Genomic DNA, 50,002 nt, shown 5'->3' on the forward strand with positions numbered 1-50,002 from the left:
AACGCGGCGAGCACCCGGTTCTCCAGGCCCATCTCCCGGGCCCGCAACAACACCGACGCCACCGCGGGCGCCGAGGTGAAGCTCACCGCGTCGAACTTCTCGTCGGCAATGCCCGCCACCAGCTGGTCGAAATCGCCGTTGTGCGGCGCGGGATGCCATCGGTACACCCGGATCGGCACGACCTCGGCGCCGGCGGCGCGCAACTCGTCGAGGAACTCCGGGAACGGGTCCCACTCCTCGGTGGCTCCGTGCAGCTGCACCGCGATGCGCTGCCCGGCAATACCGCCCTCGACCAGGTAGTGCAGCAGCTCGCGGGACGACTCCGAGTCCGGCGACCACTCCTCGGGCAGTCCGGCCGCGCGCAGCGCACCGGTCGCCTTGGGGCCGCGGGACACGACGCGCGCCTTCGCGAGCGCGGCGGTCAGGTCGCCGGCCAGCCCCCACCCGTCGGCCGCCGCGACCCAGCCGCGAAATCCGATCCCTGTCGTGGCGATCACGATGTCCGGCGGCACGTCGATCAGGGCCTCGGTGTGGGCGCGCAACTCATCATCGTCGGGCAGCGGCACCATCTGGATCGCCGCCGCGCTGGTCACCGTCGCGCCGCGGCGGCGCAGCAGCGCGCTCAGCTCGTCGGCGCGCCGGGCGGAGGTCACGGCCACCCGGAATCCGGTCAGCGGCGCCCAGTCGGGCTCAGTCATGGGACCTGTGTAGGCAGCGCATGTTTCCAAGCGATTACTTGACCATTTCGGAGGCGTGTCGGCACCGCCCGCAGCCTGCACCCACTCATGAATCGCACGTTAACGAGGCGTTATTGCGTCGGCGTGCCGTGCGGTGACCCGGCCGTGAACTTCACCTCACCTCGCGCCGGAACGAGTTGTGAGTCTCACCAGACGTCGCCCTCGCGCCAATCGCAGGTGATCTCGGCGGCGGTGTCGAGGTCGACGCTGACCGGCAGAACGAACAGCGCGTTGTCGTCGTCGGGAGTTCGGGTCAGCCCGGCCGGCGCGAGCACGGACGTCGGACCGCGCCACGGCAGCCAACCGCGCGCGATGTAGATGGGTCTGCCTGCCTCGGTCGCGCTGAGCGCGCCCAGCTGATACGCCCCGCGGATCACCTGCTCGGCCGCGTCCATCACGGCGCGGGCCAGGCCCTGCCCGCGCCAGTCCTCGCGGACCGCGACCGCTTCGACGTAACCGCACCGCAGCGCGGTGTTGCGGTAGAGCAGCCGCCGTTGCACCACGGCCGCGTGGGCGATCAGCGCGCCGTGGTCGAAGATCATTGCGTGCATGCCGCCGAGCGAGTGCTCCCAGTCGACCTCGGTGAACTCGCCCTCGAAAGCGTCGATCACCATGCGCTTGGCGTCCTCGCGCGTTTCCGGATCGAGGTCGGAAGTGTGGATCAGCCGTGCGCTGTGGATGCGCACGACGGGAACGAGAGGGTCCTGAACATGCACACTGCTTTTCTACCAGCGCGGTGTGACTAACGGCCCCCGAACGGTCGGCGCGGCCGCGACCAATGCATCCGCACGGTCTGTCCGGGACGCACCTGCGCGACCTTGTCGATGTCCTCCTCGGCCACCACACCGATCACCGGATATCCGCCCGTCACGGGGTGATCGGGGCCGAGGATGACCGGAAAACCGTTCGGCGGCACCTGAATTGCGCCGCGCGTGGCGCCCTCGCTGGAGAGCTGCCGGTCCGGCCACCGGTACTCGAGCGGCATCCCGACCAGTCGCATGCCCACCCGGTCGCTCTTGTTGGTGGCCTGCCAGTTGGTGCGAACCAAGACGTCCGGGTCGACGAACCAGTCGTCGCGGGGCCCGGGCACCACAGTCAGCTCGAGCACGTCGTCCTCGATCGCTGCCACGGGCGCCTGGTCGAGCTCGGGGAAATCCTCGGTGTGCTCGCCGACCGGCAACACGTCGCCCGGCTGCAGCGGCTGAGGGCCGATCGCCGACATCACGTCGTAGGACCGCGAGCCGAGAACCGGGTCCACGTCGATGCCGCCGCGCACGGCCAGGTACGTCCGCAGGCCGGAGCGCGGTGAGCCCAGCGAAATCACCTCGCCGTCGCGGGCGTAATGAATGCTGTTGGTGCCGAAAAGGACTCCGTCGACGGACGGGTCGGTGTCGGCGCCGGTAACGGCGATCGCGATGTCGCCGCCGCGCACACGCGCCGCTAGCCCGCCGAAGGTCACCTCGATGGTGGCCCGGTCGCCGGGGTTGGCCACCAGCCGGTTGGCCAGTGTGTGCGAGCGGCGGTCGGCGGCCCCGGAGCGGCCGACGCCCATGTGTGCAAGGCCGGGACGACCCAGGTCTTCGATCAGCGAGAGCGGACCGGAACGCAGGATCTCGAGCGTCGTCGTCATGATTCGACCGCCTTGAACTGGATCCACATGCCCGCCGTCAGCAGCGCCGGATTCTCCCGTTCGATGTCCCACAGCACCGCAGAGGTGCGGCCGATCAGCTGCCAGCCGCCGGGAGACTCCCGCGGATAGACACCGCTGAACTCACCTGCCAGACCGACGGAGCCCGTCGGGACTTTCGTGCGCGGCTCGGAGCGCCGCGGCACCTCGAGTCGACGATCACCGCCGACGAGGTAGGCGAAACCCGGTGCGAACCCACCGAACCCGACCCGCCAGAGGCTGCCGGTGTGCGCGGCGACCACGTCGTCGCGACTGAGCCCCGTCAGTCGGGCCACCTCGTCGAGATCCTGCCCGTCGTAGACGACGTCGATGGTGAGGTCGGCGCGGCCGTCGGCAGGCGGCGTCAGTTCGGCTTCCGGGTCGACGTCGGTCCGCAGTCCGCTGAGTCGCTGCCGGGTCGGAGCCTGATAGCGGGGACCTGCGAGTTTGAGCAACACGGTCCGGGCGGCAGGCACGATGTCGAGGACACCGGGCAGGTCGGCCTCGCGGATCGCGTCGGCCCACGCCAGTACCTCGGCGGTGGTCTCGAGTTCGAGCAGCAGCGCTTGGTCTCCGTAGTCGCGGATCGGAATGGCGCCGGTGCCCCGCACGTCATGTTCCTTTTCGGCTGTCACGGTCATGACTCGAAATTACCCGCGAGTAGCTAGCAATACGCCTGCTCTATGAGCCTTGCCAGAGGAGTTTTAGCGATGCCTCAAGCGGCGGGCCGATACGTCGGTTCGCGGCGCTTGATGAAGGCGATCACCCGGTACGTCACGGGTAGCACGACCACCTCCACCGCCGTCTTGTAGACCCACCCGAGCGCGACATACGTGATGAAGTCGCGCCAGGTGTTGATCCCGATGGCGGCGGCCGCGATGCTGCAGAACACCAGGGTGTCGGCGAACTCCCCGACGACGGTGGATCCGATCAGCCGTGCCCACAGCTGTTTCTCGCCCACCCGCATCTTGATCTTGACGACGACCCACGCATTGAGCGTCTGCCCGACGAGGAAGCCGGCCAGGCCCGCGACGATCAACAGCGTGAACGGCTTCATCACCGCCTCGAAAGCCGCCTGGTTGGTGTAGAAGTCGGCGGGCGGCAGCACGGCGGTGAGCCAGAACGTGAACGCGGCGAGCGCCTCCATCACGAACGCGATGTAGATGGCGCGCCGGGTGGCCTTGAATCCGTAGACCTCCGACAGCACGTCGCCGATCACGTAGGTCAGTGGGAAGACGACGAAGCCGCCGTCGGTGATCAGCGACCAGTCCCCGATGAGCGGGCCGAAGGCGATGCCCTTGGTGGCGGCCACGTTGGAGATCAGCACCAGACCGGTGAACACCGCGACCAGCGTCGGGTAGTACGCCGACCCCGTGGTCGCGAACCCGCGGTGCTCGGTCTCGATGTCGGCGGTCACCGCGCAATCTTCTCAGGACCACGTCCCAATGTCGCCGAGCGTGCACTCAGCGCGAAAAGCAGGCTCAGATTTCGTCCTGAGCGCACGTTCGACGAGCGGCACCTCGCGGGTCAGGCCAGGGCTTCGACGATGCGCGGCGGCAGTTGGTCGGCCAGCAGGGGATAGGACAGCGGGGAGGCAAATGCAATCGCGCCGGCGAGCTCCTTGCCCGTGAAGATGTTGGCCTTGCCGCGCCCCGCGATCTGCGGGTCGGCCAGCAGCGCGGCTTGTTCCTCGTCGGACTCGGTGGCCCAGATCAGCACTTCGGCGTCGAGTCCCTCGACGACTTGTAATCCCATCGCCGTGAGGAACTCCGCGCGCCATGCGGGCGTCAGGCTCTGCGGTTGCCCGTCGGCCAGCTGACCACGCAACAGCGCCGCCGTCTTGCCTGAGAACCCGGGATTGCCCTCGGACACCGCGATGAATTTGTCGCCGACGCCGGCGATCAACGCCTGCATCTCATCGTGTTTGAAGACCGCCTGGCCGATCGTGGTGGCCTGGTCTTTCCACGGTTCGAAGAACGCCTCCCTGCCGGACTGCGCGACCGTCGGCGCGATCTCGGACAGCCTCGAGTAGGTGTCGGCGTCCAACCCGGCGTTGGTGGCGACGATCAGGTCCGGCTTCAGCGCCGCGATCTGATCGACCTGGATGCCGTCGGCGAGGCTGAGCACGGTCGGCTGCGCCGATCCGAGTTTCGCTCGCGCCCACGCCCATACCGCGAACGGTTCGCCGCCGAACCATTCGGTCACCGCGATCGGCACGACCCCGAGCGCGAGCAGGTCGTCCTGCCCGGTCAGTCCTGCGCTGACCACCCGCTTGGGGGGTGCGGGGATCTTGGTCTCGCCGAAGGCGTGCTTGACGGTGACCGAGCCGTCTCGAGCCACGGTGCCGGGCTTGTCCGAACCGCATCCGGCCGTGAACCCGGCGACGACGAGCGCCGCGCCCGCGCTCACCGTCAGGAAGCCTCGTCGATTCAGCCCCTTGGCCACCCGGCGAGCGTAGCTAACCGACCTGGAAGTTCCCGAACAACACGACGGCGAGGCCGAGCGCCACGACGATGTTCACCAAGGTCGCCGAGGCGAACAGCGCGACCGGGCGCCAACCTGCCTCTTTGAGCCCCTTGAGCGAGAACTCCAGGCCGATCGCGACGAACGCGAAGATCAGGAACCAGGTCCGCAGGTCGTTGACCGTGCTGATCGCCGACTTGTTCCCGCCCCACGCCAGGTACAGCGTGCCGACGATCGACGCGGCGATGAAACCGAGCACGAACTTGGGGAAACGCTCCCAGAACTGCCCGAGTGACGGCTTGGCCTCCGCGGCCGACTTGCGTTCGACCTTGAGCGCGAAGTAGGCGGTCAGCGCGATCGCGACGATGCCGATCAACGCGTTCTGCGTGGTCTTGACGATCGTCGCGATCTGCAGTGCGTCCTCGCCGGCGATGGCCCCGGACGCGGCGACGGCGGCGGTGGTGTCGATGTTGCCGCCGATCCAGGCGCCGGCCACCGCATCGGAGAGGTTGAAAACGTCTGCGAGCCAGGGCAACAGGAAGATCGACGGCAGTGCGAACGCGATCACCAGGGAGGCCGCGTACGCGAGCTGTTCGCGCTTGGCCTGCACGGCTCCTGCCGCTGCGATCGCCGCGCTCACCCCGCAGATCGACACCGCCGACGCGAGAAGCGCCCGCAGTTTGTCCTCGAGCCGCAGCACACCGCCGAGCCACCAGGTGAAGCCGAACACGATCGAGATCAGCAGCAGCGCCTGGATGATCGCTGGGCCCGCCGCGGTGACGAGCACCTTGAGGTTGATCGACGCACCGAGCAGAACCAGGCCCGTCTTGATGAAGAACTCGGTGCGGAACCCACGCGCCAGCGCATCGCGCAGGGCCAGCCGCGACAGAACGAAGTTGCCTAGCAAGCCCAGAGCGATTGCGTAGACCGGGAATTCGATGGACTTGGCGATGCCCAAGAACGCAGTGCCGTCGGCCCACCGCGGCACCTGTGTTTCCAGGAACCGCGTCACGGCGCCCAGTGCGAGCACCACCAGCACCCCGGCGACGGCGTAGCCGACCCCGGCGGTCTGCTGCTTCGGAGCGGCCGTCGCCTGTTCGGTCACGGGATCACGCTTCCCGGAATCGCGCCCACCAAGACGAGTGCGAGCAGCGAAAGGCCGACAATGACGGCGAGCCAGTCCTCGTTCATGCGCGGAACGTACGTCGGGCGCCGCCTGTGGTCACCCGTTGGGATCAGCGCGAATCGAAACTCAGTCGAACATCAAGAGTGCGACAGCTTCTTGTTGGCGTACCGGGTCAGCCAACCCGGCGAGAACCGGGACGCGATGGTCATCACCTTGGTCTGCGTTCCGACCGGGAAGTGCACCTGATGGATCAGGCGTCGCAGGCGCGCCGGTTCGATGGCCTCGACGATCGCATCGGCGATGTCCTGGGCCGTGAGCCGGATGCCGAGCGAGTCCGTCGTGCCGGTCTTGATGTCGTGGGTCATCGCGGTCTGCACGTACAGCGGCCACATCGCGATGACGCGGATGCCGTACCGATTCCATTCGATGTCGAGTGCCTCGGTGATTCCGCGGACGAAGAATTTCGTCGCGCTGTAGTTGGCCAACTCGGCCTGCCCGTAGATCGCGGACGCCGACGAGAGGTTCACGACGACGGAGTTCCGGGTCTTGCGCAGGTAGGGAAACGCCGCGTACAAGCCGTTGACGACACCCTTGACGTTGATGTCGATCTCCTTGTGATGGCCGGCGACGTCCATCTCCTCGAATCGGCCGGCCCGCAGGATCCCCGCGTTGTTGATCATCACGTCGAGGCGGTCACCAGCGGCCTCGGCGAACTCCCGCACCCGCGTGGCCATCTCGTCGGGGTCGGTGACGTCGAGGTGGCCGGTGTGCGCGACGCCGCCCGACCGCTCGATCTCGTCGGCCAGTGATTTGAGCCCGATTTCGTCGATGTCGTATCCCCCGACCACGTATCCGTTGCGGGCGAACGTCAGCGCGGTGGCGCGGCCGATGCCGGCGGCGGCGCCGGTGATGAACACGGTTTTGCGGGAGGTAAGGCGCATCGTCATCACCTCTTCATACCCGCTCCGGCGGATATGACGTCAGCGCGGTGTCAGGTGAACGCCAGCGACAGCCCGAGCCCGACCATCGCGACCGCGATCACGCCGTCGAGGATGCGCCACGTCGTCGGGGTCGCGAACCACCCTGCGAGCCGGCGTGCGCCCAGACCGAGGCTGAAGAACCAGATCGCGCTGGCGGTGATGGCCCCGACGCCGAACAGCCAGCGTCCGTCGCGATGCTCGTTGGCCAGCGTGCCGAGCAGCACCACGGTGTCGAGGTAGACGTGCGGGTTGAGCCAGGTCAGGGCGAGGCAGGTGACGAGCACTTCGAGTAGCCGCGCCGGGCCTTTCTCCGAGGGCGTCAGCGCCGACGGCCGCATCGCGCGCCGCGCCGCGAGCGCGCCGTAACCGATGAGGAACACCGCCCCGCCGAATCTGGCGACGTCGACCGCGGCGGGATGTGCGTTGATCACCACGCCGAACCCGGCGATGCCGGCGGCGATCAGCACGATGTCGGACAGCGTGCACAAAGTTGCGACCGCCAGCACATGCTCGCCGCGGATCCCCTGGCGGAGCACGAACGCGTTCTGCGCGCCGATCGCCGCGATCAGCGCGAACGAGGCCAGGAAGCCCACCACCAGGGGAGAGGTCATGGGTCGACGGTAAGATCGCCGACGGGATCAGTACAGCTAATGTTTCTGTAGATGCATTAGCATTGCTAATGTGGCGATCGACGGTCAGCAGCTGGCGGCGTTCGCGGCGGTGATCGAACACGGCTCGTTCGACGCGGCGGCGGCACAGTTGCATGTCACGCCGTCGGCGGTCAGTCAGCGCATCAAGGCCCTCGAACAACGGGTCGGTCAGGTCTTGGTGGTCCGCGAAAAACCCTGTACTGCAACCGCAGCCGGTGTTCCGCTGTTGCGTATGGCGGCACAGACCGCGCTGCTGGAGGCGGAGGCGCTCACGGAGATGACCGGCGGCAGCGGAAGCGAGCCTCGAATTGCCATGGCGGTCAACGCCGATTCAATGGCCACGTGGTTCACCGAGGTGTTCGCCGCACTAGGCGAAGTACTGTTCGACATCCGTATCGAAGATCAGGACCACTCGGCGCGTCTGTTGCGTGAGGGTGTGGTGATGGGCGCGGTGACGACCGAGAGCGCACCGGTGTCGGGGTGCCGGGTGCATCCGCTGGGGGTGATGCGTTACGTCCCGGTGGCCAGTCCTGGATATCGCGACCGGTATCTGCCCGACGGCTTCACCGCGGCCGCGGCCGCACACGCACCGTCATTGGCGTGGAACCGCGACGACGCGCTGCAGGACATGTTGGTGCGCAGGGTGTTTCGCCGTGACATCGCCCGGCCCCAGCATTTCGTGCCCACGGCGGAGGGGTTCGGAGCGGCGGTAGAGGCGGGACTGGGCTGGGGGATGTTCCCGGACGCGTTGGCCGGACCGCGCCTGGACGACGGATCATTCGTGCGGATCGCGAAGGCGCACCTCGACGTTCCGCTGTTCTGGCAGTGCTGGAAGCTCGACAGCCCGATAGTCGAACGGGTCACCGGCGCCGTCACCGCTGCTGCGGCGGACCGACTCTCACCTCGTCGCCGGTACTGATGGCGCCCGTGGCGACGACCTCGGCGTACACCCCGGCGCAGGGCAGTTTTCCCGACTCGGGCACCTCGACCCGATTGTGGTCCAGCAGGTACCGCACGGCATCCGGAAGGCGCGTGGTGTCTCCGTGTTTGAGCGTCGGCACGGCACACCGCGGGGTGGTCAGGGTGACACGGAGCGTGACCTCACCGAGCGCGATCTCGGAGCCGACCCAATCGTTCTCCACGAAAGGTTCGGTGTCGTCGGCCATTTCGATGATGACGTTCGGCCGATACCGCAGCGCCTCATCCAAGCCGACGCCGATCGCGTCGAGCGTTGCCGTGGTGATCAGGTGCACCGGGGAATGGTCGACGAACGCGCCGTCCGGTGCGCCCTGTCCGAGTTCCAGCAGCACCGGATCGAACTCGGCGTCGATGCCGTGCTCGAGCACCTCCAGCGGATCGGACCGTTCGAGGATCGCGCCCGCGGCCCGTTCATCGGCGACATGCACGGTGCGGCCCAGCATCTCGGACAGGGGAGCACCCACCTCTGTGACCGGCATGCGGCGGCCGTCGGGCAGCGTGACCGCGACGCTGCCGTCCTCCTCGGTACTCGACGCGCACTGCAGCAGCGCACTCCAGCGGCGTGGATGTTTGGCGGTCGCGACACGCCCCGTCTCCTCGTCGATCAGCGCGTACTGCCGGTCGCCTTCGACACCCGTGGGCCCGACCCGGATACGCTGGGGTGTCTCGCCGAGCATCGATTTCACCGGGTAGCGCTTGAGCGCCACCACCCGGCCCGCCGTCCCGGTCAACCGATCTCGATCTCGTCCGGGCGTTGTGACGCGGCGACCGGCACGGTGGTGAAATGGTCCAGAAGGCCGGTGATCTCGAGGACGCGCTCGAGGTGGGGTGGCCGGTTGTCGAGATGCAGCATTACTCCGGAGCGTGACACCTCGCGGTGAACGATCAACAGGGCAGACAGCCCAGTGGAGTCGAGGAACCCGAGTCCGGTGAAATCCAGGTGCAGTTCTCGCACGCCGGCTTTGGCGGAAATCAGCTCGGATACGGCGTCCAGCAACGGCGCGGTGTGGCCGTAGTCGAGGTCGCCGGCGACGTGAATGCGTGCCGAGGGAATCGTGATCTCGGACTTCAGGGTGAGTTTCATGCGATCGGTGTGGAGTCGGGGACGAGGGCGGTGCGTGCGGCGGCCAGCATGCGCTGGGTCCGCGGAAAGTCTTGCAGCTGAGCGGCCAACAACTCCAGCCCGGGAATCAGTGACGTGGCCGGGACGCCGCGGGAACTGAGCACTTCGGCGGTCCACACGATGAAACCGGTGAACAGCTCGTCGTCATCGGTGTAGAGAGCGGTCGCGAGGAAGTCGACGATGTGGGCGATGTCCTCGGTGGTGCGTTCGCGTTGCGCCTCGGTGTAGTCCCGCATCGCGGGGAAGCGGTCCTCCAGGTCTGCCACAGTCGTCTTGACCAGCTGCGGTTTTGACGCGCTGACCATCGAATACTCCTGATCGACTAGATGCGGGAGGTCTTGGTGGGCCTGCCTGTTCGGCGTCAGTCGAAGCCGTCCGATGCCCTCGCTCAGGCATTGCGCGGCGGCGCGGGCGTCGGGCGCCCACGCATCGGCACCGAGCAGTCGCGCGTAGCGCCCGTCCGGCCCGAACGCCGCACCACCGACGAGCACCGAGACGCCGGCCCCCTGGCACGCCGTGATGGCGGCATGGGCGGTGGGCAGCCGGGTCGGAATCGAACACGACAACGCGACGGCGTCGGGCGCGTGCTGATGCAGATGTGCGATCAGGTGCGGCGTCGGCACCTGGGCGCCGAGGAAGTCCACCCGCCAGCCCCGCAGACGCAGGACTTCGGAGAGCAGGCGGGCGGGCAACGCGTGCCATTCCCCGTCCACGCAGGCGACGGTGACGCGTCCGGCATTCCCGGTGGACCTATCGGCCGTGTGCTGTGCCAAAGCGGCGATGACTCGGTCGTTGATCGCGGTTGCCGCGTGTTCCTGCGCGACGGTGATCCGATTGGCCGCCCACTCCGTGCCGACCTTGCGCTGGACCGGGGCGATCACCTCGAGCAGTGCGTCCTCGGGTGACAGGCCCGCGTCCACCGCCGCGAAGACGACGGCCACCGCCGTCTGTTCGTCACCGTCGAGCGCCGCCTCCCACAACCGGTCGCGCACGGCGGACGGCTCGGTCACCGATGCTGCGTCGGTGTTCTGACTGTTCACGCGATGTACCTGCCTGGGGTGCGGCCGTCGACGGCGCTGAGATGTGTCCGGCGCGGCGCCGTGATGGCGACGACGGCCATATCGTCATGGTCCCGACCGGTTACCCATTGCGACGCCAGCATCATCATCCGCTCGACGACCGCCTCGGCGGGCAACCCCGCGCATTGCGCCATCGCGTCGGACAACCGTTCGTCGCCGAACACCTCCGCGCCGAGCGGGCCGCCGCGCGCCTCGGTGAGGCCGTCGGTGTACAGCAGGCACGTTTCACCGGGCGCCAGCGTCGTTTCGCACGAGCGCGCCTTGAACTGGGGCAGCGCGCCCACCAACATGCCCCGGGTATCGGCCTGCTCGACGGTTCCGTCGTTGCGCACGATGAGGGGCGGGGGATGCCCCGCGCACGTCATACGCACCACCAACTGGCCGTCCCGGCGTGAGATGGAGGCCAGCACCACGGTGGCGAAGCGGCTGTTGTCCGGGCTCAGCAGGGCGCTGTTGAGCAGCTTGAGCACCGCCTCGTGCTGATCGGCGAGCGGGGCCAACGCCTGCAGGGTGTTGCGGATCTTGCCGCTGAGCACCGCGGCCTCGAGACCCTTGCCGCAGACGTCGCCGAGCACCACGAGCGTTTCGCCGTCCGGTGTCTGCGGGGGGTGAACGTCGTAGAAGTCGCCACCGACCAGCTGGTGGTCATCCGAGGCGCGATAGCCGCCGGCGAGCTCGAAATCCCCGTGCTGAGCCAGCCGAGGCGGGAGCAGGTCGCGCATCAGCGTGCGGGTGATCGCCGACTGCTCCGCGTACAGCCGCGCGGCCGACAACGCGGCACCCGCGCGCGTCGCGAACAGGCGGGCGAACAACTCCTCGCTCTCGGTGAACGCCGACTGCGAGTCGCGGCGCAGCAACACCAGCGCGCCGGCCGGAACGCCGTGGCCAGGAAGCGGCGTGATGAGCACCGAACCCACCGGCCCGGCGAAGTGCGACGGAATCATCCAATCGGGCACCGACGCCGGATCGATCCACCGCGACGGCACCGGGGGGAACCCGCGGAGCGCCTCGCTGAGGCCGGAAATCTCGGTCGGGTCGGCTTCGACGCTGCGGTGCTCGGCGACACCGTCGGGACCGCTGCAGACCACCGGCATCCGGTCGTCCCTGACGGGGGCGACGACGACAGCCGCGTCGGCCAGATGGCGGTCGGCCATCTGCACCGTGGCCTCCATGCAGCGCTCGACGTTCAGCGACGCCATCAACACGGCCGAGACGTCGTCGAGCAGCGCCGCGCGCTCCCGCTGGACCTCGAGATCCCGTTGCGCGTCGCGCACCGATTGGTCGGCGTCCTCGATCAGCCACCACGCGACTTCGCCGCCGGGCAGTGAACTGGGGCGCGCCTCGAACGCGATCCCCCCGAGCTCACCACGGGTCTCGCCGGACCGCTGTCGCATCAGACTGTCGTGCGCCTGCACCAGCCATTCCGGCGCCGCGTCCGCCAGCCTCCGTCCGACCTCGGCGTCGGCCAGCAGCGACTGCGCGCTCGCACTCAGTCCGCGGATCACCCCGGAGCGGTCGATGACCAGCACCGGGTGCGGAACGGACTGCCACCCCGCCGCCGCATTCGGTGCCTCGGTTCTCACGCATTCATCGCCGCTCATCGGTCAACTCCGCAGTGTGGCCGAGGGTGTGCGTCCATACGTCTGGCGGTACAAGCTCGAGAAACGACCGGTGTGGGTGAAGCCCCACCGGTGGGCAATCGCGTTCACCGAGGCCGTGGTGGGATCCTCACGGGACAGATCGCCATGAGCATGATCCAACCGGACCCGCCGCAGGTACTCCATCGGCGACGCGTCGAGGTGTCGCCTGAACATGTATTGCAGGGTACGGGGGGTGACGTGCACGGCGGCGGCGATATCGGTGACCGTGACCTCGTCGGCGGCATTGGCCTCGATATAGGCGATCGCCTTGCGCAGCAGCGCGGGCCTGGCCGCGCCGTCCGCCGCCTCCGGTTCCGCCACCGCGTCGGTGGGCAGCGCGGACACCACGACCGAGGCCAGCAGCATTGCAACGGTGGACATGACCAGGGGAGACGCCTCCTGGTCGCTATCCACGACCTGCTTGACGAAGTCGAACGTCGCGTCGAGGAGCCGCGCGCCCCGCGCCGAGACCGGTCGATGGCTCAGAAGACGGATCGGTTCACCCGGACCGGATGCGGGGCAAGCCACGCGGCCGAGCAGTTCGGGATCGAACATGATCAGGTCGTATCGGGCCTCGCGGACCCGACCGGAGTACGGCAGATGCGGGGGCGACACCAGCGCCACGTCGCCCGGTGCCAACACATCTGTGGGCTGGCCGAAGATGTCATCCTCGATGTGCCCGTCGAGGACGCGGCACAGGCACACCTTGTCGAGGGGCTCGGAGTCGTAGGACATCTCGTAGGAGAACTGGGCCTCGTCGTAATTGATCTCGCCGAGCCACTTTCGACTGATCCGGGTCGAAGGGCGCTCGCCCTGACCGCCGATCGACATCTTCGCGTAGTTGCGCACGAGGAAGTCCTCGGTCGCGCTCAAGTCGTCACTGTGAAAGACGACATCGGAACTCGAAAGCATCACACCCCTGCAGACAGGAAAAACCGCTGGGAGGCGTGGGCTCAGCCCCTGATCAAACCGACTCTACCCTGCACCGGCTCCACGTCGTCTGTAAAAAGCGCGGCACCGCTTCCTCAGAAAGCGATGACGCCGCGGAGGTTGCGCCCGGCGCGCAGATCCTTCATCGCCTCGTTGATGTCGTCCAGCTTGTACTTCTGCGTGACCAACTCGTCGAGTTTGAGGGTGCCCGCCTCGTACATCGACAGCAGCCGTGGCATGGCTTCGCGAGGATTCATCTCGCCGTAGAGCACTCCTTTGAGGGTCTTACAGGAACTCACCATGTCGGGCAGGCTCAGCGGGACCATCATGTCGCTGACCTTCGCCATGCCGGTGAGCACGCAGGTGCCTCCCTTGCGCAGCAGCATCAGCGCCACCATCACGAGGTCGACCGGCACCACGCCCGGTGTCAGCACGACGCGGTCCGCCATCACACCCCAGGTGATCTCCTTGACCAGTTCCAGGGCCGCGCCGGCGTCGACTGCGGTGTGCGTCGCGCCGAAGGTGGGCGCGATCTCGCGTTTGAACTCGTTTGGGTCGACAGCGACGATGTGTCTGGCGCCGGCGACTTTGGCGCCCTGCACGGCGTTCATGCCGATACCGCCGACACCGATGACAACGACGGTGTCGCCGGGCTGGGTGCCGGCCGCTACCGATCCCGAGCCGAAACCGGTTGTCACGCCACATGAAACCAGCGATGCGGCCTCGAGCGGGATCCAGTCGTGGATCTTGACCAGCGAGCGCTCGGACGCCACCACGTACTCGGAGAAGGTGCCGACCTGCATCATGGCCATCAGGTCTTCACCGCCGATGTGGCGCCTGCAGGTGCCGTCGGTGGTCATGGCCTTGCTGTAGATGTCGGCGCCGACGTCGCAGAGGTAGGTGTACCCGCTGGCGCACCAACGGCAGTTGCCGCACGCCGGCAGGAACGAGATCGCCACGTGGTCACCGGGTTTGAGCGTCTTCACTTCGGGGCCGACCTCTTCGACGACACCCGAGCCCTCGTGGCCGCCGAGCATCGGGAACCATTCGGGCACCGGCACGCCGGAGGCCCGCATCAGTTCTTCCATCTCCGGACTCGGCACGCTGTCGCCGGTGTAGAAATGCTCGTCGGAATGGCAGATCCCGGCGTAGGCCATCTTGACCAGCACCTCGCCGGCGCGGGGCGGGTCCAGGTCGACGTCGGTGACTTCCCAGTCGACGCCCACTCCGCGCAGCACGGCGGCTCGAGATTTCATCTACGACTCCTTTGGCCAGCCGACAGTCTTGGTTTCGGTGAAGATTTCGAGGCCTTCGATGCCGCACTGCCGCCCGACACCGGATTGCTTGTAGCCCCCGAACGGAGCGTCCGCGCCGTACCAGAGGCCGCCGTTGATCCCGAGGGTCCCGGTGCGGATCCGGCCGGCCACCGACTTGGCCCGCTCCAGGTCGTTGGCGAACACCACGCCCGACAATCCGTAGATGGAGTCGTTGGCGATCCGCACCGCATCGTCGTCGTCGTCGAATCCGATGACCGACAGCACCGGGCCGAAGATCTCCTCCTGGGCGATCGTCATCCGGTTGTCGACGTCGGCGAAAACCGTAGGCTCGACAAAGAATCCCTTCTCGAGGTGTGAAGGAATGTTGCCGCCGGTGACGACCCGTGCCCCTTCCTGCTTGCCCTTCTCGATGTAGCCCATCACCCTGTCCTGCTGGCGCTTCGATACCTGGGGGCCTTGCAGCACGGAGGGGTCGGTGGGGTCACCGTACTTGTTCTTCTCCATGGCGACCTTGACGATCTCGACCGCCTCGGCGTATCGACTGTTGGGCACCAGCAACCGGGTCGGCATGGCACAGCCCTGTCCGGCATGCATGGAGATGAACGCGCTGCCGCCGACCGTCGAGCTGATGTCGCCGTCGTCGTCGAGCACCAGATACACCGACTTGCCGCCGAGTTCGAGGAATGTCGGCTTGACGGTGTCGGCGGCCGCCTTCATGATGCGTCGCCCGGTCGCCGTCGACCCGGTGAAGGCCACCATGTCCACAAGGGGAGAGGTCGAGAGCACCTCGCCGACCAGATGGTCCGACGAGGTGACGATGTTGATCACCCCGGGTGGAATGTCGGTCTGCTCGGCGATGATCCGGCCGATGCGGGTGGCGTTCCACGGCGTATCGGGAGCCGGCTTGAGCACCGTCGTGTTGCCCATCGCCAGGATCGGCCCGATCTTGTTGAGGATGATCTCGACCGGGAAGTTCCACGGCGTGACGACGCCGACCACCCCGACGGGTTCCTTCCACACTTCGCGCGCGGCGAGTGTGCCCATGCCGAAGGCATCTTTGTCGGGAAGCGTTCGCTTCCAGGGGAACTGGGCGATCATGTCGGCCGGCCAACTCAAGGCCTCCTTGAGAGGGACGTCGAGCTGCGGCCCGAACGTGCTCAGCAGCGGGCAGCCGGCCTCTGCAATGAGCTCGCTGCGGATCTCTTCGCGTTCAGCCTCCAGCGCCGCCTGTAGTTGACGCAGTCCTGCGGCCCTCGCTTCACCGTTTCGCGACCAGTCGCTGTGGTCGAACGCGTGGCGGGCGGCCGCCACCGCCCGTTCCATGTCGGCGCGGGTGCCGTCGGCGGCGCCACCGAGGACCTCCTCGGTCGCGGGGTTGATGTTGTCGAACTGCCGGCCCGTTTCGGATTCGACGAGCTTGCCGTCGATGAGCATGCGCGATTCGTGTGTCACCGGGTGTCCTTCACCACTGTCGAAGTTCGGCTACAGCCCCCGACGGTCTGGGAGCCAATGTCAGGTAGGGGATAAAACTGCTGTTTCCGCAACGAAGTACGTTGTGCACGACGTCGACGAGGTGCTCGGCCTCGACGAGACCGCCCTGCATGTAACCGTTGTCCATCCAGAACCGGATGGCGTTCTCGAGCGCCTGCGGATCCCAGGCCTTGTTGAATTCGGTCTGGGAGTCTCCCTCACCGCCGAAGCAGTCGCCGACCGCCAGCCGGGTGAAGCTGATGTTCGGATGTTCGATGCGCCAGGCTTCGACCAGTTTGTCCAACGCCGCCTTCGATACGGCGTAGGCACCCAGCAGGGGCCAGGGGGGAGAGTAGGAAGCGCTGAGGGATGAGAGGTAGACCGCCGACCCCGCGTTAGCCGCGAGGTGAGGTGCAGCCGCCGCGGTGACGAGAGAGGCGCCGGTGACGTTGGTGGCGAACAGATTTGCCCATTGCTCGGCCGTCACGTCGGTCAGCGGGGCGAGAACGCCGACGCCGGTCGTGTAGACGAGGGCGTCGAGACCGCCGAATTCGTCGACGACGTCGGTCATGGCGCGTTGACAGGCGTCCGCGTCCGTGACGTCGCACGCGACGGCCACCGCACCGTTGCCCGCCTCCTTGGCGGCGTTCTCGAGGCGGTCACGACGCCGCGCAAGGAATGCGACCCGAGCGCCCTCCTTCGCGAGCCCGATACCGATGCAGCGGCCGAGACCCGCAGACGCTCCGACTACAGCGACTCGCAGCGATGGCGCGTCTGACATCAGATCTCCTTGAGATGAGGGCGAAGCAACATTATCAGTCCGGTAGAAGAACAATAATCAAAAATGGAAACGCTCATTTCCGTACGGTAGGCCATCATCCCGAGTCGCGAATCAATCACTACTACCGCCTGACTACCTTGCGCGGCTCCGTCGCGAAACTGAGCAACAGCCGGTCGAGTATCCGTGCCGCACGACCGCGTGCGCGGCCGGGGCTCTTCGCGTGCGCCACCAGAAGCGCGCCCTCCTCGAGCGCTGCGACGAGCATGTGCGTGAGCTCGGCAACGGGCAGATCGTCGATGCTGCCTTCGGCGACGGCATTGCGCACCATCTCGTTGATCAACGCGATGCTGTTGTCCTCCTGGATCGCGCGCAGTGTCCGCCAGCCCAGGACGACAGGCCCGTCGACCAACATGATGCGCTGCACCTCGGGTTCGAGTGCAGACTCGAGGAAGCCGTGAAGACCAGCGCAGAGTCGCTCCCACGAGTCCGCTCCGCGCGGCGGGGAGGACAGCGACCGCAAGGTGAGGTCCCGCTCGACCTCCTCGAACACTGCGCGGAAGAGCTCGGCCTTGTCCTTGAAGTGGTGGTAGAAGGCGCCGCGGGTGCCGACACCCGAGGTCGTGACCAAGTCGCCGATGCTGGTGTTGAAGTAGCCCTTCTCCACGAACAGGACGCGCCCGGCATCGATGAGGTGACGCCGCGTTTGATCTCCGCGAGCGCGTCGTTCCGAGTCCGTGCCACCACGCTTGGCCATGCGGAGCATGCTAGCAACATTCACCGTGTAGGTTATCGGTTGCGGACAACCTGCATGTTGTACGTTGCTGAATGTGGCAGACGAAGATGTTCGCGCGTACGGATCGGTCGCCCCGCTGAAAGTCGGCCTGCTCAACGACTATCCGACGAGGTCCAGCACCGAGGACGACACGCTGGACACGCTGCGGCTGGTCTTCGAGGAAGCGGTATCCGCGGGACTCGTCGACCGGCCGATCGAGGTGGTGCGCCGCGACGTCATCGGTCTGCCCAACGGGACGTACCACGCCGTCGAACGCGGTTACGACGAGCTGGTCGCCGAAGGCTGCCTGGTGATCTTCGGCCCGTACGTCTCCGACAACGCAGTGCCGCTGTCCGCGCACGCCAACCGGGTGGGCAAGGTCCCGAATCTCATCCTGTCGGGATCGGAGGAGGCGCTGGGGGAGTGGACGTTCGCGCTCAACAACGGGTCGATGCCCGAGGAGCCGGTCATGCTCGCCGCGGTGATGCTCGGCGATGAAAGGTCGCGTATCGCCATCGCCTATGAGGCCTCTCTCATCGGCAAGGAGTATCTCGCGTTCGCCGAAAAGGCGTATTCCGCAGCGGGATTGAAGGTCGTGGCCACGGCGGCCATACCGCAGGTCGAAGCGGACAAGGCGGCGGTGGTCGCCGAACTGCGGGCGGCCGGCCCCGATGCGCTGGTGCACGTCGGGTTCGGCCACGGGCTGTGGGGCTTCTCGGACGCCCTGGAGAGTGCCGGCTGGGATCCGCCGCGCTACACCACGACGGCGTTCGAGATGGCGCACATCAACGCGGAGTGGATGCGCCACCTGCGCGGCTGGATCGGTCTCGACAGCTACGACGAGCGCAACCGTGTCGGTCAGGCCTTTCTCGACCGGTTCGAGGCGCGTTACGGCCGACGACCGGCGCACTCGATGCCCGGCTTGTGTCACGACGTCGCGACCGTGATCGCCCGAGGCCTGGCGGCGGCGAGGCCGCTGACCGGCGAAGGGGTCAAACACGGAATCGAGCAGGTGAAGCTCGTGCCGTCGGCGAGCGGAGCCCCGGGGACGTTCCTCCGGTTCGGCCGTTACATCAGGCAGGGTTGGCTGGGCTCCGATTACCTGATCGCGCGCCGAGTGCTACCGGACGGAAGCGGACACGTATTCCACGCGGCGCCGAGCGACAACATCTCGCGCGCAGTGAATTCCCGCCGAGACTGAGCTTGTGCGCGATGATGACGCGAATTCTCCTGCAGAAGCTCAGTTTCGGCGCTGGCTGCCCAGCTGGATCGCCCCGAACACCGGCGCCGTGACGATCCCGGGTGGCTGGGCCCTCACGTAGGGAATCGCCCGGACAGCGCCCATCGCGATCATCAGATGCCCCGGTTGCGCGTGCTGCCCGCTGGGCACCTTGCCGTCCCAGCCGACGTCGAGCGCGAGCTCGAAACTCGGTTCGCCCTTGATGACGGCGCGAATCAGCGGCGCCTTCTCTCCAGGGGCAAGCGGCGTAAGCCCCCACTGGGGGAGGTTCCGCGTGAGGACCCATTCCTCGTGGATGGCCAGCAAGGGGCGGCCCGACCAGTGGCCAACCCATGAGAACCGTTGACCGACGACCGTTCCCGCCTCGATAGTGCCGGCCGGCACCTCCAGGTCGTGCGGAAGCGTGGTGGCATCGACGGAGACCTCGACGTGCGACAGCGTGACGCCGAGAACGTCGGCGGTGGCGTTGAGCGCCTGACGGTACGCCATGTCGAGCTTCTTGATGATCGGCGAGTCGACGCTGACGTCCTCGGGCGGTCTGCCCATACCCATCAGATCGACGAGCATGGGTCGGCTGTCGACCGCCGAGACATCGGTCGCTTCGTAGAGGTCGATCCGGTCGATCGACTTGCTCAGCCCCGTCACCGTCGCCACCAGGCGTTCGAACATGAACCCCGGGTTCTCGCCCGCGGCGTGGAATCGGGACTGTCCCGCGCGACAGGCTTGCGCGAATGCCGTCTCGGCCTCGGCGCCGTAGGTGGGCAGATGGTTGTAGGACGTCGTCGTGATGACGTCCGTGCCCGCCGCGAGCAGTCGGCAGATGTCGTCGGCGTTGGTGTCAACGGCATGGGCCTTGCTGGCAGCATGGATGACGACGTCGGCGCCGAGTCCGAAGATCTCGTCCTTGTCGGTGGTGGCGAGCACGCCCGTCGTCGGCGGCAGACCGCACAGAGCGCCGGCGTCCAGCCCCTCCTTCGCGGGGTCGTACACGAGGACGCCGACCAGTTGAAAATCCGGGTTCTCAATCAGTTCGGCCAGCGCAGCGCGACCGACGGCGCCCGTGGCCCATTGGACGACTCGAGTTACCAATCGAACGCTCCCGGTGTGCTTTTCACTGATGCCATGGCCTGGCCTCGGCCAAACGTACATGATGGAGGTCGGCAACCACCAGGGTGTATGTTGATAGCGGCCGATCCGCAGTGAGGAGTCGTCGCATGTTCGAGCCGGCGAGCGTCGAGGATCTCGAGCAGAGCATTCGAGACGCTCAGGACAAATTCAATGCGGGCATGGGCGCCGACGGTGACGCCACCCCGTACCCCCTCCTCAAGGAGCTGCGGGCGCAGGCGCCGGTGCATGCCGGGTGGCCCGAGATGGGCATGATCGGCAATTCGGGAGACGGCGCGCCGACCTTCACGGCGTACACGTTCGACACGGTCAAGGCGATCTTCACCGACAACATCACCTTCAGCACCCGCTGTTACGAGGACGTCGTGCGGCCACTACAGGGCCCCACCATCCTCGAGATGCAGGACCCCGAACACGCCATCTATCGCAAGCTGCACGAATTCGCCTTCGCGCGCTCATCGATGAAACGGTGGGATACCGAACTCGTCGGCCCGCTGGTGGACCGAACCCTTGCCAAAATCAAGGACGCCAAGCGCGCCGATCTCGTCGACGCGGTGTTCATGCCCATTCCGGTGCGGGTGATCGCAGCTTTACTGGGGCTTCCCGATTCCGATGTCCTGCACTTCCACCGACTGGCGATCGACCTACTGGGCTTCCGCGGCGACATGGACTGCGCGATGCGGGCCTCGGCGAAGATGAAGGAGTACTTCGTCGGGATCCTTGCCGACCGGCGCAAGGAGCCGAAGGACGACATGGTGTCCATCCTCGCGGCCGCAGAGGTCAACGGCGTGAAGATGTCCGACGAGCAGATCTACGGATTCATGCGCAATCTTCTGCCCGCCGGCGCCGAGACCACGTCACGCTCGACCGCCAGCCTGGCCTACGCACTGCTGACCCATCCCGATCAACTCGACGCGGTTCGCGCCGACCGCAGCCTGTTGCCGCAGGCCATCGAGGAAGGCATCCGCTGGGAAACCCCGCTGCTCAATTTCATGCGCGAGGTCACCCGCGACACCGAGATCGGCGGAGTTCACGTACCCGCGGGCGCGACGATGATGCTCAGTCTCGGCAGCGCAAACCACGATGAAACGCGGTGGGACGAACCGGAGAAGTTTGACATCTTCCGGGAACGCAAGCCGCACATCGGGTTCGCGCACGGGGCCCACGTCTGCCTGGGTATGCATCTCGCTCGGCTCGAGACCACGAAGATCTTCAACGCCCTGTTCGACGAATTGCCCGGACTCCGGCTCGATCCCGACGCGCCGGAGCCCTACATCACCGGGACGATGTTCCGCTCGCCCCCTCGCCTCGACGTCGTGTGGGATTGAGGTGGCACGCATATGACACGAGTGATTCAATGGGCGACCGGTGTGACGGGAACGATGGCGCTTCGCCACATCCTCGGCCGGCCCGATCTCACGGTCGTCGGCGTTCGTGTCTACGATCCGGCAAAAGCCGGTGTCGACGCGGGCGCGCTGTGCGGCGTCGGCGAGGCCGGGGTCCTCACCAGCGACGACCGCGACGCCATCATCGCCACCGATGCCGATGTGGTGCTCTATATGGGCAAGGTCGAAATCGACACCCCGGGCTGCTTCGCCGACGTCTGTGACCTGCTCGCCTCGGGTAAGAATGTGGTCGCCACGGGCAGCAGGTTCATCCATCCGCGCTCACTGCACGAATCGCTGGCCGACGGCATCGAAAATGCTTGTGAGGCAGGCACATCCTCATTCCTCGGGGTGGGCCTGTACCCAGGCTTCTTCGGTGAGTCGATCGCGCCTCTTCTGTCGCGGCTCACCCAGCAGACGAACCGGATCACCGTCCGCGAAGTGCTCAACTACTCCACCTACGCCAGTCACGACCTGATCTTCAATGCCATGGGCTTCGGTCACGCGCCCGACGACACCACCCCACTGCTCGCCAACGCCGAGTATGCGGCGAGCGCATGGATCGGCAGCGCGACGGTGCTTGCCCAGGCGCTCGGATTGCGCATTCGGTCGGTCGAAGGGTTCCGTGAGGTCGTGACGACGCCGCGCGCGTTGACCGTCGCCGCGGGCGAGATCCCTTCGGGCACTGTCGGTGCCATGCGGTTCGGCGTGGTCGTCGACTGCGGCGAGACTACGATATCGGTCGAGCATCTCACCCGCATGGCTGACGATCTCGCCCCGCACTGGCCGAACGAGATCGGATACGATCTTGCCTTCGAGGGTGAGCCGAACATGCGGATACACCTCGAAATCGGTTCTCCCGGTGAGGACCACGCCGAACAGGGCTGCTTGGCCACCGCGATGCACGCGATCAACGCCATACCCGCAGTCGTCGCGGCCGAGCCGGGGCTCTACGACCTGTCGGGCATCGCGCCGTTCGTCGCGCACTGGACCAACCGCAGCGACTAGCTGTCGCGATAGTACACCGGTGATAACGTAGGTTCTCACAATCGGTAAATGAAATTCTCGACAGGAGCGTGCGGTGGACGATGTGCTGAGGTACCGGGGCAAATCGGTGGTCGTGACCGGGGCGGCGTCGGGCATGGGGCGGGCGACCGCGCAGATCCTCGTCGATCTCGGTGCGGAAGTCACCGCCCTCGATATCAAACCCACGACCGTTTCCGTTGCCCGCGCGCTACAGATCGATCAACGTGACCAACAGAGCATCGAAGAGGTCGCGGCGTCCATCGACGGACCTGTCGACGGGCTCTTCAGCTGTGCGGGGCTGCCCGGTCCGCCGTTCAGCGAATGGGACACGATCCTCGTCAACTTCGTCGGGGCGCGTCACCTGGCCGAGCAGCTCGTGCCGAAGATGGCCGAAGGGTCCGCCATCAGCGTGATTTCATCGTCGGCCGCGATCGGTTGGCAGGACCACATCAAGGTCATCACCGGGCTGCTCGAGACGAAGGGTTTCGAGGCTGCCGTCGAATGGCTGACCGCGAACGAGAAGTTGTGGTCGTGGAGCGGCTATGCCTACTCGAAGTACATCATCGACGCGTGGGTGGGCTGGTGGTATCCCGAGCTCGGCCGCCGCGGCATTCGCATCAACTGCATCAACCCGGGCCCAACCGAAACGGCGATGATGCCGGCCTTCCAGGACCTGATGGGCAAGGACACCGTCGATCAGGCGGTCGGACCGGTTGGACGATATTCGACTGCCGAGGAACAAGCCTGGCCGCTGGTCTGTCTCGGCAGCCCACGGTTCAGTTATGTCGGCGGTGAGGTGCTGTGGACCGATGGCGGTTGGAACGGCGCCATGACGATGGGCCGACACCATGCGCAGTGGGCCGACACGGCGGCCGCAGAGATGTCGAAGAACAGCTGAGCATCCCGGACACGCCGAGCGCGCAGTCTTGTACACGACACGCCGGTCCACATGTACAAGACTGCGCGCCCGCACCCTTGGTTAACAGACCGCAGCGACTCTAATCCCTTGACTGGCAACATCTATCGACCGGTGCTCAGCCGGGGCGCGAGATGCACGATGTCGCTCACGACTGTGGGGTTGGCCCGAGACATCGCGATCAACGACAGCATGGCGTTGGCGACGTCGTTGACGGCAGACATCTTCGCCGGAATCTGGCCCTCCTGTGCCCAGGCCCGGTAGAGATCGGCGAGTAGGTCGCGGTCCGCCCCGCGGAGGATTTCGGTGCCCTCCGTCGGACCGACGCTGACACGGATGACGGCCAGTTCGGGATGCTCGGCCCGCCATGATCGCAGGATCTCGTCCAGCGCGGCCTTGCTGGCGTGGTAAGCCCCGACGCCGGCGCGCGGCCTGCCGACTTCATGGCTCGACGCGACGAGCACAACCGCGTCGTCGGCGAGGTGGGGGAGCGCCGCACGCAGCACATGCGATGCGCCTACCGCGTTGACGGCGTAGGCGTGCAGCCACGTCGTGACGTCGGTCTCTTCGATCAACGCGAACGGAACCACGGCGCTGGTGAATACCACCGCATCGAGCTGGCCGAGAGTCGTGGCCACCTCGTCGACGACCCGCTCGATCGCGCGTGGATCGGCGACGTCGAGCTCGTGCGCGGAACCGTCGAACTCTTCGGCCAGTTCGGACAGGAGCTCGACGCGCCTGGCCGCGAGCGCGACACGCGCACCCCTGGTGTGAGCCGCCCGCGCAAGCGCGCGACCGATGCCCGAGGATGCGCCGATCACGAGCATCCGCGCGCCCTTGATGTTGGAGTGTCGATCGCTCATGCCGTGCTTCTCCTACCTGATTCTGATTCCGCTTCCGCGGATTTGATGATCGAGCGGATCGTTCGTCGGCACCTGCCGCAGTCCGATCCGGCACCGCAGGCATCAGACACCTGACGCGACGTCTTCGCGCCCGAGGCGACGGCATCGGAAACCGCCTCGATCGTTATGCCGAGACACAGGCAGACGTACATCAGTGCAGATCCGTCCCGGCCGTCTCGGCCAGTCGCATCGCGTGGACGAACCGCCCGACGAAGACCGGCGGATATGCGCCGACGCCGGCCGATGTCAGCCACTCCGAAGCGATGTCGGAGTCCGCGACCCACTGCAACGCGGTGCGGGCCGTCGCCAGCTGATGAAGGAAAAGCACTTCGCGCGGGGTGTCGAAGGCGCGGTACACGAGTGTTCGGCGAATTCCCGAACGGGCGAAGTCGGTGAGTGATTCGCGCACGCGAGCCATGAAAACCTCGACGCTCCCGACCCGGGTGACGGCGGCGACCACCACCTCGGTGCCCGGCGCGGGTGGCTCGCCGAGGTCGAAGCGCTCGACGACCTCACCGGCGAAGACCGCGGGAAGGTCGTCGATGCCGACCGCGTCGAACCACTCGAAGAAATACGGCGAACGAAGCAGGTCCAGCAGCGGCCGCTCGGTTCGGATACCGATGACGACCAGGACCTTCCCGGGGTCGACCACCGACTCGTACACGAACGCATACCGCGCGCCGAGATCGCGAAGACTGTCCTCGTGCTGCGCGAGCACCGGCCCCACACGCTCGGATTCGGCGATCCGGAACTCGACGGCGAAGATGAAGCTGCGAACGGCGGCTGGAGCCATTGCCGCCTCCTTCGATTCCGTTTTACGCAGGTGAACCCGAGGGTCCGCGATGTGAGAATTCATATTCTCATACAGGTGTTTCTGGCGGTAGGAGGCCGTGACATGGGCGCTCGGCGGCGCCCATTGGGAGCCCTGGGCGGGAGAAATCCGCCAAAATGACGTCCGGTAAAGCCTATTCTCACGGTATGACCTACAGGGTGAAGGTTGAGCCGTACTACGACCCGTTCGACTTCGACATCGACGACGACCCCTACCCCGTATGGAAGAGGCTCCGCGACGAAGCGCCGCTCTACTGCAACGACAAGTACGGCTTCTACGCGCTGAGCAGGTACACCGACGTCGCCCGTGAGCTGGCCAACTGGCAGGACTACCGCTCGGGCAAGGGCACCACCATCGACATCATCCTCAACGGCGTCGAGGTACCGCCGGGCATCATCCTGTTCGAGGACCCCCCGATCCACGACTTCCATCGTCGTCTGCTGTCGGGTGTGTTCACGCCACGGCGCATGGCTGCTATCGAACCGCTGGCGCGAGAGTTTTGCCGGCACGCATTGGAACCACTCGAGAGCGCCGAGACGTTCGACTTCATCGCCGATCTCGGCGCATGGATGCCGATGCGGACCATCGGATACCTGCTGGGCATACCGGAGGACAGGCAGATCGCCATCCGACAGAACACCGACCGGCTTCTCGAACTCAAAGACGGCGAACTCGTCGATGCGGCCGATGACATGCTGACGCGACAAGGGTCGATGCTGGAGGAGTTCATCGACTGGCGTTACGACCACCCATCAGACGATCTGATGACCGAACTGGTCAACGCCGAGATCGAGGAACGTGACGGTAGCCGTAGGCGGTTGACTCGCGGAGAGGTGCTGACCTACGCCGGCACACTCGTCGGCGCAGGAAACGAAACGACGACGCGGCTGATCGGCTTTGCCGGACAACTGCTGTCCGACCACCCGGAGCAACGCCGCGAACTCGCGGCGGATTTCAGCCTCATCCCCGCGGCGGTCGAGGAGGTGCTGCGCTACGAGGCACCCTCGCCTGTGCAGGCACGATATGTCGCTCGTGATGTCGAATTCTATGGCCAGACGGTCGCCGAGGGCTCGGTGATGCTGCTCATCAACGGTTCGGCGAATCGGGACGAGCGACAGTACCCGGACGCGGACCGGTTCGACATCCACCGGCAGGCCACTCATCTGTCGTTCGGTCGCGGAATTCACTTCTGCCTCGGCGCCGCGCTCGCGCGGATGCAAGCGCGGGTGGCGCTCGAGGAGGTGCTGAGCCGATGGCCCGACTGGGAAGTCGATTACGGGGCGGCCAAACGCGCTCACACCTCCAGCGTCAGAGGGTGGGCCACGCTTCCGGTGGCGGTGTGAGTTGACCAATACCGTTGAGCGCACGCCCAACTCCGCTCCCGGAGATCCGGCCGAGGCGCACCTCTCGCCGTGGCCTGCCAGGACCGGATGGTCGCTGTTCGTCATCGCCTACCTGGCGTTCGCCGTAGTGACGATCGCGAACATTCAGACAGGTCTGCACGGGGACCCGAAGAAGGTGAACCCGAATCCCGGCCCCGATCCGTATCCGCCGTTTCTCGGCTTCGACAACTGGCCGCTGGCCGTCGCCATCAGCTCGATCCCGTTGGCGATCGGTCTGATCGCCGTACTGGCGTGGTTGTCGTGGCGGGAGCGAAAGGTGCACTGGGCGGTCATCATCGCGTTCGCCGGCCTGATCACCGGGGCGCTGGACCCACTGGCGAACTGGGCGACGTTCGCAATATTCGATCCGCGCATGTTGCACTTCCCGCTGTCCTGGCCGTACGTGAACATCTCACCGAATCTCGAACCGGCGCTGGCATTCCTCGGTGGTTACGCCGCTTACTATCTGCTGAACGGTCTGGGCTTTTTGAAGCTGCACGACAGGATTTTGGATCCGCTGATGCGTCGCGTCGGCTGGTTGGCGCCGCACAGGCTGCTGCGGGTGTTCATCGGTGCGACGATCATCGCCGTCCCGATCAACGGCCTCATCCAATTCACCTGGATGCGAGCCGGAATCTTCTACTACACAGAGGCAGTCGGACCGGTGCTGCATATCGGGCACATCCACTTTCCCGTGATCATGGCGGTGTACGACGCCCCGATCTTCGCCATGGTTGCCGTGATGTGCGTGCGGGACGAGAGTGGCGAACTGGTGTTGATCAACCGACTCGCACGCTGGTTGCCCGCGAGGCGGGGGCGCGCGAAGGTGACGCTGACTCGGCAGCTGTTGGTATCGGTGACGGTAGGCCTGGCGTCGTTCGCTGTGCCGCTGGCCGTGTTGGCGGGGCTGCGGGAGGCAGGTCTGTCGCGGCCCTCGTTCGATCAGAACCCGTATCCGGATGTGAACCTGTACGACCCATACGGTCATCTCGAGGAAGCCGGCAAGCCAGGACCGTTCTACCGCTGACATGGTCAGTCCCACGATGACGAGAACTGTTGCCCCGCAGGGGTGAGGAGGTAATACACCGTGACCGACTTCTCCGGTCGTCGCTATCGAGTTGTCCACGTCGGCACCGGGTTGACCGGCAGGGAGGCGTTGCGCGCGGTCATCGAGGACCCCTCGCTCGATCTCGTCGGAGTGAAGGTGTCGACACCGGGAAAGGCAGGGATGGACGCGGGAGAACTGTGCGGTGCACCACCCGTCGGAGTACGTGCAACCGATGAACTGTCGGCTGTTCTCGCGCTGAAGCCCGACTGCGTGACCTACTGCGCGACCGCCGTCCGACGCGAAGAAGAGGCGATTGCGGACATCGCCACGTACCTCAGTGCCGGGATCAATGTGGTGACCTTCTCGCTGATCCCGATGATTTATCCCCCGGCCGCACCCGCGCCATGGCGAGAAGCACTGGAAAAGGCTGCTGCTGAGGGTAATTCAACGTTCTATGCCACCGGCAGCGAACCGGGGTTCATCAGCCTGAACATCCCCACGGCTCTGTTGACCGGAGCGGGCCGAGTCGACGCATACCGGATGGACGAATACGCGGTCGACCTCGACAAGGCATACCCGATATGGGACGTCTTGCATGAGTCGATGGGATTCGGTAAGCCCGATGGCCATGTGCCGGTACGAATCGCGTCCGGAAAGGTCGACAAGGATTGGAGCACGGTGGTGACTTACATCGCCGACATCCTCGGATTCGAACTCGATGGGATAGAGCTGGATTGGGAGACGCTGCTCGCACCGACCGACCTTGCGACTGCGCTCGGTGTCATCGAGGAGGGAACGATCTGTGCGCACCGGTGGCAGCTCGCCGGGATCGTCAGGGGCCGCCCGGCCGTCGCGGTTCAATACTTCGCGACTGTCAGCAGCACGCCGTGGCCCGACCGTTGGCCCAAGCCTGCGCGCGAAGGCCAAGGCGGAATGGTGTTCCGCATCAACGGCAATCCCAACATGAACCTCGAACTGCACCTGGAACAGTCGGACGAGGACCGGGTTAATCCCGGTGTCGCGGCCACGGCGCTCGCGGCGGTGAACGCCGTTCCGAGCGTCTTCGAAGCCTCACCGGGCGTGATCTCCAGCCCTCTGTCCGGGCCGTCGGTTGTCACCCGGCAGTCCAGCGCTTAGCTTTCTGACAACAGATCACTGAGCTGCTTGGCGAGGTCCGACTTCTTGACCTTGCCCGTGGCAGTGAATGGCAGCGCCTCTTTGTCGGTCACCCAGATGAACTTCGGAACTTTGTATGCCGACAGGCGGCTACGGACATCTGCCCGCAGCGCTTCGGCATCCAGCAGTGCGTCGCCGCGCGGAACCACCGCGGCGGCCACGATCGTTCCGTTGTGGCCGTCTTCGGCACCGACGACATACGCCTCGAGAACGCCGTCGCAACCGGACAGGGCCGATTCCACCTCTCCCGGTGTGACGTTGGTGCCACCACTGGTTTTGATCAGGTCGCCCAGCCGCCCGGTGAAGGTGATCCAGCCGTCGTCGTACTGAATTCCGCAATCGCCCGTTCGGTAGTAGCCATCGGGAGTGAACACGTCCTCGCGCTCACGCTTGTAAAGCCGCTGCATGAGCGAGTAGCCACGCACCCAGATCTCGCCGTCGCTGCCCGGAGAGACGGGGTCTCCCGTCTCTGGGTCGACGAGCAGATGCGACAGCCCTTCGATCGAGTAGCCGCCCGTCACCGAGCGATCGGCCGGTTGCGGTGGATAGGGGTCGACGCCGATGTGATTGCCGCAGAGTTCGGTCATCCCCAGCGCATTGGGTCCCTTCGGCCGGCGTTCGGGGGGCACCATGGCGGGCATGCTGGTGCGCTGCACCGAGCTGAGGTCGCGCCGCGCGAAGTCCGGGTGCTCGGCCAGCGACTTGCCTTGTTGTGGCCAACCGAGCGTGATGGTCGCGCGGTGACGCTCGATCAACTCCAGCGCGTCGGCCGCGTCGAACGCGGGCTGGGTCACCAGCGTCGCACCGTGGTGGATCACGGCATGGATGCCGGTGATCAGGCCACCGACCCAGAAGAACGGCATCGCCGTGAACATCACCGTGGTGTTCGTGACGCCGTAGTCGAAAGTCAGGTTGTACGTGTGGCGCACCAACGTACCCTGCGTGTGCACAGGACCTTTCGGGTCTCCGGTGCTGCCCGAGGTGTAGATGATCATCGCGTCGTCTGCTGGCGTCACGCACGACTCGACCTCCGCCAAGAAGTCGGCGCCGTACCGCTCATCCGCGCTGACCGGCAGTGTCGTCGCCCACGGCCGATCGCAGTGTCCCCACACGGCGATCGTGCGCAGAAACGGCGCGCCTGACACGGCCAGCCTGCCGGGACTGCCCTGGCCGGCGAGGCCGGGCAGCGCCTCCTCGAGGCGGTCGAGGAAGCTGTGGCCACGGAAGCTCGAGAGGGCGAGGATTGCGCGCAGATCGGCGTGCCGGGCGGTCCACGCCAGCTCAGACGCCTTGTAGAACGTGTTCAGCGGGACCGCGACCGCGCCGATACGCGTGATGGCGAACCAGGCGACCGCCCAGTCGACGCTGTTGGGCATCAGGATGCCGACGTGGTCGCCCTTTCCGAAGCCCTCGTCGAGCAGCGCCGTCGCCAACCGGGCCGACCGCTGGTCCAGGTCGGCGTAGGTCAGCGTCTGACCATCCGATATGAGAAACGGCTTGTCTCCGAACCGCGCCGCAGACGATCTGACGAGGGCGGGGATCGTGGGCGTGAGTGTCGGGGAAGGCACGAGGTGGATTCCTTAGCGGTCCTGCGCTGGGACGGGCTGGCCCCCACAGGATAGCCATCGTCACCGGAAACGAGAATATCGGTTCTCGCTGGATGTCCCTGGCTATTAGACTCCGGCCATGTCGATGTCCGACCGGGTGGATCGACTCGAGTCCTGCATCGAGATCGCCCAACTGCCCAGCCGCTACGCCATGGCACTGGATGCGCGGGATCTCGATGCACTGGTGGCGTTGTTCGTCGACGACGTGCACGCCGGGTCGCACGGCATCGGTAGAGCGGCGCTCAGGCAGTGGTACGACGAAGCGCTTCGCAGGTTCTATCGCAGCATCCATCTGATCTGCGGGCATGCATTCGATTTCGCCGATCCCGACCATGCGACGGGGTCGACCTACTGCCGGGCCGAGCATGAGGACGGCGACGGGTGGTATGTCATCACGATGCGCTACGACGACGTCTACGAGCGCCGCGACGGTGCCTGGTACTTCGTCAAGCGACGCGAGCATCCCTGGTACTCCGTCGACGTGACCGAGCGGCCCGGACCGGAATTCATCCGATGGCCCACCGATGTACCGCTGCGCGCACAGATGCCACACCGCATGCCGACCTGGCGGGCGTTCTGGGACAGCGGTGACCCGGCGCTTCCCGAGCGCCTGTCGCGGCGGCCGTAGCGCGCACGCAAGCCCCAAGATAGTGTGATTCTCAAATCTGAAAATGCCCGTTAACGCCTGTAGGAGGACGACATTTCCGTCGATAACGTGCTCAGCGGAGTTCGGGTGCTCGAGGTCGCGGCATGGACATTCGTGCCGTCGGCTGGTGCAGTGCTCGCCGAGTGGGGTGCCGAGGTCATCAAGGTCGAACCGCGTGACGGCGGTGATCCGCAGCGTGGTCTCGTCACCATGGGGATCGTCGATGAGGGTGGTGGTTCGGTCAATTACATGATCGAGATCCCGAATCGCGGCAAGAAGTCGATCGGTGTCGACCTGAGCACGCCTGGCGGTCGGGACGTGGTGCACGCGCTGGCCAAGACCTGCGATGTGTTTCTGACCAGCTATCTGCCGGATCGCCGCCGGAAGTTCGCCATCGACGTCGATGACATCCGGGCGGTAAATCCGAGCATCGTGTATGTGCGGGGATCCGGCCACGGCCCCAAGGGGCCGGACGCGGACAAGCCGGGCTACGACGGCGTCTCGTACTGGGCGCGGGGCGGGATCGCCACCGCGTTGACGGAGGAGAAGGACGAGCTCGTTCGCTCTCGCCCGGCATTCGGTGACCTGCTCGGCGGTATGACCATCGCGGGCGGTATCGCTGCGGCGCTGTACAAGAAGGCCACGACCGGCGAGGGATCGGTCGTCGACGTGTCGCTGCTCGGACTTGCGGCCTGGAACCTCAGTCCCGACGTCGCGGTGAGCCAAATCCACGGTGGCAGCGCCATTCCCAAGTTCGGTCATGCGGATGCACCCAACCCGCTCGTCGGGACGTACCGCACGAAGGACGGACGCTACGTCCAGTTGATGATGCTGCAACTCGACAAGTTCTACGCCGAAGCGATGCGCGTGATCGGGCTTCCGGAACTGATCGACGATCCGCGATTCGCCGACCCGGCATCACGGTTCGAGAACCGGGTCAGCCTCATCGCCCTACTCGACGAGGCATTCGCCGAGCGCACACTGGCCGAATGGCGGGAGACTCTGGCAGCGCTCTCGGGCGCGTGGGGGATCGTGCAAACCCCGGGTGAGCTCTGCGACGACCCCGCCATCACAGCCAACGGATATGTCGCGCATACCCAGACCGTCAGCGGAGTGCCGTTCTCGCTGCCCACCAATCCCGTTCAGTTCAACGAGCGGTCGGTTACCCCCGGTGGTGCGCCCGAGCACGGTCAGCACACCGAGGAAATCCTCATGGACGCCGGGATCGAGTGGGACACCATCGAAGAACTCAAGGAGTCTGGAGCGATCCTGTGAATGCGCCCTCGCGCGAGGTCGATGGACGGCCCGTCGAGTTCGACCCGTTCTCGCAAGACTTCTTCGACGGCGCGTACGACACCTACCGTCGCCTGCGCAACGAGGCCCCGATCTACTACAGCAAGAAGTGGGACTTCTGGGCGCTGACCCGCTACGACGACGTGGCACCCGCCACGAAAGACCACGAGACCTTCTCGTCGGCCAAGGGCGCCACCCTCGACATGGTCAAGGCGCACGACGACGCCATCCCGGTGCCGAAGGTGATCATCTCGATGGATCCGCCGGAGCATCAGAAGATGCGGCGTCTGGTCAGCAACGTCTTCACTCCTCGCGCGATCGCCGCGTTGGAGGACATGGTGCGCGAGAAGGTGTATGAGCGCATCGAAGCACTGAATCCCGAGCAGTTCGACGCCGTCGCCGACTTTTCGGCCCTGTTTCCGAACGAGGTCATCACGACCATGCTCGGCGTGCCAAAGGAGGACCGGGACCAGATCCGGCGCTGGCTGGATCTTCTGCTCGAGCGCCGGCCCGGTGAGATCGCCGTTCCCAGAGAGGGATACGAGGCCTCGATGAACACCGGCCTCTATTATTACGACCTCGTGCAGCAGCGTCGCGCGGCGCCGCAGGACGACATGATCAGCCGTCTCATCGAGACGGAGATCGAGCGCGATGGCGTGGTGGAGAAGCTCACCGATGTCGACATCACCGGCTTCGCCACGATGCTCGGAGGCGCCGGCGCAGAAACGGTCACCAAGCTGGTGGGAAACGCGATGGTCGCGTTCGCCGACTTCCCCGATCAGTGGCGCAAACTTCGCGATGACCGCAGCAAGATCCCTGCCGCGATCGAGGAACTACTGCGATACGAAGCGCCGTCGCAGTATCAGGTCCGCACCGCGACGCGCGATGTCACCTACTACGGCACCACGATTCCGAAGGATGCCGCCGTGTTGCTCGTGACAGGGTCCGCCCTGCGCGACGAGCGGATGTTCGACGACCCCGACCGCCTCGACATCGACCGCGACCGCAAGATGGGCTTCAACCTCGCCTTCGGTTACGGAGTGCACAGTTGTCTCGGCGCCGCATTGGCGCGTATGGAAAGCCGCATCGCGCTCGATGCGCTGCTCGACTTCATCCCCGAATACGAGGTCGACCGTGACGGCCTCCGGCGCGTGGCGATGTCCAACGTGTGTGGCTATTCCAACGCCCCTGTGCGCCGGACCTCCTGAGGCAGTTCCTCAGGCCGGAAGTGCGGGTTCGACTACCGTGAGACGGCGAAAACCACCGTTGAACGCTTCGTTGGTGCACGCGGACACTTCCGTGCCCGCTGCTTTCAGCGCGTAGTACTTGAACGCGCGTGCGGCGGAGCTAAGACGGTGTTCGATGTCGGAGGCCGAAGCTGGTGCAGCAGGCGAGGATCCGCCCCACGCGGCCACGTCCGCGCCGTGTCGCCGCGTGGCGTCCGCGACGAAGCGGCGCACCCCGCGATGCTTCGGGTACATACCTGCGGCGAACAACACCGCGTCCGGGCGATGCGACTCGGTATCGAAGGTGCTCGGCAGGAGATAGCCTGTGGCACCGAGGATCCGGACGGCCCGCGCGTGTGCATCGGTCTCGAGGTAGATGTCGACGAGCCACCCGGCGCGTAGCGCATCGACGGCGAGCCCGCCGGCCGCCGCTACCGCCTCCACCGCATCCGGTGCGAGGACGACCAGCTTGTAGGGCGCTGCGTGGTCCCGGTCCGGCGGCCGGTGTGCCCCCGTCTCGGCGTCGGCATCGGCGCTGCGGTCGCCGCGGTGGGTTTCACTCAGACCCTCCTCGTATGCGCTGGCGGAAGTCAGCATAGCCACAGATGAGAATGCACATTCTCTTCTCGGCAGGCCGCATTCTGTCCGGTCCGTCCATGGGCTGATCTCGCTACCGGCGGCGTCGACCGCTGTCGACGAATCCGTTCACCGCGTATGCGCGTACGAATCCGGCCACGGCGTCGTCGTCGCGCATGTCGATCACTGCTGACGGAGTCGTGAACAGTGAGAACAACATTCGTGCGAACCACTCACACGCCGACGGCACGTCGAGGTCCGAACGGACCTCGCCGGTCAGCTTTGCCGCGGTCACGTACGGGGTCAGAAAATCGGCGCATTCCTTCAGGAGTGTGGCGGCGTTCTTGGTCATCATGAGGCTGACTTCCGCCGCGTCGAAGTACACCTCGGGTTCGACCACCCGACGCGCCTGGGCCACGAAGACCGCGGCGCGCGTCAAGCGCCCCTCCAGCGTGCTGCCCCCGTGGCGGTCGATGGCCTTGGCCATGTTGCGGTAGAACCGTTGCGACGCCGCCTCGGCGCACGCCTCGACGACCGTCTCCTTGTCCCGGAAGTACTCGTAGAAGGTGCTGCGCGACACGTCGGCAGCGCGGGCGATGTCGACGATGGTCGTCTTGGCCAGCCCGCGCGTGCGGAAGCAGGAGAAGGCGGCCGAGATGATGGCATCCCGGGTGTCCACCTCCACCGACTGGGTCATGTCAGACGCCACCGCACGACATTAACCGCTCAGCGGTCCGGGGCGAGGATGAGGCCGCTGGTCGGGACGCCGGTGCCCGAGGTCACCAGCACGTGTTCGACATCGTCGATCTGGTTGTATGAGGTGCCGCGGATCTGGCGGACGCCTTCGGTGATGCCATTCATCCCGTGGATGTAAGCCTCACCCAGCAGTCCGCCGTTGGTGTTGATGGGCATCCTGCCGCCCAGCGAGAGTTCGTCGACGGAGACGAAGTCCTTGGCCTCGCCCCGGCCGCAGAATCCGAGTTCCTCGAGTTGCGTGAACACGAACGGGGTGAAGTGGTCGTAGAGGAAGGCGGTCGAGATGTCGCCGGGCTTCAATCCGGAGTTGCGCCAGAGCTTGTCGCCGACCACGCCCATCTCGGGCAGGCCGGTGATGTCGTCGCGGTAGTAACTGGTCATGACCTCGCCGTCGTATGCGGCGCCCTGGGCCGCGGCCGTGATCACGGCAGGGGGCTTGGCGAGATCACGCGCCCGTTCGACACTGGTCACCACCATCGCCACCCCGCCGTCGCTCTCCTGACAGCAGTCGAGCAGGCGCAACACCGGCTCGATGATCCAGCGTGACTCCTGGTGCTGTTCGAGGGTGATCGGTTTGTCGTAGAACCAGGCGTCGGGATTCTTGGCCGCATGCTTGCGGTCGATGACGGAGATCTTGCCGAAGTCGGCGTTGGTGACGCCGTACGTGCTCATGTAGCGCTGAGCGTGCAGGGCAACCCACGCGGCCGGTGTCATGAAGCCGAACGGGGCATACGGGGCCATCCACAGCGGGGTGACGCCGGGCTGGCGACCGGCGCCGCCGAACCGAAACCCGGAGCGCTCGTTGAAAGCCCGATAGCACACCACGGCCTCGGCCGCGCCCGTCGCGACCGCCATCGCGGCCTGCATGACGGTGCCCGCGGCGGCACCGCCGCCGTGCGGTACCCGGGTGAAGAAGGTGAGGTTTTCGATCCCGACGTTGCGAGCGACCTCGATCTCTTCGTTCTCGTCGACGGAGAACGTCACCATGCCGTCGATGTCCTTGGGGCTCAGGCCCGCATCTTCGATGGCCGCCTTGACCGCTTCACATGCCAGTTGCATCTCGGTCCGCCCGGATTCCTTGGAGAATTCGGTCTGACCGATGCCGACGAGCGCGGCCCTGCCGCCGATGCCGTCCTTGGTCATGCCTCAACGCCCTCGAGCAGGCTCAGCACCGCCGTGCCCTTGACGTGATCGCCCAGGCTGTTGGTGCCCTTGAAGGTGACCTCGATTAGCCCCTCGCCGTCCGCCGAGGACTTGTCGGTGACGCTGCCTTCGAACCGCAGCGGATCGTTCGGATAGGCGGGCACACCGAGCCGGATGGACAGCTTCTTGACCATCGCCTCGGGTCCCGCCCAGTCGTGTAGAAACTTCACACACAGCCCGTTGGTCGTCAGGATGTTGAGGAAGATGTCCTTGGAGCCTTGGGAATTGGCAAAGTCGCGGTCGTGGTGCACCGGCATGTAGTCACGGGACGCTATCGCACCGGCGACGATCAACGTGGTGGTGACGGGAACGTCGAGCGGCGTCACCTGGTCGCCGACGTTGACGTCGTTGAAAGCGAGCGTGGTGGTGCGCTTCAGTGTCGAGGTCATTGGTTTGGTCCTTCCGCGTATGCGTTGCCGAGCCGGGACAGCTGCTGTGACGCCGATCCGAGCGCGAGTTCAATCTGCTTGGCCCACAGGAAGTAGCGGGACAGGGGATAGGTGACGTCGATGCCCATGCCGCCGTGTACCTGCTGGGCGGACGCGGTGACCCGCGCTCCGGCCTCGGCGGCCCAGAACTTGGCGATTGCCGCTTCGCGCTCGGCGGGCCTGCCTTCGGCGATCAGCCAGGCCGCATGCCACGTGGTCCAGCGGATCGCCTCGGTGTCGATGAATGCGTCGGCCAAACGCTGCTGTACGGCCTGAAACGATCCGATGGGGCGGCCGAACTGTTCACGTTCGCTGGTGTAGGACGCGGCCAGCTTCAGCGCACGGTCAGCGACGCCGATCTGCATCGCGCACAACCCCACCAGCGCTCTGCTGTACAGCGCGCGGACGATGTCGGCATCGGCTCGCTCGGTCAGCCGCGACCCGATGGCATCGGTCAGTTCGACGTCGGCGAAGGGCTCACCGTTGGTTGTGGACGCCGGCGTCACATCTACGCCGGTGTCGTCGGTTTCGACGACGAACAAGCCGGGTCCGTCGTCCGTCGTGGCCGATACGGCGATGGCCGACGCGATCTGCGCCGCGGGCACCAACTCTTTGGCGCCGGTGAGCCGCCAGCCCTTCCCGTCGGCCCGCGCGGTGGTCCGCGGTGCGGTCGGATCGGAACGACCGGGTTCGACGAGCGCGGCGGTCAACTGGGTGCTGCCGTCGACCACGCCGGGCAGCCACCGCCGCTGAAGCTCCGAATCACCGTGCCGGGCAATGGTATCGGCACCGAGGACGAGCGTCGCGTACACCGGGACCGGCGCAACGCTGTACCCGACCTCGCTGAGCAGCACACCCAGCTCGAGGAAACCGCCACCGCTACCCCCGACGGATTCTGGCAGCGCGATTCCGAGCAGGTCGGCCGACGCCAACTCGGCCCACAGTGCGGCGTCATACCGCACCTCGCCCGCTTCGAGCTCGGTTAGATGCTCCGGTGTGGCACGGTGCTCGAAGAGCTGCCGGGCGACCTTGGCGACGGTCTCCTGCTCCTCGGTGAAGGTGAAATCCATATGTGGGTTCCTCTGGTTCAGCGCGCCGACCGAAACTGGTGCAACACCAGCTCTTCTCCGCTTGGCAGTGCTTCGAAGGTCTCGTAGAAGACTTCGACGGGCATTCCGACCTCGATCGCCTCGGGTTCGATATCGCAGAGGTTCGACACGATGCGAACGCCTTCGTCGAGTTCGATCAGCGCGACGACGTAGGGATATTCGAGAAAGGGCAGGGGCGGGTACTTCGGCATCACAAAGCTGTAGACCGTCCCGCGTCCGCTGGAAACGACGTAGTCCCAATTGAGTGACTGGCAGCCACCGCACATCGGTCGCGGCGGAACGCGGAAGGTCTTGCAGTCGGTGCAGCGCTGGATGCGGAGCTCGTGCTCCTTGAGCCCGGACCAGAAGAACTCCGTGTCGGGACTGATCGAGGGAGCGAGTCTGCTGGCCATCAATTACTCCCACCTGTTTTGAACCGCAGGGTGCGAAACCACTGGCGGCCGATGACTTCGCCGTTCTGATCGCGGTAGGTGGTCACCCATGTGACGAAGAACCCGTTGCCCATGGCCGTCTTCTTCTCATCGGAGATCGAATCGAAGACCGTCTCGGAGGTGATCTCGTCTCCCACCCGCGGGTAGCGCTCGATCTCGAACTCGGAGTTCGTCGCGATGATGCCGGTGTAGCCGGCGTCGGAGAGAAACTGCAGGGGATTCTCGCCCTTCATCTCGATCGGCACACCGCCGCGCTCGTGGATGCCCTCCAGCTTCGGTGGCGGCATCGTCCACGTCTGCAGCATCACCGGCGGTGACACGATATCGCCGTAGCGGGAGTTCTTCGCGAACTCGGGGTCGAGGTAGGCCGGGTTCATGTCACCCAGGGCATACGCCCAGTGCCGGATCATCGCGGCGTTCACCGGATCCGGCGCGCGCACCGGCTTGCCGACGCCGTCGGTGGGCTTGCCGATGAGCGCGTCGAGGCGTTCGCGCAGTTCGTCTTTCGCTGTGGTCACTGCTGATTTCCTTTCTCAGGACGCTCGCATGTCGCGGGGTGCGCGTGGCATCCCGAGGCCCGCCATGGCGATGATGTCTCGCTGCAGTTCGTTTGCGCCGCCGCCGAAGGTGTTGATGACGGCGAGGCGGTAGGCGCTTTCGAGTTCACCCTTCAGGGGCGCGTCGGAGCCCTTCCGGGTGCCGGCCTGGCCGACGACGTCGAGGAGCTCGCGAGCCACCTGCTGTGTCAGTTCAGTCCCGAAAACCTTTGCAGCGGAGGCTTCTCCCATACCGAGTGCGCCGGAGCTCATGTTGCTGTTGACCCGCAGGTTCAACAACCGGTAGGCAGCGACCTGTGCCTCGACGCGGGCGAGGGCCTGTTGGACCCACGGCTGGTCGATGACGCGTCCGCCGTCCAGCGGCGTGGTCCTGGCCCACTCCACGGTCTTGGCGAACAACGGCTCGAGTGCGCCGAGATTGCCGAGCGCGGCACGCTCCAGGTTCAGCTGGTTGGTCACCAGCTTCCAGCCTTGGTTCTCACCCAGCACGATCGCGCTCTCGGGCACCCGCACGTCGTCGTAGAACGTGTAATAGGTCGACACACCGGGCATGGTGTGCAGTGGCTTCCACGAGAACCCCGGCGAGTCGGTGGGCACGATGAAAACGGTGATGCCCCTGTGTTTCTTGGCTTCTGGATCGGTGCGCGCCGCGAGCCAGATGTAGTCGGCGAACTCCGCGCCGCTGGTGAACATCTTCGAGCCGTTGATGACGAACTCATTGCCGTCGCGCACCGCGGTCGTCCGCAGCGAGGCGAGGTCGCTTCCCGCGCCCGGCTCGGAGTAGCCGATCGCGAAGTCGACGGTGCCCTTGAGTATTGCGGGAAGGAACTTTTGCTTCTGTTCCTCGGTGCCGTACTGGATCAGCGTGGGTCCGACGGTGTTGAGCGTGATCATCGGCAGCGGCGCATGCACACGGCGCGCCTCCTCGCTGAAGATGTACTGCTCCAGCGCGGTCAGCCCGCGTCCGCCGTACTCCACGGGCCACGCGACGCCGAGCAGACCGGCCTCGCCGAGCGCGCGCCTGCACTCGGCGACGGCGGCGCCACCCTCCATCAGGCCGGAGACCGCCGCACGCCGCTCCGGGGTCATCACCGCCTCGAGGCGCTCCCGGAACTCCGCGCGGAGTCGCTCCTGTTCGGGGGTGTAGTCGAAGTCCATCACACACTCGCCTTCAAGCGCACCGGCATGCGTTTGACGCCCGGCACCATGGTGGCGCGCAGGCGGGTCACGTCCCCGGTCAACTCGATACTCGGATACGTACCGAAGAGCACCTCGAACATGATCCTGGCCTCGAGCCGTGCCAGTTGAGCACCCAGACACGCATGTTCACCGGCGCCGAAGGCGATGTGCGGGTTGGGGTTCCGGGTAATGTCGAATTCCTCGCTTGTCGGTCCGAAGATCTCCTCATCGCGGTTGGCCGCGCCGTACAGCATCACCACCGTGTCGCCGGCCTGAATTTTCTGCCCGCGGATCTCGATGTCGGCGGTCGCCCTTCGCGCCATGTGCGTCACCGGACTGGTGAAGCGCAGCATCTCCTCGACTGCGCATGTCAGCAGCGACGGGTCCGAACGAAGCAGTGCGAACTGATCGGGATGATCCAGCAGCACAGCCGTACCGAGCGCGATGAGGTTGCGGGTGGTCTCGTTTCCGGCCACCAGGAGAAGGAAGGAGAAGTTGAGCAGATCGGCATCGGTGAGGCGCTCCCCGTCGACTTCGGCGGCGGCCAGGATGCTCAACAGATCGTCTTGTCCGGAGACCTCGCCGGAGCGCCGGGCCTCGATCAGCTTGGTGAAGTATTCGTACAGCTGACCGAGCGCCACCAGGTGATCCAGCTCGATGTCGGGATCGGCGGTGCCAACGGCCGCGTCGGACCAGGTGCGGAACTTCTCCCAGTCTTCCGGTGCGGCGCCGAGCATTTCGGCGATCATCCGGGTGGGCAGGGGAGCCGCGATCTCTTCGGCGAACTCGTACTCGCGGGAGGGATCGATGCCGTTGACTATGCCGTCGACGATCCGCCGGATCGTGGGCTCCAGCAACGACACCTGACGGCGGGTGAACCCCGCGTTGATGAGCTTGCGCAGCTGCCGGTGCCGCGGCGGATCGGTGAAGATCAGGTTGCCTTCCTGGACAGGCTCGGGCTGGCTGGGATCGGGAATGGTGATGCCGTGCGTCGACGAGAACAACACCGGGTGGCCGGAGACGAAGCGCACGTCCTCGTACTTGGTCAGCGCCCAGAAGTTCGTGACGTCGTTCCACACCACCGGAGTCGTCGCGCGCAGTTCCCGGTAGGCCGGATACGGGTCGCCGGCGTAGAAGTCCGGCGAGTGCAGCGGATGAGCGGAGGTCGGTCGGGGCGTGGATTCAATGGGCACGCAAACTCTCCTCAACACATCGGCCATCGGACAAATTAGACACAAATGTCCGGTGAGACTGTGTCTACAGCACGTGAGACGACCGTGTCAATGAACATCGCCGCAGGATAATGCCCGCAAACGTTGACTACGCGCCCACGCCCGGTGTACACACAAGGCGCAGATGTAGGGCATTTCGGGCATCGGCGAGATGACTCGACGGCCCACAGCCGTAATCAGGAAGGTCCAGTGATCTGATGGCCGCATCCACCCTCGTCGACGACTACGACCTCTACATCAACGGCAGTTGGGTGAAGCCGGAAGGCGGCCGATACGACGTCATCGATCCGGCGACCGAGGCCGTGATCGCGTCGGCGCCGGACTCCGGGATGGCGCAGGCCGAACAGGCGATCGCCGCCGCGCGGACCGCGTTCGACGCCGGGCCGTGGGCGACGGCCACACCGCAGGAGCGGTCCCGGTGCCTGCAGCAGTTGAGCGATGCGTTGCTGGCCCATGGTGACGAGATCTACGCGCTGGCGCAGACCGAGTGGGGTTGCACAGCAAATGAACGGCTGATCCACGTCGACGGTCCCGCATTCATGGCTGGGCACTCTGCCGAGCTCGCGCTCGAGCCGGCCGAGGCACCGATGGACGCATGGGGGGCGGCGGGCACCACGTTGTTGCGGTACGAACCTCTCGGCGTCGTGGCGATCATGACGCCGTGGAACTTCCCCCACACCCTCAACGTGATGAAATTGGGTGCGGCGCTGGCCGCGGGAAACACCGTCGTGCTGAAACCGTCGCCACTGACCCCGCTCGCCGGGCTGGCCCTGGCACGGATCATCGACGACGAGACCGATATTCCGCCCGGAGTCGTCAACGTCGTCACGCCCACCGGCATCGATGCGAGCAAGGTGCTGACCCTGGACCCGCGGGTGGACATGGTGAGCTTCACCGGCAGCTCCGCGGTCGGCCGCGACGTGATGGCGGGCGCGGCGAAGACGATGAAACGGATCCTGCTCGAGTGCGGCGGCAAGTCGGCGTCGGTTCTGCTCGACGATGTCGAGGTCACCGACGAACTGCTGGAGCGGCTGTTGTTCGAAGGGTGCACGCTGCATGCGGGGCAGGCGTGCATCCTCAACAGCCGGCTCGTGGTGCCCGCCGCGCTGCACGACGAGGTCGTCACCCGGCTCGCCGATCTGGCGCGCGCCGTGACGGTCGGCAATCCCGCCGACGACGGGGTGGATATGGGGCCGCTGATCAGCAGGGAACACCTCGAGCGGGTGGAGGGCTTCGTGCAACGGGCCGAGTCCGATGGCGCGAAGGTGGTGACAGGTGGCGGCCGTCCCGAAAACCACTCGCGTGGGTTCTATTTCGAGCCGACGATACTGACCGACACCAGCCCCGATTCGTACATCGCGCAGGAGGAGGTGTTCGGTCCCGTATTGACCGTCCTGCGCTATGACGGCGACGACGAGGCGGTGGCGGTGGCGAACAACTCTGCGTACGGGCTCGGCGGTGCGGTGTGGGGCGCCGATGTCGAACGCGCCGTCGGCATCGCACGACGCATCAGGACGGGCCAGGTCTCGATCAACGGCACCATCCCCGGCGACGCGCCGTTCGGTGGGTTCAAACAGAGCGGCATCGGTCGCGAGGGCGGGGTCATGGGATTGCGTGCGTACATGGAACCCAAGGCGATCGGGGTTCCGGCGTGAGCCCCGAAGGCGACGACGCGCGAGCATCGCAGCGAGTACCGCAGGAACGAGGAACGCAGCGGGGAGGAGTCGAGGCGTGAGCGACGCTTGCGAGCGAACCATCGATCCGGGCGAAGCCCTGGCCGGACTGCGCGTCGTCGAACTGGGCGGCGACATCGCGGCACCGTACTGCACCAAGCTCCTGGCCGACCTCGGTGCCGAGGTGTGCAAGATCGAACCGCCGACGGGTGATCCGCTACGCGCATGGGGGCCGTTTCGCGAGGAATCGCAGGAACACGGTGGGTTGTTCGAGTACCTCAACGCCGGAAAGCTCGGTCTGACAGTGGATTTGCGCACCGCTGCCGGCATTGAACAAGCTCACGAACTGATCTCCGGGGCCGACCTACTGGTCGAGGATCTGCCCGCCGGGTCGGCCGAGCGATTCGATTGGGGACTCGATCGCGATTCACTGCAACAAATCAACAGCGACCTTGTCGTCGTGAGGATCTCGGACTATGGGCAGGAGGGCCCCCGGCGTGACCAGCCGTCGACGTCACTGACCCTGCAAGCGGCGTCGGGCTGGGTGAATCTCAGGGAGTTCGGCCGACCTCCTGTGCAGGCCGGAGCGCGCATACCGGAGTACATCGCGGGAGGCTACGCGGCGCTCGCGGCGCTGACCGCCCTGCGCATCGCGGACAGCGAACCGGATCGGCTCGTGGAGGCCGACGTCTCGGCGTTCGAATCATTGTTGTGCACGCTGCCCTATCCGATGCTGATGGCCGAGCGGCTGAAAAGCATGGGACTGCCGACGAATTCGAAGGCCGCCCCGATGCTGGGCATCGTCCGGGCGGCCGACGGCTGGATCGGCATCAACTGTCTCACCGGACAGCACTGGCTCGACGTCTGCGCGATGATGGGGCTCCCCGAATTCGGCGAACACCAGCTCGCGATCATGCTGGGCGGGCCCGAACGCGACGAGTTTTTCGCGAAGGCGCAGCCCTGGCTGGACTCGATCTCGGTCGGCGACCTCGTCGAGCTGAGCCAGGCCATGCGGATTCCGGCCGCCCCCATCAATGACGGCTCGTCGATCGAGGACTGCCCACAATACCGCGACCGCGGCTTCTTCGTCGACGGCGGGCCCGAGGATGCGCGGTTTCGACGGCCAGGGGCACCGTTCCGGTTGGGGAGGACGCTGGGTGCGCCGCGGCCCGCCCCGACTCTGGGGACGACGGGAGTCACCCGGTGGGAGACGCCGGAGCAGCACAAGGCCGAATTCGAAAGCGATGCATCGCAACCGTTCGCAGGACTGAAAGTCTTTGACCTCAGCACGTTCTGGGCCGGAGCGTATCTCACCTGCTATCTCGGCGCGTTCGGTGCCGACGTCGTCAAGGTCGAGTCGATTCAGCGTCCCGACGGGCACCGGTACTCGGGTTCGCTGTTGCGCAACAGCGACGACTGGTACGAGATCGGGCCGTTGTGGCAGGGCACGAACCTCAACAAGCGCGACATCACCCTTGACCTCGGTACCGATGCCGGCCGGGAATTGGCGCTGCGCCTCGCTGCCGACGCCGACGTGGTGGTTGAGAATTTCTCGCCGCGGGTGGTCGAACAGTTCGGGTTGGACTACGACTCTTTGGTCCAAATCAACCCGGATGTGGTCATGGTTCGCATGCCCGGGTTCGGCCTCGAGGGTCCATGGCGGGATTACGTCGGCTGGGCCCTGAACATCGAACAGCTCGCCGGGATGTCCGCGGTGACCGGCTACGCCGACGGCCCCCCGTGCAACCTGCAGGGTCCGGCCGACCCGATCGCAGGCGTTCACGCCACTGTGGCGCTCCTCGCAGCGCTCGAACACCGGCGCCGAACCGGTGAGGGCCAGCTGATCGAGGTGGCCCAGATCGAGGTCGGCGCGGCGGTGACGGCCGAACCCGTCATCGAGTATTCGTTGACGGGACGGGTGCGCGAACGCGAGGGCAATCGGCACCGCCGATACGCACAGGGCGTCTATCCCGCTGCCGGAGAGGACGATTGGGTGGCGCTGTCGGTGCGCGACGACGCCGACTGGGCAGCCGTGACCGACGCGATCGGCCGCCCTGAATTGCGTGACGACCGGAGATTTGCGTCCGCGGAGGCGCGGTTGCGCCACCACGAGGAGTTCGACGAGGTGATCGCGGAGTGCACGGCCACGCGGCAGGCCGACGATATCGCCGAAGCGCTGCTCCAACGCGGCGTGCCAGCGCAGCGGCTGATGACCGCCGACCGGATGTACGACGTCGATCAGCTCGAGGCACGCGGGTTCTATGAAGACCTGGACCATCGGATCGCCGGCCGGCAGCGGTACCCCGGATGGCCGTTCCGGATCACGCCGGGACCGTCGCGCCACCACCGCACCACGTCACCGACTCTGGGTCAACACAACGACGAGGTACTCGGCGCGCTGGGGCTGACCGGGGAGGAGATCGCCGCTCTTCGCGAACGACGCATCATCGGCGAACGCCTGCTGGAGTGATGCTTTCAGTCAACCATCGCAGCGATGGTGTCGACGACGCAGGCCGGCCGTTCGGATCCTTCGACCTCGACGGTGACCCGCACCGTGGCCCTGGCGCCGTTGTTGGTGCGGTCCACCTTGATCAGTTCTGCGCCCGCGCGGATGCGGGAGTCGACGGGAACGGGTGCCGGAAACCGTAGTTTGTCGACACCGTAATTCACCTGCATCGACAACCCGGTCACCTTGTAGATCTGTTGGACGAGGATGGGCACCAACGACAGTGTGAGATAGCCGTGGGCAATGGTCTTGCCGTAGGGCCCTTTCGCCGCCTTCTCGGCGTCCACGTGGATCCACTGGTGGTCACCCGTGGCCTCGGCGAACAGGTCGATCTCTTTCTGGGTGACCTCGCGCCAATCGCTGTACCCCAGATGCTCGCCCACGTGCTCCTCGAACGCGGCGATCCCGTCGTACTCCGTCGGCGACGCGGTCGTCTGGTTCACGCCGGGACCTTTTGCAGGCCCAGTTGCTCGATGGCGTTGCCGCCCATGATCTTCGCCTTCGTCGTCTCCGACAACCCCTCCAGTCGGTCGACGAAACTGAGCGGATCGCCGATGCCCTCGGGGTGCGGGAAGTCCGATCCGAACATCACGTGGTCCTCACCCATGATCTCGACGATCCCCTTGATGTCGTCCTCGAGGAACGGGTGAATGTAGACGTTGCGCTTGAACACCTCGACGGGATGTTCGTCGAACTCCTGGGGCATCGTCCGATAGGCCTTGTCCAACAGGCGCAGAAGGTTTCGCACCCAGCCGCTGCCGTTCTCTACCACGAGGACCTTCAGGTCGGGGAAGCGCGAGAGCGCACCGTGGCAGATCAGCGCGGCCAGGGTGTCCTCCATCGCCCGGAAGCCCATCACCACCTCGCGCAGTGCGCTGGGCTTGAAGGAGAGGTACTCGTCGCCGCCCTCCCATTCCATGAGGTGCTTCTGGTAGCCGCTGTCTGCCGCGTGGAATGTCACGGGAATGCCGGCGTCGACGACCTCCTGCCAGAACGGGTCGTACTCCGGCAGGCCCATCGAGCGCGATCCCCCGAATCGGCTCGGCACCGGGGCAGGCCGCACGAGGAAGGTCTTCATCCCGCGCTCGAGGCACCAGCGGAACTCCTTGATGGCCTCGTCGACCAGCGGCAGGCAGATCACCGGCGTGGCGAAGATTCGGTCTTGGTAGTTGAAGGTCCAGTGTTCGTGCATCCACTCGTTGAGCGCGTGGATGATCGCATGGGTCAGGACGACGTCGTCGGTGGTGCGTTCCTCGATGAGGCTGGCGAGCGTGGGGTACATGACGCACTGGTCGATGCCGAGTTCGTCCATCAGTTCCAGCCGTGGTGCGGGCGCCTGGAAGGCCGGGATCACTTCCATTGGCTCCCCGACGAACTCGCGGAAATTCAACCCCTCGGGATTGTTGCCCAGAAAGTAGTCCTCCGCGCTACCCGGGCGAGCGACGCGTTCGAACGTGGGGTTGGGGATCATGTGGCTGATGTGGTCCTTGACGACAAGCTTCGGCCGGCCGTTGACCTCGACGTAGCCGACCTTGCCGCGGTGCTGCTTCGGCAGATATTTGGTGAGCGCGTCGGTCGTCTCGTACATGTGGTTGTCGATGTCGAAGACCGGATACGGCAGGGACCGGGGTGACATGTGGTCGACCTCCTAAGAGCAGCGGATATGAGCATTTACGGCTGGTGAGAACGACGTTATCACCATGCGTTGGCGACATCCATATGGGCTCAGGTGCCGATTTCCTTCCAGGCTTGGACGACGTCGTCCGTCGTCGTCACCGTCGCTAGCAGCGCCAACGAGTTGTCGATGACCGACTCCGCGTACTCCCGCGGATACCCGCTCACCGCGTCGCGTGGCAGCACGAACTGGTAACTCCGATTGACGGCATCCATGACGAAATTCGGTATCGCAATGTTGACCGAAACGCCGACACCCACAATGGTTTTGATATTGAGGTTCCGCAGGACCGAGTCGAGATCCGTGCCGGTCATGGGCCCGACGCCATGCAGGCGGGTGAGGACGATGTCGCTAGGGGCCTGATCGAGTTCCGGCAGCACGGAGGCGCCCGGACTTCCGGGCGTCAGGTCTGCGGCGAAGGACTTACCCGCCATGAACAGCCTGGCGTTGGTGTTCGATCCGCGGTTGTCGGGGCGCTTCTGGATCAGGCAGTGCACCACCGTCACCCCTGCCGCGCGGGCCGCATCGAGAAGTCGCGCGATGTTCGGGATCGCTTCGCGGCGCGCTTCTTCTGCGAGCATCGGTAGACCGGCTTGCGGGCCGATCACTCCGCCCTGGCACTCCTGGGTGACCAGCGCGGTCGTGGCGGGATTGAGGAGGTCTTGCAGGCGTGGTTGCGGCATGAGAACACACGTTATCGTGCAGCGGCAACTTGTGTTTACGTCACCGACGAGATGAGTGGTCTTATGCGATGAACTCCTTGGCGAATACCCGCGCTTGATCGATCACCTCGGCGCGGTCGCCGCCCTGAGGGGCGATGGTCAACCACGTCACGCCCATGGCTTCGAGCCTCGCGATGGTGGCGTGTCGTTCGTCGGCGGACTTGCTGTCGTCGAGCAGGTTCCCCGCCGAGAAGCAGATGTCCAGCGGCTCGGTTCGACCCACTTCAGCGGCGTATTTTTTAGCCCACACGATCGCGGCCTCGAGGTCCTCGAGGGAAGAGATTTCTGCGGTTCGTGACGCCGCCGCGTAGCCGAAGGTGTTGAACGGCGCCCATCCCTGGGCGCGCGACACCGCGCGACGCACAGCGGGCTTGCTGTTGCCCCCCACCCAGATGGGCGGGGCCGCAGGCAGCGGTCGCAAACGCACCCCCCGCGCAGCGAACGACGACCCTTCGTAGGCGACGTCATCTCCGGTCATCACCCGGCTCAGGACGTCGAGCGCCTCGTCCAGCAGCGCACCCCGAGCGTCGAAATCGATTCCCAGCGCCCTGAACTCCGGCTTGAGATAGCCGGCGGCCGTGCCGAGGATGAGGCGGCCGCCGGACAGGACGGCGAGGCTCTGAATCGACTTCGCGCCCAGGAAGGGATTGCGATAGGCGGCGATGTAGACATTGGTCAGCAGCTTCACGTCGGTGGTGGCCGCTGCGGCGAACGAAAGCGCGACGAACGGATCAAGGGCGTGGTGGCCGCCGTGGTCGAGCCACTTGGCATCGGGTGCTGGGTGGTCGGTGACGTGCACAGCGGCGAATCCGCTGGACTCGGCGCCGCGCGCTATCTCGGCGATCGCTTCGGCAGTGACGAACTCCGATGCCTCCTCCACCCGCTGAGTGGGGATTTCGAGCGAATATGAAACGGTCACGGTCGTCCTTCCGGCTGGTGGCTTGATGATGTGACGAGGTCTGCCAAGCGTTGTGCGTGGTAATCGGGGGTGCCGAAGACCAGTTGGGTGGCTTTCGCGCGACGGACGTAGAGGTGTGCGTCGTGCTCCCAGGTGAATCCGATGCCGCCGTGGATCCGCATGTTGTCCAGCGCCGCCTGAAGAAACGCCTCCGAACAGGACATCTTGGCCACCGAAGCCGCCACCGCCCGGTCCTCACCGTCGGGCAGTCCGGCGGCGTGCTGTACGGCCGATCGCGCCCCCTCGACCTGCACGAGCATGTCCGCGCAGCGATGTTTGACGGCCTGGAAGCTGCCGATGGCACGGCCGAATTGGATGCGTTCTTTCGCGTAGCCCACGGCCATTTCCAGGCATCGCTGCGCCCCTCCGAGCTGTTCGGCGGCCAGCGCGATGACCGCGACTCGGTGTGCGCGCTCGAGGGCGGGCGCGGCGGCGCCGTCGGTCCCGATGAGCCGCGCGGAGACGGCTTCGAAGTCCAGCTTCGCGATCTTGCGCGTCCGGTCGAGCGTCGCCAACGGTTGGCGGCTCAGGCCGTCGGCGTCTCCCTCCACCGCGAAAAGCGACGTGCCGGCGGCTGTATTCGCCGCTGCCAGAACGGTATTGACCGTATGACCGTCGACGACGAGTGCGGCGCTCCCGTAGAGCCGATGAGAGGGACCGTCGCTGTGCGCCGACAGTGTCACGGCGTCGGGGTCCCATGGATCGAGGCTTCCGTTGAAGATCACGGTGGCGGTCCTCGACCCTTCGACGAGCGCAGGTAGATAGTCCCGCATCGCGGCCGTGTCACCGCTGGCGAGCAGCGTGGGGATCGCGAGCGCCACGGTGGAGAAGAACGGGGCGCATACCAGGGCCGCGCCCATCTCTTCGAAGACGACCGAGAGTTCGGGCACGCCCGCGCCCGCACCCCCGAACTCCTCGGGCACGGCGATCGCGGCCAGGCCGAGGTCGGCGGCCAACTCGTGCCAAACCCGCTCGTCATAGCCGGACACAGAATCCATCGCGGCTCGCACGGCGCTGCTCGGCGACCTGGCAGTGAGGAAATCGCGGACTGCTTGACGCAGGTCGCGGTGATCCTCCGCCTCAGCGGTGGACATACCGACCTCCCACTGCGACGACGGCGAATACCGTTGCTGCAGTCATGTTTTCCTTCCGCACTGGCGCGGTGACCATCGCCGCGGCGATGGGTCCGACGGAGGCGGTACTCGTTCGAAACAACCCCGGATAGGCATTACCGATCGAGGATAGTATCTTTTCCTGAAAGAGAGAATAAGCATTCTCGCACGAAGGAGCGGCGCGGTGACCGGCGAGAATCACCTCCACACCGTCAGCGCCCCGCACCGTCGTGATGGCCCGGTCCTTGAACTCCTCGGGTAGGTACCGGGTGAAGGCGTCGCGCGTCTCATAGCAGTGCGTGTCGCAGTCGAAAATGCCGTAATCAATGGTCGTCACCGCGCCGCTCCTTCGTGCGAGAATGCTTATTCTCTCTTTCAGGAAAAGATACTATCCTCGATCGGTAATGCC

At 65.9% G+C, this 50,002-nt stretch carries 50 protein-coding genes and 1 pseudogene; 13 read left to right on the forward strand and 38 right to left on the reverse strand.

The window, feature by feature from the left end; translation table 11 throughout:
- From A5698_RS21495 to lysE, 9 genes are all read right to left on the reverse strand, one after another.
- The coding region (locus A5698_RS21495) for a uroporphyrinogen-III synthase (RefSeq protein WP_084792556.1) at positions 1–698 on the reverse strand (698 nt) is incomplete at its 3' end.
- Positions 699–883: 185 nt separating this feature from the next.
- The gene (locus A5698_RS21500; RefSeq protein ID WP_067083319.1) at positions 884–1,453 is read right to left on the reverse strand and encodes a GNAT family N-acetyltransferase; all 570 of its coding nucleotides are present in this window, start codon (positions 1,451–1,453) and stop codon (positions 884–886) included.
- 26 nt (positions 1,454–1,479) lie between these two features.
- Positions 1,480–2,367: a 5-oxoprolinase/urea amidolyase family protein gene (locus tag A5698_RS21505; RefSeq protein WP_068300850.1), complete on the reverse strand. Its 888-nt coding sequence runs from the start codon at positions 2,365–2,367 to the stop codon at positions 1,480–1,482.
- Positions 2,364–3,044 carry a 5-oxoprolinase subunit B family protein gene (locus tag A5698_RS21510; RefSeq protein ID WP_067083315.1) on the reverse strand — a complete coding sequence of 227 codons (681 nt, stop codon included), beginning with the start codon at positions 3,042–3,044 and terminating at the stop codon, positions 2,364–2,366. The genes A5698_RS21505 and A5698_RS21510 overlap by 4 nt, the downstream gene beginning before the upstream one ends.
- Before the next feature lie 74 nt (positions 3,045–3,118).
- The gene (locus A5698_RS21515; RefSeq protein WP_067083313.1) at positions 3,119–3,820 is read right to left on the reverse strand and encodes a queuosine precursor transporter; all 702 of its coding nucleotides are present in this window, start codon (positions 3,818–3,820) and stop codon (positions 3,119–3,121) included.
- 110 nt (positions 3,821–3,930) lie between these two features.
- On the reverse strand, positions 3,931–4,848 hold the full coding sequence (locus A5698_RS21520; RefSeq protein WP_068300851.1) for an ABC transporter substrate-binding protein: 918 nt from the start codon (positions 4,846–4,848) through the stop codon (positions 3,931–3,933).
- Positions 4,849–4,861: 13 nt separating this feature from the next.
- Positions 4,862–5,971: a YeiH family protein gene (locus tag A5698_RS21525; protein WP_067083310.1), complete on the reverse strand. Its 1,110-nt coding sequence runs from the start codon at positions 5,969–5,971 to the stop codon at positions 4,862–4,864.
- Positions 5,972–6,129: 158 nt separating this feature from the next.
- On the reverse strand, positions 6,130–6,933 hold the full coding sequence (locus A5698_RS21530) for an SDR family oxidoreductase (protein ID WP_502688971.1): 804 nt from the start codon (positions 6,931–6,933) through the stop codon (positions 6,130–6,132).
- Between the two features lie 50 nt (positions 6,934–6,983).
- Positions 6,984–7,583, reverse strand: coding sequence for an L-lysine exporter (lysE, locus tag A5698_RS21535; protein ID WP_068300855.1), 600 nt, complete (start codon positions 7,581–7,583; stop codon positions 6,984–6,986).
- A gap of 70 nt (positions 7,584–7,653) precedes the next feature.
- On the opposite strand from lysE, the gene A5698_RS21540 reads away from it, so the two are divergent.
- Positions 7,654–8,541: a LysR family transcriptional regulator ArgP gene (locus A5698_RS21540; protein WP_068300857.1), complete on the forward strand. Its 888-nt coding sequence runs from the start codon at positions 7,654–7,656 to the stop codon at positions 8,539–8,541.
- Here the strand turns inward: A5698_RS21540 and A5698_RS21545 are convergent.
- From A5698_RS21545 to A5698_RS21585, 9 genes are all read right to left on the reverse strand, one after another.
- Positions 8,495–9,331 (reverse strand): MOSC domain-containing protein, encoded by an 837-nt coding sequence (locus A5698_RS21545; protein WP_068300861.1) that lies wholly within the window; start codon positions 9,329–9,331, stop codon positions 8,495–8,497. The genes A5698_RS21540 and A5698_RS21545 overlap by 47 nt on opposite strands.
- Positions 9,328–9,684 carry an STAS domain-containing protein gene (locus A5698_RS21550; RefSeq protein WP_068300865.1) on the reverse strand — a complete coding sequence of 119 codons (357 nt, stop codon included), beginning with the start codon at positions 9,682–9,684 and terminating at the stop codon, positions 9,328–9,330. The genes A5698_RS21545 and A5698_RS21550 overlap by 4 nt, the downstream gene beginning before the upstream one ends.
- Entirely contained in the window at positions 9,681–10,733 is a 1,053-nt protein-coding gene (locus A5698_RS21555) for a cobalamin B12-binding domain-containing protein (RefSeq protein ID WP_068300962.1), read from the reverse strand. The genes A5698_RS21550 and A5698_RS21555 overlap by 4 nt, the downstream gene beginning before the upstream one ends.
- A gap of 26 nt (positions 10,734–10,759) precedes the next feature.
- A complete protein-coding gene (locus tag A5698_RS21560) occupies positions 10,760–12,403 on the reverse strand; it encodes a GAF domain-containing SpoIIE family protein phosphatase (RefSeq protein ID WP_067083298.1) in 1,644 nt (547 codons plus the stop codon).
- Positions 12,404–12,406: 3 nt separating this feature from the next.
- A complete protein-coding gene (locus A5698_RS21565; RefSeq protein WP_231967487.1) occupies positions 12,407–13,315 on the reverse strand; it encodes a helix-turn-helix transcriptional regulator in 909 nt (302 codons plus the stop codon).
- A gap of 152 nt (positions 13,316–13,467) precedes the next feature.
- Positions 13,468–14,628 carry an NDMA-dependent alcohol dehydrogenase gene (locus A5698_RS21570; protein ID WP_068300869.1) on the reverse strand — a complete coding sequence of 387 codons (1,161 nt, stop codon included), beginning with the start codon at positions 14,626–14,628 and terminating at the stop codon, positions 13,468–13,470.
- A complete protein-coding gene (locus A5698_RS21575) occupies positions 14,629–16,083 on the reverse strand; it encodes an aldehyde dehydrogenase family protein (RefSeq protein ID WP_068300964.1) in 1,455 nt (484 codons plus the stop codon).
- A 28-nt stretch (positions 16,084–16,111) separates the two neighbouring features.
- Positions 16,112–16,900 (reverse strand): SDR family oxidoreductase, encoded by a 789-nt coding sequence (locus A5698_RS21580; protein ID WP_068300870.1) that lies wholly within the window; start codon positions 16,898–16,900, stop codon positions 16,112–16,114.
- A 121-nt stretch (positions 16,901–17,021) separates the two neighbouring features.
- Entirely contained in the window at positions 17,022–17,654 is a 633-nt protein-coding gene (locus A5698_RS21585) for a TetR/AcrR family transcriptional regulator (protein WP_068300966.1), read from the reverse strand.
- A 73-nt stretch (positions 17,655–17,727) separates the two neighbouring features.
- Between A5698_RS21585 and A5698_RS21590 the strand changes: the two genes are divergently transcribed.
- Positions 17,728–18,873: an ABC transporter substrate-binding protein gene (locus A5698_RS21590; RefSeq protein ID WP_068300872.1), complete on the forward strand. Its 1,146-nt coding sequence runs from the start codon at positions 17,728–17,730 to the stop codon at positions 18,871–18,873.
- 39 nt (positions 18,874–18,912) lie between these two features.
- On the opposite strand, the gene A5698_RS21595 is transcribed toward A5698_RS21590, so the two are convergent.
- A complete protein-coding gene (locus A5698_RS21595) occupies positions 18,913–20,001 on the reverse strand; it encodes an NAD(P)H-dependent amine dehydrogenase family protein (protein ID WP_068300875.1) in 1,089 nt (362 codons plus the stop codon).
- Positions 20,002–20,126: 125 nt separating this feature from the next.
- On the opposite strand from A5698_RS21595, the gene A5698_RS21600 reads away from it, so the two are divergent.
- From A5698_RS21600 to A5698_RS21610, 3 genes are all read left to right on the forward strand, one after another.
- The gene (locus A5698_RS21600; protein ID WP_068300878.1) at positions 20,127–21,365 is read left to right on the forward strand and encodes a cytochrome P450; all 1,239 of its coding nucleotides are present in this window, start codon (positions 20,127–20,129) and stop codon (positions 21,363–21,365) included.
- 12 nt (positions 21,366–21,377) lie between these two features.
- Positions 21,378–22,430, forward strand: coding sequence for an NAD(P)H-dependent amine dehydrogenase family protein (locus A5698_RS21605; RefSeq protein ID WP_068300880.1), 1,053 nt, complete (start codon positions 21,378–21,380; stop codon positions 22,428–22,430).
- Between the two features lie 73 nt (positions 22,431–22,503).
- Positions 22,504–23,346 (forward strand): SDR family oxidoreductase, encoded by an 843-nt coding sequence (locus A5698_RS21610; RefSeq protein WP_068300883.1) that lies wholly within the window; start codon positions 22,504–22,506, stop codon positions 23,344–23,346.
- Positions 23,347–23,468: 122 nt separating this feature from the next.
- Here the strand turns inward: A5698_RS21610 and A5698_RS21615 are convergent, their stop codons facing one another.
- From A5698_RS21615 to A5698_RS21620, 3 genes are read right to left on the reverse strand one after another with little or no spacing between them, the layout of a single operon-like run.
- A complete protein-coding gene (locus A5698_RS21615; RefSeq protein WP_068300886.1) occupies positions 23,469–24,227 on the reverse strand; it encodes an SDR family oxidoreductase in 759 nt (252 codons plus the stop codon).
- Complete coding sequence (locus A5698_RS28185; RefSeq protein WP_082693544.1) at positions 24,224–24,418, reverse strand: (2Fe-2S)-binding protein; 195 nt, start codon at positions 24,416–24,418, stop codon at positions 24,224–24,226. Before A5698_RS28185 ends, A5698_RS21615 begins: the two co-directional genes overlap by 4 nt.
- Positions 24,418–25,059, reverse strand: a complete 642-nt coding sequence (locus tag A5698_RS21620) for a hypothetical protein (RefSeq protein ID WP_068300889.1) — start codon at positions 25,057–25,059, stop codon at positions 24,418–24,420. The genes A5698_RS28185 and A5698_RS21620 overlap by 1 nt, the downstream gene beginning before the upstream one ends.
- A gap of 185 nt (positions 25,060–25,244) precedes the next feature.
- Here A5698_RS21620 and A5698_RS21625 point away from each other — a divergent pair, with 185 nt between their 5' ends.
- From A5698_RS21625 to A5698_RS21635, 3 genes are read left to right on the forward strand one after another with little or no spacing between them, the layout of a single operon-like run.
- Positions 25,245–26,441 carry a cytochrome P450 gene (locus A5698_RS21625; RefSeq protein ID WP_068300892.1) on the forward strand — a complete coding sequence of 399 codons (1,197 nt, stop codon included), beginning with the start codon at positions 25,245–25,247 and terminating at the stop codon, positions 26,439–26,441.
- Position 26,442: 1 nt separating this feature from the next.
- On the forward strand, positions 26,443–27,507 hold the full coding sequence (locus tag A5698_RS21630) for a spirocyclase AveC family protein (RefSeq protein WP_068300894.1): 1,065 nt from the start codon (positions 26,443–26,445) through the stop codon (positions 27,505–27,507).
- A 60-nt stretch (positions 27,508–27,567) separates the two neighbouring features.
- Positions 27,568–28,665: a dihydrodipicolinate reductase gene (locus A5698_RS21635; protein ID WP_197506852.1), complete on the forward strand. Its 1,098-nt coding sequence runs from the start codon at positions 27,568–27,570 to the stop codon at positions 28,663–28,665.
- On the opposite strand, the gene A5698_RS21640 is transcribed toward A5698_RS21635, so the two are convergent.
- Entirely contained in the window at positions 28,662–30,272 is a 1,611-nt protein-coding gene (locus A5698_RS21640) for a class I adenylate-forming enzyme family protein (protein WP_068300898.1), read from the reverse strand. The genes A5698_RS21635 and A5698_RS21640 overlap by 4 nt on opposite strands.
- A 136-nt stretch (positions 30,273–30,408) precedes the next feature.
- Here A5698_RS21640 and A5698_RS21645 point away from each other — a divergent pair, with 136 nt between their 5' ends.
- The 3 genes from A5698_RS21645 to A5698_RS21655 all read left to right on the forward strand — a co-directional run bounded on the left by A5698_RS21645 (position 30,409) and on the right by A5698_RS21655 (position 33,458).
- A complete protein-coding gene (locus tag A5698_RS21645; RefSeq protein WP_068300972.1) occupies positions 30,409–30,939 on the forward strand; it encodes a nuclear transport factor 2 family protein in 531 nt (176 codons plus the stop codon).
- Positions 30,940–31,011: 72 nt separating this feature from the next.
- On the forward strand, positions 31,012–32,232 hold the full coding sequence (locus A5698_RS21650; protein WP_068300903.1) for a CaiB/BaiF CoA transferase family protein: 1,221 nt from the start codon (positions 31,012–31,014) through the stop codon (positions 32,230–32,232).
- Positions 32,229–33,458, forward strand: coding sequence for a cytochrome P450 (locus A5698_RS21655; protein WP_068300907.1), 1,230 nt, complete (start codon positions 32,229–32,231; stop codon positions 33,456–33,458). Before A5698_RS21650 ends, A5698_RS21655 begins: the two co-directional genes overlap by 4 nt.
- Positions 33,459–33,467: 9 nt before the next feature.
- Here A5698_RS21655 and A5698_RS21660 read toward each other — a convergent pair whose 3' ends face one another.
- The 9 genes from A5698_RS21660 to A5698_RS21700 form a co-directional block, all read right to left on the reverse strand.
- Positions 33,468–34,073 (reverse strand): hypothetical protein, encoded by a 606-nt coding sequence (locus tag A5698_RS21660; protein ID WP_068300911.1) that lies wholly within the window; start codon positions 34,071–34,073, stop codon positions 33,468–33,470.
- Positions 34,074–34,146: 73 nt separating this feature from the next.
- Complete coding sequence (locus tag A5698_RS21665; RefSeq protein ID WP_068300916.1) at positions 34,147–34,749, reverse strand: TetR/AcrR family transcriptional regulator; 603 nt, start codon at positions 34,747–34,749, stop codon at positions 34,147–34,149.
- A 29-nt stretch (positions 34,750–34,778) separates the two neighbouring features.
- A complete protein-coding gene (locus A5698_RS21670) occupies positions 34,779–35,951 on the reverse strand; it encodes a lipid-transfer protein (protein WP_068300919.1) in 1,173 nt (390 codons plus the stop codon).
- Positions 35,948–36,400, reverse strand: a complete 453-nt coding sequence (locus tag A5698_RS21675) for a MaoC family dehydratase (protein ID WP_067083262.1) — start codon at positions 36,398–36,400, stop codon at positions 35,948–35,950. Before A5698_RS21675 ends, A5698_RS21670 begins: the two co-directional genes overlap by 4 nt.
- On the reverse strand, positions 36,397–37,509 hold the full coding sequence (locus A5698_RS21680) for an acyl-CoA dehydrogenase family protein (RefSeq protein WP_068300925.1): 1,113 nt from the start codon (positions 37,507–37,509) through the stop codon (positions 36,397–36,399). The genes A5698_RS21675 and A5698_RS21680 overlap by 4 nt, the downstream gene beginning before the upstream one ends.
- Before the next feature lie 17 nt (positions 37,510–37,526).
- Entirely contained in the window at positions 37,527–37,940 is a 414-nt protein-coding gene (locus tag A5698_RS21685; RefSeq protein WP_068300927.1) for a Zn-ribbon domain-containing OB-fold protein, read from the reverse strand.
- Complete coding sequence (locus tag A5698_RS21690; RefSeq protein WP_068300933.1) at positions 37,940–38,497, reverse strand: FAS1-like dehydratase domain-containing protein; 558 nt, start codon at positions 38,495–38,497, stop codon at positions 37,940–37,942. Before A5698_RS21690 ends, A5698_RS21685 begins: the two co-directional genes overlap by 1 nt.
- A 15-nt stretch (positions 38,498–38,512) precedes the next feature.
- Positions 38,513–39,694, reverse strand: a complete 1,182-nt coding sequence (locus A5698_RS21695) for an acyl-CoA dehydrogenase family protein (RefSeq protein ID WP_068300938.1) — start codon at positions 39,692–39,694, stop codon at positions 38,513–38,515.
- Complete coding sequence (locus tag A5698_RS21700) at positions 39,694–40,866, reverse strand: cytochrome P450 (RefSeq protein ID WP_084792558.1); 1,173 nt, start codon at positions 40,864–40,866, stop codon at positions 39,694–39,696. Before A5698_RS21700 ends, A5698_RS21695 begins: the two co-directional genes overlap by 1 nt.
- Before the next feature lie 278 nt (positions 40,867–41,144).
- Here A5698_RS21700 and A5698_RS21705 point away from each other — a divergent pair, with 278 nt between their 5' ends.
- Complete coding sequence (locus tag A5698_RS21705; RefSeq protein ID WP_068300942.1) at positions 41,145–42,602, forward strand: aldehyde dehydrogenase family protein; 1,458 nt, start codon at positions 41,145–41,147, stop codon at positions 42,600–42,602.
- Between the two features lie 127 nt (positions 42,603–42,729).
- Positions 42,730–45,090, forward strand: coding sequence for a CaiB/BaiF CoA transferase family protein (locus tag A5698_RS21710; protein WP_068300977.1), 2,361 nt, complete (start codon positions 42,730–42,732; stop codon positions 45,088–45,090).
- A 5-nt stretch (positions 45,091–45,095) separates the two neighbouring features.
- On the opposite strand, the gene A5698_RS21715 is transcribed toward A5698_RS21710, so the two are convergent.
- The 6 genes and pseudogenes from A5698_RS21715 to A5698_RS29900 all read right to left on the reverse strand — a co-directional run.
- Complete coding sequence (locus A5698_RS21715) at positions 45,096–45,569, reverse strand: MaoC family dehydratase (protein ID WP_067083251.1); 474 nt, start codon at positions 45,567–45,569, stop codon at positions 45,096–45,098.
- Complete coding sequence (locus A5698_RS21720; protein WP_068300945.1) at positions 45,566–46,762, reverse strand: amidohydrolase family protein; 1,197 nt, start codon at positions 46,760–46,762, stop codon at positions 45,566–45,568. The genes A5698_RS21715 and A5698_RS21720 overlap by 4 nt, the downstream gene beginning before the upstream one ends.
- A gap of 89 nt (positions 46,763–46,851) precedes the next feature.
- Positions 46,852–47,484: a cysteine hydrolase family protein gene (locus A5698_RS21725; RefSeq protein WP_068300948.1), complete on the reverse strand. Its 633-nt coding sequence runs from the start codon at positions 47,482–47,484 to the stop codon at positions 46,852–46,854.
- Positions 47,485–47,545: 61 nt separating this feature from the next.
- Positions 47,546–48,442, reverse strand: a complete 897-nt coding sequence (locus tag A5698_RS21730) for a TIGR03619 family F420-dependent LLM class oxidoreductase (RefSeq protein ID WP_068300951.1) — start codon at positions 48,440–48,442, stop codon at positions 47,546–47,548.
- Positions 48,439–49,575, reverse strand: coding sequence for an acyl-CoA dehydrogenase family protein (locus tag A5698_RS21735; RefSeq protein WP_068300953.1), 1,137 nt, complete (start codon positions 49,573–49,575; stop codon positions 48,439–48,441). Before A5698_RS21735 ends, A5698_RS21730 begins: the two co-directional genes overlap by 4 nt.
- 193 nt (positions 49,576–49,768) lie before the next feature.
- A pseudogene (locus A5698_RS29900) lies at positions 49,769–49,930 on the reverse strand (amidohydrolase family protein); the annotation flags it as partial.
- Positions 49,931–50,002: the final 72 nt, after the last annotated feature.

The organism is Mycobacterium sp. E136, assembly GCF_001666865.1.
Classification (GTDB): domain Bacteria; phylum Actinomycetota; class Actinomycetes; order Mycobacteriales; family Mycobacteriaceae; genus Mycobacterium.

Bases quoted from the DNA above. Each gene is read 5' to 3' on its own strand.
- A5698_RS21505 (WP_068300850.1), bottom strand. From the start codon at position 2,367: ATGACGACGACGCTCGAGATCCTGCGTTCCGGTCCGCTCTCGCTGATC.
- A5698_RS21510 (WP_067083315.1), bottom strand. From the start codon at position 3,044: ATGACCGTGACAGCCGAAAAGGAACATGACGTGCGGGGCACCGGCGCC.
- A5698_RS21530 (WP_502688971.1), bottom strand. From the start codon at position 6,933: ATGCGCCTTACCTCCCGCAAAACCGTGTTCATCACCGGCGCCGCCGCC.
- lysE (WP_068300855.1), bottom strand. From the start codon at position 7,583: ATGACCTCTCCCCTGGTGGTGGGCTTCCTGGCCTCGTTCGCGCTGATC.
- A5698_RS21550 (WP_068300865.1), bottom strand. From the start codon at position 9,684: ATGAAACTCACCCTGAAGTCCGAGATCACGATTCCCTCGGCACGCATT.
- A5698_RS21560 (WP_067083298.1), bottom strand. From the start codon at position 12,403: ATGAGCGGCGATGAATGCGTGAGAACCGAGGCACCGAATGCGGCGGCG.
- A5698_RS21570 (WP_068300869.1), bottom strand. From the start codon at position 14,628: ATGAAATCTCGAGCCGCCGTGCTGCGCGGAGTGGGCGTCGACTGGGAA.
- A5698_RS21575 (WP_068300964.1), bottom strand. From the start codon at position 16,083: ATGCTCATCGACGGCAAGCTCGTCGAATCCGAAACGGGCCGGCAGTTC.
- A5698_RS21580 (WP_068300870.1), bottom strand. From the start codon at position 16,900: ATGTCAGACGCGCCATCGCTGCGAGTCGCTGTAGTCGGAGCGTCTGCG.
- A5698_RS21585 (WP_068300966.1), bottom strand. From the start codon at position 17,654: ATGGCCAAGCGTGGTGGCACGGACTCGGAACGACGCGCTCGCGGAGAT.
- A5698_RS21600 (WP_068300878.1), top strand. From the start codon at position 20,127: ATGTTCGAGCCGGCGAGCGTCGAGGATCTCGAGCAGAGCATTCGAGAC.
- A5698_RS21605 (WP_068300880.1), top strand. From the start codon at position 21,378: ATGACACGAGTGATTCAATGGGCGACCGGTGTGACGGGAACGATGGCG.
- A5698_RS21615 (WP_068300886.1), bottom strand. From the start codon at position 24,227: ATGAGCGATCGACACTCCAACATCAAGGGCGCGCGGATGCTCGTGATC.
- A5698_RS28185 (WP_082693544.1), bottom strand. From the start codon at position 24,418: ATGTACGTCTGCCTGTGTCTCGGCATAACGATCGAGGCGGTTTCCGAT.
- A5698_RS21620 (WP_068300889.1), bottom strand. From the start codon at position 25,059: ATGGCTCCAGCCGCCGTTCGCAGCTTCATCTTCGCCGTCGAGTTCCGG.
- A5698_RS21625 (WP_068300892.1), top strand. From the start codon at position 25,245: ATGACCTACAGGGTGAAGGTTGAGCCGTACTACGACCCGTTCGACTTC.
- A5698_RS21660 (WP_068300911.1), bottom strand. From the start codon at position 34,073: ATGCTGACTTCCGCCAGCGCATACGAGGAGGGTCTGAGTGAAACCCAC.
- A5698_RS21665 (WP_068300916.1), bottom strand. From the start codon at position 34,749: ATGACCCAGTCGGTGGAGGTGGACACCCGGGATGCCATCATCTCGGCC.
- A5698_RS21670 (WP_068300919.1), bottom strand. From the start codon at position 35,951: ATGACCAAGGACGGCATCGGCGGCAGGGCCGCGCTCGTCGGCATCGGT.
- A5698_RS21675 (WP_067083262.1), bottom strand. From the start codon at position 36,400: ATGACCTCGACACTGAAGCGCACCACCACGCTCGCTTTCAACGACGTC.
- A5698_RS21680 (WP_068300925.1), bottom strand. From the start codon at position 37,509: ATGGATTTCACCTTCACCGAGGAGCAGGAGACCGTCGCCAAGGTCGCC.
- A5698_RS21685 (WP_068300927.1), bottom strand. From the start codon at position 37,940: ATGGCCAGCAGACTCGCTCCCTCGATCAGTCCCGACACGGAGTTCTTC.
- A5698_RS21695 (WP_068300938.1), bottom strand. From the start codon at position 39,694: ATGGACTTCGACTACACCCCCGAACAGGAGCGACTCCGCGCGGAGTTC.
- A5698_RS21705 (WP_068300942.1), top strand. From the start codon at position 41,145: ATGGCCGCATCCACCCTCGTCGACGACTACGACCTCTACATCAACGGC.
- A5698_RS21720 (WP_068300945.1), bottom strand. From the start codon at position 46,762: ATGTCACCCCGGTCCCTGCCGTATCCGGTCTTCGACATCGACAACCAC.
- A5698_RS21725 (WP_068300948.1), bottom strand. From the start codon at position 47,484: ATGCCGCAACCACGCCTGCAAGACCTCCTCAATCCCGCCACGACCGCG.
- A5698_RS21735 (WP_068300953.1), bottom strand. From the start codon at position 49,575: ATGTCCACCGCTGAGGCGGAGGATCACCGCGACCTGCGTCAAGCAGTC.